Annotated in this window: 47 protein-coding genes (1 of these 47 only partly in view); 28 read left to right on the forward strand and 19 right to left on the reverse strand. The window is 62.6% G+C overall.

Going from position 1 to position 57,671, the window contains the following annotated elements; genetic code table 11:
* Positions 1–46 precede the first annotated feature (46 nt).
* Positions 47–1,207, reverse strand: a complete 1,161-nt coding sequence (locus G0P99_RS19075) for an acyl-CoA dehydrogenase family protein (RefSeq protein ID WP_164132070.1) — start codon at positions 1,205–1,207, stop codon at positions 47–49.
* Positions 1,208–1,287: 80 nt separating this feature from the next.
* Between G0P99_RS19075 and G0P99_RS19080 the strand changes: the two genes are divergently transcribed.
* Positions 1,288–2,256, forward strand: a complete 969-nt coding sequence (locus G0P99_RS19080) for a GlxA family transcriptional regulator (RefSeq protein ID WP_164132071.1) — start codon at positions 1,288–1,290, stop codon at positions 2,254–2,256.
* Here G0P99_RS19080 and G0P99_RS19085 read toward each other — a convergent pair.
* Both G0P99_RS19085 and G0P99_RS19090 read right to left on the reverse strand, forming a co-directional pair.
* Positions 2,229–3,293 (reverse strand): helix-turn-helix domain-containing protein, encoded by a 1,065-nt coding sequence (locus G0P99_RS19085; protein ID WP_164132072.1) that lies wholly within the window; start codon positions 3,291–3,293, stop codon positions 2,229–2,231. The two genes, G0P99_RS19080 and G0P99_RS19085, sit on opposite strands and share 28 nt — an antisense overlap.
* A 42-nt stretch (positions 3,294–3,335) precedes the next feature.
* A complete protein-coding gene (locus G0P99_RS19090) occupies positions 3,336–4,289 on the reverse strand; it encodes an aminotransferase class IV (RefSeq protein ID WP_164132073.1) in 954 nt (317 codons plus the stop codon).
* A 152-nt stretch (positions 4,290–4,441) separates the two neighbouring features.
* Here G0P99_RS19090 and G0P99_RS19095 point away from each other — a divergent pair, with 152 nt between their 5' ends.
* From G0P99_RS19095 to G0P99_RS19155, 13 genes are all read left to right on the forward strand, one after another.
* Complete coding sequence (locus G0P99_RS19095; RefSeq protein WP_164132074.1) at positions 4,442–5,557, forward strand: MHYT domain-containing protein; 1,116 nt, start codon at positions 4,442–4,444, stop codon at positions 5,555–5,557.
* 144 nt (positions 5,558–5,701) lie between these two features.
* Positions 5,702–6,556: a xanthine dehydrogenase family protein subunit M gene (locus G0P99_RS19100; protein WP_164132075.1), complete on the forward strand. Its 855-nt coding sequence runs from the start codon at positions 5,702–5,704 to the stop codon at positions 6,554–6,556.
* An 11-nt stretch (positions 6,557–6,567) separates the two neighbouring features.
* Positions 6,568–7,062 (forward strand): (2Fe-2S)-binding protein, encoded by a 495-nt coding sequence (locus tag G0P99_RS19105; RefSeq protein ID WP_164132076.1) that lies wholly within the window; start codon positions 6,568–6,570, stop codon positions 7,060–7,062.
* Positions 7,059–9,476 (forward strand): aerobic carbon-monoxide dehydrogenase large subunit, encoded by a 2,418-nt coding sequence (locus G0P99_RS19110; RefSeq protein ID WP_164132077.1) that lies wholly within the window; start codon positions 7,059–7,061, stop codon positions 9,474–9,476. Before G0P99_RS19105 ends, G0P99_RS19110 begins: the two co-directional genes overlap by 4 nt.
* A 54-nt stretch (positions 9,477–9,530) precedes the next feature.
* Positions 9,531–10,406 carry a MoxR family ATPase gene (locus G0P99_RS19115; protein ID WP_164132078.1) on the forward strand — a complete coding sequence of 292 codons (876 nt, stop codon included), beginning with the start codon at positions 9,531–9,533 and terminating at the stop codon, positions 10,404–10,406.
* On the forward strand, positions 10,403–11,587 hold the full coding sequence (locus G0P99_RS19120; protein ID WP_164132079.1) for a VWA domain-containing protein: 1,185 nt from the start codon (positions 10,403–10,405) through the stop codon (positions 11,585–11,587). The genes G0P99_RS19115 and G0P99_RS19120 overlap by 4 nt, the downstream gene beginning before the upstream one ends.
* Positions 11,584–12,378 carry an XdhC family protein gene (locus tag G0P99_RS19125; protein WP_164132080.1) on the forward strand — a complete coding sequence of 265 codons (795 nt, stop codon included), beginning with the start codon at positions 11,584–11,586 and terminating at the stop codon, positions 12,376–12,378. Before G0P99_RS19120 ends, G0P99_RS19125 begins: the two co-directional genes overlap by 4 nt.
* A 110-nt stretch (positions 12,379–12,488) precedes the next feature.
* A complete protein-coding gene (locus tag G0P99_RS19130; RefSeq protein ID WP_164132081.1) occupies positions 12,489–12,938 on the forward strand; it encodes a CoxG family protein in 450 nt (149 codons plus the stop codon).
* Between the two features lie 77 nt (positions 12,939–13,015).
* On the forward strand, positions 13,016–14,389 hold the full coding sequence (locus G0P99_RS19135) for an aspartate aminotransferase family protein (protein WP_164132082.1): 1,374 nt from the start codon (positions 13,016–13,018) through the stop codon (positions 14,387–14,389).
* 11 nt (positions 14,390–14,400) lie between these two features.
* Positions 14,401–15,789, forward strand: a complete 1,389-nt coding sequence (locus G0P99_RS19140; protein ID WP_164132083.1) for a glutamine synthetase family protein — start codon at positions 14,401–14,403, stop codon at positions 15,787–15,789.
* Positions 15,790–15,965: 176 nt separating this feature from the next.
* Positions 15,966–16,865, forward strand: a complete 900-nt coding sequence (locus G0P99_RS19145) for a cyanophycinase (RefSeq protein WP_164132084.1) — start codon at positions 15,966–15,968, stop codon at positions 16,863–16,865.
* Positions 16,866–16,876: 11 nt separating this feature from the next.
* Positions 16,877–19,678, forward strand: coding sequence for a cyanophycin synthetase (gene cphA, locus G0P99_RS19150; RefSeq protein WP_164132085.1), 2,802 nt, complete (start codon positions 16,877–16,879; stop codon positions 19,676–19,678).
* Positions 19,679–19,692: 14 nt separating this feature from the next.
* Positions 19,693–21,432, forward strand: a complete 1,740-nt coding sequence (locus G0P99_RS19155) for a Mur ligase family protein (RefSeq protein WP_164132086.1) — start codon at positions 19,693–19,695, stop codon at positions 21,430–21,432.
* A gap of 16 nt (positions 21,433–21,448) precedes the next feature.
* On the opposite strand, the gene G0P99_RS19160 is transcribed toward G0P99_RS19155, so the two are convergent.
* The 5 genes from G0P99_RS19160 to G0P99_RS19180 all read right to left on the reverse strand — a co-directional run bounded on the left by G0P99_RS19160 (position 21,449) and on the right by G0P99_RS19180 (position 28,104).
* Positions 21,449–22,759: a sigma-54 dependent transcriptional regulator gene (locus G0P99_RS19160; RefSeq protein WP_164132087.1), complete on the reverse strand. Its 1,311-nt coding sequence runs from the start codon at positions 22,757–22,759 to the stop codon at positions 21,449–21,451.
* Positions 22,756–24,522, reverse strand: a complete 1,767-nt coding sequence (locus G0P99_RS19165; RefSeq protein ID WP_164132088.1) for an ATP-binding protein — start codon at positions 24,520–24,522, stop codon at positions 22,756–22,758. The genes G0P99_RS19160 and G0P99_RS19165 overlap by 4 nt, the downstream gene beginning before the upstream one ends.
* Before the next feature lie 111 nt (positions 24,523–24,633).
* Positions 24,634–24,996, reverse strand: a complete 363-nt coding sequence (locus G0P99_RS19170) for a DUF1850 domain-containing protein (RefSeq protein ID WP_164132089.1) — start codon at positions 24,994–24,996, stop codon at positions 24,634–24,636.
* Positions 24,993–27,086 carry a TRAP transporter permease gene (locus G0P99_RS19175; RefSeq protein WP_239059876.1) on the reverse strand — a complete coding sequence of 698 codons (2,094 nt, stop codon included), beginning with the start codon at positions 27,084–27,086 and terminating at the stop codon, positions 24,993–24,995. The genes G0P99_RS19170 and G0P99_RS19175 overlap by 4 nt, the downstream gene beginning before the upstream one ends.
* A 67-nt stretch (positions 27,087–27,153) precedes the next feature.
* A complete protein-coding gene (locus G0P99_RS19180; protein WP_164132090.1) occupies positions 27,154–28,104 on the reverse strand; it encodes a TAXI family TRAP transporter solute-binding subunit in 951 nt (316 codons plus the stop codon).
* A 614-nt stretch (positions 28,105–28,718) separates the two neighbouring features.
* On the opposite strand from G0P99_RS19180, the gene G0P99_RS19185 reads away from it, so the two are divergent.
* Positions 28,719–29,558 (forward strand): tyrosine-type recombinase/integrase, encoded by an 840-nt coding sequence (locus G0P99_RS19185; RefSeq protein ID WP_370462848.1) that lies wholly within the window; start codon positions 28,719–28,721, stop codon positions 29,556–29,558.
* Positions 29,559–29,591: 33 nt separating this feature from the next.
* Here the strand turns inward: G0P99_RS19185 and G0P99_RS19190 are convergent, their stop codons facing one another.
* Together G0P99_RS19190 and G0P99_RS19195 are read right to left on the reverse strand one after the other, a co-directional pair.
* Positions 29,592–30,689, reverse strand: coding sequence for a ParB N-terminal domain-containing protein (locus G0P99_RS19190; RefSeq protein ID WP_164132092.1), 1,098 nt, complete (start codon positions 30,687–30,689; stop codon positions 29,592–29,594).
* Positions 30,686–31,993, reverse strand: coding sequence for an AAA family ATPase (locus G0P99_RS19195; RefSeq protein ID WP_164132093.1), 1,308 nt, complete (start codon positions 31,991–31,993; stop codon positions 30,686–30,688). Before G0P99_RS19195 ends, G0P99_RS19190 begins: the two co-directional genes overlap by 4 nt.
* 474 nt (positions 31,994–32,467) lie before the next feature.
* Between G0P99_RS19195 and G0P99_RS19200 the strand changes: the two genes are divergently transcribed.
* Positions 32,468–33,160, forward strand: a complete 693-nt coding sequence (locus G0P99_RS19200; protein WP_370462849.1) for a DnaA N-terminal domain-containing protein — start codon at positions 32,468–32,470, stop codon at positions 33,158–33,160.
* 6 nt (positions 33,161–33,166) lie between these two features.
* Here the strand turns inward: G0P99_RS19200 and G0P99_RS19205 are convergent, their stop codons facing one another.
* Positions 33,167–35,464: a Tex family protein gene (locus tag G0P99_RS19205; protein WP_164132094.1), complete on the reverse strand. Its 2,298-nt coding sequence runs from the start codon at positions 35,462–35,464 to the stop codon at positions 33,167–33,169.
* Positions 35,465–35,683: 219 nt separating this feature from the next.
* Entirely contained in the window at positions 35,684–36,217 is a 534-nt protein-coding gene (locus tag G0P99_RS19210) for a hypothetical protein (RefSeq protein WP_203583171.1), read from the reverse strand.
* 349 nt (positions 36,218–36,566) lie between these two features.
* On the opposite strand from G0P99_RS19210, the gene G0P99_RS19215 reads away from it, so the two are divergent.
* A complete protein-coding gene (locus G0P99_RS19215) occupies positions 36,567–38,780 on the forward strand; it encodes an NADP-dependent isocitrate dehydrogenase (RefSeq protein WP_164132095.1) in 2,214 nt (737 codons plus the stop codon).
* Between the two features lie 156 nt (positions 38,781–38,936).
* Here the strand turns inward: G0P99_RS19215 and G0P99_RS19220 are convergent, their stop codons facing one another.
* The gene (locus tag G0P99_RS19220; protein ID WP_164132096.1) at positions 38,937–40,433 is read right to left on the reverse strand and encodes an amidase family protein; all 1,497 of its coding nucleotides are present in this window, start codon (positions 40,431–40,433) and stop codon (positions 38,937–38,939) included.
* Positions 40,434–40,619: 186 nt separating this feature from the next.
* Positions 40,620–41,078 (reverse strand): Lrp/AsnC family transcriptional regulator, encoded by a 459-nt coding sequence (locus G0P99_RS19225; protein ID WP_164132097.1) that lies wholly within the window; start codon positions 41,076–41,078, stop codon positions 40,620–40,622.
* 117 nt (positions 41,079–41,195) lie between these two features.
* On the opposite strand from G0P99_RS19225, the gene G0P99_RS19230 reads away from it, so the two are divergent.
* The 3 genes from G0P99_RS19230 to G0P99_RS19240 all read left to right on the forward strand — a co-directional run bounded on the left by G0P99_RS19230 (position 41,196) and on the right by G0P99_RS19240 (position 45,482).
* Positions 41,196–42,398 (forward strand): methionine gamma-lyase, encoded by a 1,203-nt coding sequence (locus tag G0P99_RS19230; protein WP_164132098.1) that lies wholly within the window; start codon positions 41,196–41,198, stop codon positions 42,396–42,398.
* Positions 42,399–42,563: 165 nt separating this feature from the next.
* Positions 42,564–44,954, forward strand: a complete 2,391-nt coding sequence (locus tag G0P99_RS19235) for a 1-deoxy-D-xylulose-5-phosphate synthase N-terminal domain-containing protein (protein ID WP_164132099.1) — start codon at positions 42,564–42,566, stop codon at positions 44,952–44,954.
* Between the two features lie 150 nt (positions 44,955–45,104).
* Positions 45,105–45,482, forward strand: a complete 378-nt coding sequence (locus G0P99_RS19240; RefSeq protein ID WP_164132100.1) for a 5-carboxymethyl-2-hydroxymuconate Delta-isomerase — start codon at positions 45,105–45,107, stop codon at positions 45,480–45,482.
* Here G0P99_RS19240 and G0P99_RS19245 read toward each other — a convergent pair.
* Positions 45,473–45,934 (reverse strand): VOC family protein, encoded by a 462-nt coding sequence (locus tag G0P99_RS19245; protein WP_164132101.1) that lies wholly within the window; start codon positions 45,932–45,934, stop codon positions 45,473–45,475. The genes G0P99_RS19240 and G0P99_RS19245 overlap by 10 nt on opposite strands.
* 124 nt (positions 45,935–46,058) lie before the next feature.
* Here G0P99_RS19245 and G0P99_RS19250 point away from each other — a divergent pair, with 124 nt between their 5' ends.
* Complete coding sequence (locus tag G0P99_RS19250) at positions 46,059–47,171, forward strand: class I SAM-dependent RNA methyltransferase (RefSeq protein ID WP_164132102.1); 1,113 nt, start codon at positions 46,059–46,061, stop codon at positions 47,169–47,171.
* Between the two features lie 3 nt (positions 47,172–47,174).
* On the opposite strand, the gene hemA is transcribed toward G0P99_RS19250, so the two are convergent.
* Complete coding sequence (gene hemA / locus G0P99_RS19255; RefSeq protein WP_164132103.1) at positions 47,175–48,398, reverse strand: 5-aminolevulinate synthase; 1,224 nt, start codon at positions 48,396–48,398, stop codon at positions 47,175–47,177.
* A 161-nt stretch (positions 48,399–48,559) separates the two neighbouring features.
* Here hemA and G0P99_RS19260 point away from each other — a divergent pair, with 161 nt between their 5' ends.
* Entirely contained in the window at positions 48,560–49,285 is a 726-nt protein-coding gene (locus tag G0P99_RS19260) for a Crp/Fnr family transcriptional regulator (RefSeq protein ID WP_203583172.1), read from the forward strand.
* Positions 49,282–49,842 carry a DUF4202 domain-containing protein gene (locus tag G0P99_RS19265; protein ID WP_164132104.1) on the forward strand — a complete coding sequence of 187 codons (561 nt, stop codon included), beginning with the start codon at positions 49,282–49,284 and terminating at the stop codon, positions 49,840–49,842. The genes G0P99_RS19260 and G0P99_RS19265 overlap by 4 nt, the downstream gene beginning before the upstream one ends.
* Here the strand turns inward: G0P99_RS19265 and G0P99_RS19270 are convergent, their stop codons facing one another.
* Positions 49,843–51,324: a caspase family protein gene (locus tag G0P99_RS19270; protein WP_164132105.1), complete on the reverse strand. Its 1,482-nt coding sequence runs from the start codon at positions 51,322–51,324 to the stop codon at positions 49,843–49,845.
* 213 nt (positions 51,325–51,537) lie between these two features.
* Here G0P99_RS19270 and G0P99_RS19275 point away from each other — a divergent pair, with 213 nt between their 5' ends.
* Positions 51,538–52,140, forward strand: a complete 603-nt coding sequence (locus G0P99_RS19275) for a hypothetical protein (RefSeq protein ID WP_164132106.1) — start codon at positions 51,538–51,540, stop codon at positions 52,138–52,140.
* Here G0P99_RS19275 and G0P99_RS19280 read toward each other — a convergent pair.
* Complete coding sequence (locus G0P99_RS19280; protein ID WP_239059878.1) at positions 52,126–53,199, reverse strand: IclR family transcriptional regulator; 1,074 nt, start codon at positions 53,197–53,199, stop codon at positions 52,126–52,128. The genes G0P99_RS19275 and G0P99_RS19280 overlap by 15 nt on opposite strands.
* Here G0P99_RS19280 and bhcA point away from each other — a divergent pair.
* Genes bhcA through bhcD form a run of 4 tightly spaced genes read left to right on the forward strand, consistent with a single transcriptional unit; the run spans position 53,174 to position 57,543 of the window.
* Positions 53,174–54,364, forward strand: coding sequence for an L-aspartate--glyoxylate aminotransferase BhcA (bhcA, locus tag G0P99_RS19285; protein WP_164132107.1), 1,191 nt, complete (start codon positions 53,174–53,176; stop codon positions 54,362–54,364). The genes G0P99_RS19280 and bhcA overlap by 26 nt on opposite strands.
* An 11-nt stretch (positions 54,365–54,375) precedes the next feature.
* Complete coding sequence (gene bhcB, locus G0P99_RS19290) at positions 54,376–55,350, forward strand: beta-hydroxyaspartate dehydratase BhcB (RefSeq protein WP_164132108.1); 975 nt, start codon at positions 54,376–54,378, stop codon at positions 55,348–55,350.
* A 13-nt stretch (positions 55,351–55,363) separates the two neighbouring features.
* Positions 55,364–56,527 (forward strand): 3-hydroxy-D-aspartate aldolase BhcC, encoded by a 1,164-nt coding sequence (gene bhcC, locus G0P99_RS19295; protein WP_164132109.1) that lies wholly within the window; start codon positions 55,364–55,366, stop codon positions 56,525–56,527.
* Positions 56,528–56,568: 41 nt separating this feature from the next.
* On the forward strand, positions 56,569–57,543 hold the full coding sequence (gene bhcD / locus G0P99_RS19300; RefSeq protein WP_164132110.1) for an iminosuccinate reductase BhcD: 975 nt from the start codon (positions 56,569–56,571) through the stop codon (positions 57,541–57,543).
* On the opposite strand, the gene G0P99_RS19305 is transcribed toward bhcD, so the two are convergent.
* Positions 57,538–57,671 carry the end of a DMT family transporter gene (locus tag G0P99_RS19305; protein WP_164132268.1) on the reverse strand. It continues 778 nt past the right edge of the window, so 134 of the gene's 912 nt are visible here — the last part of the coding sequence; its start codon lies beyond the right edge, outside the window — the gene reads right to left on this strand; the stop codon is at positions 57,538–57,540. The two genes, bhcD and G0P99_RS19305, sit on opposite strands and share 6 nt — an antisense overlap.

Here is a 57,671-nt window from a genome sequence, read left to right on the forward strand (position 1 = left end):
AGTCCCCTGCCCTTTCACTTTACTGAAAATACTCCCGCCGGAGGCATCACGCCCCCAACGGGCGCAGCAGGTCACGGCTGATGATATGGCGCTGAATCTCGCTGGTCCCGTCCCAGATCCGTTCGACCCGCGCATCGCGCCAGAACCGTTCGATCGGGAAATCGTCCATCAGGCCCATACCGCCGAAGATCTGCAATGTCGTATCGGTGACCCGCGCCAGCATTTCGCTGGCATAGACCTTGGCGCTGGCGATCTCGCGGTTGGCTGGCAGTCCCTGGTCCAACCGCCAGGCACCGGCAAGGGTCAGCCAGTCGGCGGCGTCGATCTCGGTGATCATGTCGGCAATCTGGAAACCCACGCCCTGGAACTTGCCGATCTCCTGTCCAAACTGCTTGCGCTCGGCGGCGTAGTTCAGGGCATAGTCAAAACAGCGACGTGCGCGACCGACGCAGAAGGCCGCAACCGTCAGCCGCGTGGCATAGAGCCATTCGTTCATCACGGCGAATCCGCCATCCACCTCGCCCAGCACCTGTGCGTCCGACAGGCGGCAGTCGTCAAAGCTGAGAATGCAGTTCTTGTAGCCCTTGTGGCTGACCGAGTTGTAGCCGTTCCGCACGGTGAAGCCCGGCGTGCCGCGGTCGACCAAAAAGGCGGTGATCCGCTTCTTTGGTCCTTTCGGAGTCTCATCCACACCAGTGGCGACAAAGACGATAAAGAAATCCGCGTGTTCGGCGCCCGAGATGAAATGTTTGGTGCCATTGACCACCCAGTCGCCGCCCTTGCGCACCGCTTGGCATTTCATGCCGCGCACATCCGATCCCGCGTCGGGCTCGGTCATCGCAAGCGCATCCATCCGCTCGCCGCGCACGGCGGGCAACAAATAGCGTTCGCGCTGCTCGGCATTGCAGGCCATCAGGATGTTCTGTGGCCTGCCAAAGAAATGCGTGAGCGCCATGGAGCCGCGCCCCAGCTCGCGCTCGACCAAAGTGAAATCCAGGTGGCTGAGACCCGCGCCGCCGACCTCTTCGGGGAAGTTGCAGGCATAAAAGCCCAGGTCGATGACCTTGCGCTTGATCTCTTCGCCAAGTTCATGGGGTACTTGGCCGGTGCGCTCTACTTCAGCCTCGTGGGGATAGATCTCGTTCTCCACAAAACTGCGGACAGTGGAGACGATCATCTCCTGTTCTTCGGTCAGGCCAAAATGCATGGCGCACGCTCCCTCATGCGAATTCCGTTACAGGAAATCCGGGCTTGCGGGGTCATGTCGTGCTGATTTAGACACCAATCATGCAAAGTTCACCCAAAATTCACGCGCAGACCGAAACCATCGACTTTCTTTTGTTCGACGCGTTTTCCAACCATTGCCTGGCCAACACGGTCGAGCCGCTGAGGGCGGCAAACACTTTGTCTCGCCGCCCGCTTTATGCCTGGCGCTTTCTGACACTCGACGGCGCGCCGGTGCACAGTTCGTCCGGCATGCAGGTTTCGCCGCACGAACGGCTGGACCAGGGGCGTGGGTCCATGTTGGTCGTCATGCCGTCTTATGGCTTTCGCGGGCATGAAGGCTGGCGCACCGTGCGTGCCCTGACGTCTGCCGCGAAACGCTATTCGGTTCTGGCGGGGCTGGACACCGGCAGCTGGCTGCTGGCGCGCGCCGGTCTTCTGGACGGGCACCGCGCCACGATCCATTGGGAAGAGCTTTCGAGTTTTGCGGAAACCTTTCCGCAGGTTCAGACGCTGCGCGAGCGGTTTGTCATCGACGGGCCCCGGATCACCTGCTCGGGCGCGATGGCGGCCTTTGACCTTGTGATGCATCTGATCGGACAGGATCATGGGCAGTTGCTGGCACTGGAGGTTGCCCAACTCTTCATGACCCGGGATTCGGCCCGGTCACATGGCGCGCCAGCGGGGATCGGCCGCCGGTCGGTGAACAAGGCGGTGATGGCCATGCAGGACAACCTGGAACGGCCCTTGTCCATCGCCCAGATCGCGCGCCAGGTCGGTTGCACCCAAAAGACACTCGAAGCGCGGATGATGGCCGAGCTCAAGGCCACGCCACAAACCGTCTACCGCAGGCTGCGACTGAATCTTGCGCGCAAGCTGGTCACCGAAACGGATCAGCCGGTGTCCGAAATCGCCGGGCGCTGCGGTTATGAAAACGCCAGCGCCATGACACGGGCTTTTCGTGCAGAGTTCGGTCACCCCCCGCGCGTGTTGCGGAACGGGGATCAGATCGCCGCTGTCCAGACCCGGTAACGCCCCTGCCCGGTCATCTCCCGGATCAGACCCCGGCGGGTGAACAGATCAAGATTGCGTTGCACGGCGGCGCGCGACGCGCCCGACTTCGCTTCGGCCAAAGGCGCGGTTACCATGGGCCAGGCCGCCATGACCGACACAAGGGCTGGAGGTGTCCGCCCACTCAGGTCAGCCGTCGCGGTTTCCGCCCGGGTGCGCCAGGCCGCGATCCGCTCCAGATGCAATAGCGCTGCAACAACCGCCTGTGTGGAGCCGCGCAGCCAGGCGCCCAGTTTCTGGTCCGGGTCGCCAATGCCGCGCAAGGCGCCGGGCCCGGACAGCGCCACTGGCAGGAACGGGGCCGCTCCGCGCCCCATGCTGGCCCCGTGGCGCGCAGCCAGAACCACCGCCTCGACCGCGGTCGACCGGCCTTGGCCAAGCGCCATCCAGCTGTGGAACATCATCGCGGCCCGCGTTGCCGGGTGCAGGGTCACCGCGCCGTCCATCACTTCGGCAAGATCGGCGATGGCGTCCGGGATCGCATCCCCGTCAGCACCACCCCGGCCCAAAAAATCGGACAGACCGCCCAGCCAGCCGCCCGCATCGGGCGCTGGCCCGCCACTCAACCTGCGCACCGCCCATCCGGCGCGGGCCAATGCCTGGGTGTCGTCAGAAGTTGCGCTCAGACGCAACCCGGTCCAGAGCGCGAGGCGCTCGGCGCTGATCCGGTCGCCCGCCCACCAGCCGAGATCGGCGACCTCAAGCAAGGCCAGCCTGTGGGCCCATTCCGCAGGACCGGCGCGCAAACGTTCCTCCAGCGCGCCAAAGTGGTACGCGAGATCCGCCATTTCACCGGAATACCCGGCCTGTGCCGACCGCCAATCAACCGGATCGAACAAGGGCCGTGCTGCCGCCCGCGGGGTCGGAAACAGTGGATCCAGCGCGTCGTCATCGTCGGGACCGGGCAAAAACCACAGATCCGATTCCGCGACCGGATCGCTGTCATACGGCCCTTCGGGGTCGATGTCGGGCAAAGACGTGCCGGAATGCGGTTTCATCGGGCCATCATAACGCGGCGCGCCGGAACCGGATACCGTTTGTCACCCACGCCGGGCTTGTTGTTCGGCCCGGTTCTGCGCCACCAGCTCCTTGTAAAGCGTGCGGATGCGCATCATCACCGGCCCGGCCTTGCCAGTGCCGATGGGCTTGCCATCAATCGAGGCGACCGGAGTCTGGGCGCCGAAAGTGCCAGTCAGAAACGCTTCGTCGGCGCCATAGGCCTCGTAGAGGGAGAAGTTCTTCTCCAACACCGGGATGCCGTTGTCGCGGCAGAGGTCGATCACCTTTTGCCGGGTCACCCCATTCATGCAGTAATCCCCGGTCGAGGTCCAAACCTCGCCCCGCCGCACAATGAAGAAGTTGCAGGCATTGGTCGTGTTCACGAACCCGTGCGGATCCAGCATCAGCGCCTCATCCGCACCGGCCTGCTCAGCCTGCAAGCAGGCGATCACGCAGTTCAGCTTGGAATGGCTGTTGAACTTGGGGTCCTGGCTGTGCGGCAAGCCACGCACCTGCGGCACCGAGGCAAGCCGGATACCGCGCCGCTGCACATCCTCGGACGGGCGCGAATGCTCGACGATCGCAACAATCGTCGGTCCCCATTTCGACAGACCGGGATGCTGGAACGGTTTGGCCTTGCGTCCGCGCGTGATCATCAGGCGGCAATGGGCGTCGCTGGTCATGCCATTGGCCGCCGCCGTCCGGTCAAGAATTCCGCGGATTTCCTCGGGCGTCTTGCCGATATCCAGCGACACCGCCTTGCACGAGTTGAACAGCCTGTCCATGTGTTCGTCGAAAAAGGCCCATTCCCCATCATAGAGCCGCATGCCCTCCCACATGCCGTCGCCCAGCATGAAACCGCTGTCATAGACTGAAACCTTGGCTTCGTCCTTGTGGACCAGTTCGCCGTCAACATAGATCAGGATATCGCGGTTGCGGGCGTCTTCCTCGGCGTCATGGGTTGTCTTGCCGGGGGCTTGGGCATCGGTGGTCATCTGTCATCCTGCTGGCTGGTCGCGGCAGAGCTTAGGATCAGGCCCGCCGATCCGCAATGGCATGAAGTGGCACTCGCCGAATTTGCAGTTCGCGCTTTCGCCGCTACAAATTAGGATGACGTCAAAACAAAACCCAAAGCGCAACCGCGGACATGCAGATACTCGACTACACGCATAACTTCTGGCTGGTGGCCGCATCGCTGTGCGTGGCGATGATCGCGGGTTTCACCGGGCTGTCGCTGACTCAGGGGCTGTCCAAGCGCAGCGTCAATCAGCGCAAGCTTGCGATTTCAATGGCTGCGATCGCGTTGGGTGGAGGCATCTGGTCGATGCATTTCGTGGCCATGCTGGGCCTGCAACTGCCGATACAGTTCTACTTTGACGCGACCGTCACGCTGATTTCGGCGCTGGTGGCCATTTTGGTGGTGGGTATTGCGCTGCTGCTCTTGCATTTCCGCCCGCGCACCCCCGCCGTTTTGGCGGGCGCCGGCATCATCGTGGGTCTCGGCATCATTGCGATGCATTATATCGGCATGGCCGGGTTGCAGCTGTGCAGACCCTTGTATTCGCCCGGAGGCATCACGCTGGCCGTGATCGGGTCTTGCGTGCTCAACATGGCGGCGTTCTGGATCGCTTACGGTCAGCGCAGTCACCGCAACATCCTGCTGGGCACCGTATGTTTCGGCAGCGCCGTTTTCATTGTTCATTTCGTGGCGATCTGGGGCACGTCGTTTGTCGCCATCGGCGCCGAAGGCGACGTCGGCCCGATGATCGGCAAAGAGGTCCTTGCCATCGGTGTGGTCCTCTCCAGCTTTGTGCTCTGCGCGGCATTCCTGTTGACGGGCATTTCCTTTGTGACACCTGCGCAACCCAAGCCCGAGACGGAAGCCCCCGTTCCACAAGAGTTGCCCGTAAAGAAGCCAGTCGAACCCAAGTTCGCCCGCCAGATCCCCTATGAACAGGATGGTCGCACGCATTTCTTCGATGCAAATTCCGTCGCCGCCATTCGGGCCGAGGGGCATTACACCCATATCTACGCACAAGGGCGCAGATACTTCTGTGTCTGGTCCATCACCGAGGCCGAACGCCGGCTTGATCCCGCGACCTTTACCAAGACCCACCGCAGCTACCTGGTCAATCCCGCATTTGTCGAAAGCTTCGAGCGGCTAAAGGATAACGGCATCTGTCATATGAACTTGCCCGGCCTGCCGCGCGTGCCGGTCAGCCGGGCGCGGCTGAAGGCGGTGCGCGAGGTTCTTGGCGTCTGACCGCGTGCGGCACGCATTTCGTGTGCGGTCTTTCGCATTTCGTGCACAAAGCCTCTGTTTTCGGGTGAATCCTGTCGCCGACTTGGGCGGCCCATAGCAGCCTTCCCCTGCCAGAACTCGGCCTTGCAGGGGAGGACAAGCAAGATGATACCGGCGGCGTTCGACTATTACCGGCCAAAGGACATGGGCGATGTTGTCGCCCTGCTACAGGAACACGGCGACGATGCGCGCGTCATGGCGGGTGGGCACAGCCTAATCCCGATGATGAAACTGCGCATGGCCGAAATCGCGCATTTGATCGACTTGCAGGATGTCGCAGGCCTTGGCGGGATCTCTGTCGAAAGTGGACAGATCACGCTGGGCGCCATGGTCACCCAGCACGAGATCATTGACAGTGATGCACTCCGCGCGGCAGCCCCGATCCTGCACGAAGCGGCCTTGCAGATCGCCGATCCCCAGGTGCGCTACATGGGAACGGTTGGCGGCAATGTCGCCAACGGCGATCCGGGCAACGACATGCCGGGTTTGATGCAATGCCTGGATGCCACATTCACTCTGGTCGGACCGGACGGCAAGCGCGAGGTTGCGGCGCGAGGTTTCTATCACGCCGCCTATATGACCGACCGGGATGACAGCGAGGTCTTGACCTCAGTCAGCTTTGCCGCGCCCAAGGGCGGTTATGCCTACGAGAAGCAGAAGCGCAAGATCGGCGACTATGCCACTGCGGCAGCCGCCGTGCAGATCGAGAAAAGCGGCGGTGTCTGCGCAAGCGCATCCATCGCGATGACCAACCTCAGCGATACGCCGATCTGGTCCGAAACCGCCGGTGCCGCACTGGTCGGCACAAAAGTGGATGACGCGGCAATCGCCGCCGCCATCGCCGCAATGCAGGCGGACATCGAGCCGGTCGAGGACAATCGCGGCCCCGCCGCCTTTAAACGCCATGCCGCCGCAACCGTGCTGACCCGCGCCATCCGTCGCGCGTGGGATCGCGCGTAAGGAGGAACCAGATGCCCAAAAAGATGCATATCGAACTGACCGTGAACGGCCAGTCCCATGAATTCCTCGCCGAACCGCGCGAATTGCTGATCCATACGCTGCGCGAAAGGCTGAACCTGACCGGCCCGCATATCGGCTGCGAAACTTCGCATTGCGGCGCCTGCACCGTGATCGTGAACGGCAAGTCGGTGAAATCCTGCACAATGTTCGTGGCCCAGGCCAACGGTGCAGACCTGACCACGATCGAGGGGCTTGGCACCCCGGACGTACCACATGTGCTGCAAACCGCGTTCCGCGAGCATCACGGGTTGCAATGCGGTTTCTGCACGCCGGGCATGATCACCCGCGCCAGCAAGCTGCTGGAGGAAAACCCGAACCCGACCGAGGAAGAGATCCGTTTCGGCATGGCCGGTAATCTCTGCCGCTGCACCGGGTACCAGAACATCGTGAAATCCATCCTTGCCGCTGCAAGCGAGCTGAACGCCGCGAAGGAGGCCGCAGAATGAACGACATGACCCCCGAGAGAGAAGAGCGCGTTGCCGGCCTCAAGGGCCTGGGCTGTTCGCGCAAGCGGGTCGAGGATGCCCGGTTCACCCAGGGCAAGGGCAACTATGTCGACGACCTGAAGATGCCCGGAATGCTGCACGGCGATTTCGTCCGTTCGCCCTATGCCCATGCCCGCGTCAAATCCATCAACACCGAGGCCGCAATGGCGCTGGATGGTGTCGTGGCGGTGCTGACGGCTGCCGATCTGGCGCCGTTGGGCCTGCACTGGATGCCGACACTGGCCGGTGACAAGCAGATGGTTCTGGCCGACGGCAAAGTGTTGTTCCAGGGGCAAGAGGTTGCCTATGTCATCGCGCGCGACCGGTACATCGCCGCCGATGCGGTCGAGCTGGTCGAGGTCGAGTACGAGGAGCTGCCCGTCCTGACCGACCCGTTCGAAGCGCTGAAATCCGATGTCGTGTTGCGCGAGGATCTCGACCCGGCCGCGCCCGGCGCCCACGGCCCGCGCAAGCATCCCAACCATATCTTCACCTGGGAGGCTGGTGATCGCGAGGCGACGGAACAGGTACTGGCCGAGGCCGACGTGGTGGCCGAAGAGATGGTCTATTACCACCGCACCCATCCCTGCCCGCTGGAAACCTGCGGCTGCGTCGCCTCGATGGACAAGGTCAACGGCAAGCTGACGCTGTGGGGCACCTTCCAGGCGCCGCATGCGATCCGTACTGTTGTGTCGCTGATCTCGGGCATCGAGGAGCACAACATCCGCGTGATCTCACCCGATATCGGTGGCGGCTTTGGTAACAAGGTCGGCGCCTATGCCGGTTACGTCTGTTCCGTCGTCGCCTCGATCGTCACCGGCCAGCCGGTGAAATGGGTCGAGGACCGAATGGAAAACCTGATGACCACCGCTTTTGCCCGTGACTACTGGATGAAAGGCAAGATCGCCGCCACCAAGGAGGGCAAGATCACCGGCCTGTGGTGCCACACGACCGCGGACCATGGCGGGTTCGACGCATGCGCCGACCCGACCAAGTTCCCGGCCGGGTTCATGAACATCTGCACCGGCTCCTATGACATCCCAACCGCCTATCTGGCCGTGGACGGTGTCTATACCAACAAGGCACCCGGCGGCGTCGCTTATCGCTGCTCGTTCCGGGTGACCGAGGCCGCCTATTTCATCGAGCGGATGATCGAGGTGCTGGCGATAGAGCTGAACATGGATGCCGCCGAGCTGCGCCGCATCAACTTCATCCGCAAGGACCAATTCCCCTACCAGTCCGCGCTGGGGTGGGAATACGACTCGGGCGATTATCACACCGCCTGGGACAAGGCGCTGAACGCCGTGGGCTACGACGATCTGCGCAAGGAACAGGCCGAGCGGATCGAGGCGTTCAAGCGCGGCGAGACCCGCAAGCTCTTGGGCATCGGCCTGACCCATTTCACCGAGATCGTCGGCGCAGGCCCGGTCAAGAATTGCGATATCCTGGGCTTGGGTATGTTCGACAGTTGCGAGATTCGCATTCATCCCACCGGCAGCGCCATCGCTCGGCTGGGCACGATCAGCCAGGGCCAGGGTCATGCGACCACCTTTGCCCAGATCCTCGCCAGCGAGATCGGCATCCCGGCGGATTCGATCACGGTCGAGGAAGGCGACACCGACACTGCGCCCTATGGTCTGGGCACCTATGGCAGCCGCTCGACCCCGGTTGCCGGTGCTGCAACCGCCATGGCTGGCCGCAAGATCCGCGCCAAGGCGCAGATGATCGCTGCCTACCTGCTGGAGGTGCATGACGACGACGTCGAGTTCGATGTCGACCGTTTCGTGATCAAGGGCGCGCCCGAGCGGTTCAAGACGATGAAGGAGATCGCCTTTGCCGCGTATAACCAGGCGATCCCGGGAATCGAACCCGGCCTAGAGGCGGTCAGCTATTACGACCCGCCCAACATGACCTATCCGTTCGGGGCCTATATCTGCGTCATGGAGATCGACGTGGATACCGGCGAGCATCAGATCCGCCAGTTCTATGCGCTGGACGATTGCGGCACCCGGATCAACCCGATGATCATCGAGGGCCAGGTCCACGGCGGCCTGACCGAAGCACTGGCCATCGCGATGGGTCAGGAGATCGCCTATGACGAAATGGGCAACTGCAAGACCGGAACGCTGATGGACTTCTTTCTGCCGACCGCGTGGGAAACGCCGCATTACACTACCGACCACACGGTCACGCCCAGCCCGCATCATCCGATCGGCGCCAAGGGCGTGGGCGAAAGCCCGAACGTCGGTGGTGTCCCGGCGTTTTCGAACGCGGTGCATGATGCGTTCCGGGCCTTTGGCCTGCGGCAGAGCCACATGCCGCACGATCACTGGAGGATCTGGAAGATCGCCGACGACCTCGGCCTGCACGGCTGAACGCAGACCAGGGTGGGCCGCACGGCCCACCCGTTTCCCAACGCGAGATCGCACATGAGCTGGACCGATCTGCAATCCGATATGGCAAAACAGGGCTACGTCGCCTCGGACGAGCTGTCCATGGCCGTGTACCTGGCGCTGATGCTGGGGCGACCTTTGCTGCTCGAAGGGGCGGCGGGTGTCGGTAAGACCGAGATCGCCCGCGTGCTGGCCGCGGTGCGCCAGACCCAGCTGATCCGTCTGCAATGTTACGAGGGGCTAGATGCCTCGCAGGCGATCTATGAATGGAACTATCAGCGACAGTTGCTGACCATCCGCGCTGCGGCAGAGGACGGCCAAACCGGGCGCGCGGTCGAAGACAGGCTTTTCTCAGATGAGTTTCTGCTGGAACGGCCGCTGTTGAAAGCGATCCGCCAACCGGAACCGCCCGTGCTATTGATCGACGAGATCGACCGGGCCGACGAGGAATTCGAGGCCTTTCTGCTTGAGATTTTGGCCGACTATCAGATTACCATCCCCGAGATGGGTACGATCAAGGCCATCACGCGCCCGATGGTGATCCTGACCGCAAATGGAACGCGCGACTTGTCTGATGCGCTGCGGCGGCGCTGTCTTTACGCCCATGTCGCCTATCCGGACCGGGCGACCGAACTTGCCATCCTGCAAGCGCGTCAACCGGGGATCGAGACGGTATTGGCCGAACAGATCGTGGGCTTCGTGCAGTCCTTGCGCAAGGAAGAGCTGGAAAAGACCCCCGGTATTGCCGAAATGCTCGATTTCGCCGCCGCCCTTATGGGGCTCGGTCTGTCCGACTTGACCCGCGACCCCGTTGCACTTCAGGCAGCTCTGGCGACCCTGCTCAAAACCGAAACTGACCGCGCCAATATCACGACAGAGGTTGCCCAGCGGCTGGCAGGCCGCGCCGCATGAGCCGGGTCACCCGTTTCGCTGCAAGAGACCCCGGCCCGGCGGCGCGGCTTTCGGGGTTCATGGCGCATCTGCGAGCAAACGGCCTGCGGCTGGGGGTGATGGAAACCGAGCTTGCATTGCGTGCACTGACCCATGTGCAGGCCGCCGACCCCAACCAGACCCGGCTTGCGCTGCGCGCCGTCTGCACCGGCAGCGCCGAAGAGAGCGAGCTGTTCGACGATCTGTTCGACAGCTACTGGCTGAACGGCGGGCGGGTGGTGCAAAAGGTGATGCCGAGCCCCCAAAAGCAAGGTCAGGAGAGTGTCCATTCTTCTCGCACCGCCAATGGCGACACCCGCGCCTCTGGCGCAGGTAAGGCCACCGCGCCCGAAACGGGCAAGGACGAGGCCGAGACCGGCGGTACTGGTAAGCTGATCGCCAGCCTGACCAACACCCTGATGAAACGCGATCTGCGCGACCTGGTACAGCCCGAGGAGATTGCCCAAGCGGAAATAATCGCGCGGCGCTTGGGCGTTGCCTTGCGCGACCGCCTGTCGCGCCGCCGCCGCGTCGCCCAAAAAGGCGACCGCATCCATTTCCGCCGTCTCATGCGGCAATCGCTGACTACCGGCGGAGAGCCGCTGCGCCTGCCTCGAAAAAACCGCCCTGACCGGCCGTTGAAGATCGTTGCGTTGTGCGATGTCTCGGGGTCGATGACCCTTTATGCGCAAGTCTTCCTTGCCTTCCTTGCCGGTCTCATGCGCAGCGACGGCACGGCGGATGCTTACCTGTTTCACACCAGGCTGATTCGGATCACCGAGGCCCTGCGCGACAAGGACACGTTGCGCGCCCTTGGCCGGTTGTCGCTGATGGCCGACGGGTTTGGCGGCGGTTCACGCATTGGGGCCTCGCTGGATCGGTTCGCCCATACCTATGCCCGGCGTTTCGTAAACCGTCGCACGGTCGTTCTGATCCTGTCCGATGGTTACGACACCGATGCGCCGGAACGGATCGGGGCGGCGCTGTCCACGCTCCGCAAAAGGGGGTGCCGGATCATCTGGCTCAACCCGCTCAAGGGCTGGACCAGATACGCCCCAATCGCGGCCGGGATGCAGGCCGCCCTGCCCCATCTTGACCTTTTTCACCCTGCCAACCGGCTTGCCGATCTCGCCGCCCTGGAACCGGAGTTTGCGCGCCTATGATCCCCGCGGAAATCCTTGATCATGAACTGGCCAATGTCACAGAAAGCCTCCGGGCATCCGGTGCGCCGTTTGCGATTGCGACGGTGATCCGTACCTTGGGGCAAACAGCCGCAAAACCGGGAGCCAAGGCGGTGCTGTCGGCCGAAGGTGACATCCTGCATGGCTGGGTGGGCGGTGGCTGTGTGAGGGGTGCACTGGCGCGGGCGGCACGCCAGGCCCTGGCCGATGGCACACCCCAGCTGGTCTCTCTCATGCCCGAGGACCTGCTGACCGAGAAGGGCCTTGTCGCAGGTGACCAGGCCGATGGAACCAAGATTGCCCGCAATGGCTGCCCTTCGCGTGGCTCGATGGATATCTTTGTCGAACCCATCCTGCCGCTACCCGAACTGGTGATCTATGGCGCCTCGCCAGTGGCGCAGGCGCTGGCCCGGCTGGCGCCGCAATTCGACTGGACCGTGACGCGGGCCGATCCGGCGGCGGCGTTGCCCGGCACCGTACCCGGCGCGCGGCGGATGATCGTGGTGGCGACCCAGGGTCAAGGAGATGCCCCTGCGCTCAAGGCCGCATTGGCGGCCAGCGCGGAACATTGGTCGTTTGTTGGCAGTCGCCGCAAGTTTGCTGCCCTGCGCGCCCGATTCGAAACCGAGGGCATGGACCCTGAAACACTCGACCGAGTGAACGCGCCAGCCGGGTTGGCCATCGACGCCGTCACGCCTGACGAAATTGCACTCTCGATCCTCGCCCGACTGATCCAGCAACGCCGCCACAAGGCGCGCGAGGTGAAGTCATGAGGCGCATACTCGCGCTCTATCGTCGGGTTGTCCGCCATACCGCGGCAACACCCGATCAGGCACAAACCCTCGCCCGCATCACGTTTTCCTGCTGCTGAAAAGGACCCCACATGGAACTGAACGACCAGGTCACAATCAACGCGCCCAAGGCTGTTGTCTACGCGGCCCTCAACGACCCCGAGATCCTGCGTCAATGCATTCCGGGATGTGAAGAATTGATCAAAAACTCGGAAACGGAGTTGGAAGCCAAGGTCGTGCTCAAAGTCGGACCAGTCAAGGCGCGGTTCAGCGGGACCGTGGAGCTGGACACTTCCGGCGCTCCGGACGCGTTTTCGCTGACCGGGCAAGGGAACGGCGGCCCTGCTGGTCATGCCAAGGGCGGCGCAGATGTTACCCTCGTCGAAACAGATGGAAAAACCGTCCTGACCTATCAGGCCAAGGCCGAGATCACCGGAAAGTTGGCGCAACTGGGCAGCCGGTTGATCCAGGGCACGGCAAAGAAACTGGCCGCCAGCTTCTTTCAGAAATTTGCCGAGGTTGTCGATAACGTCGACGCCTGACACCCGGGCCAAAACAAGCCAGTTGCCAATTTGATCAAAAAGCGGCATCTACCATGGGAATCCATTCGGAGCCTCCCATGGTAGAGTCCCAAGGCACCATCGCCGGTATCCGCCGCGACCGTATCGACACCCTAGCCCGCCACGAGGCGGAACGCTTTGTATCCACCCGGCCCAGGACGCGCGCCGCATTGGACTCTGGCGCAGACCAATTTCTAGACGGTGTTCCGATGCACTGGATGCGTGACTGGCCGATGCCCTTTCCCATGCTGGTGGCCGAGGCGCGCGGCGCCCGGCTGACCGATATCGACGGGCATGTGATCGACGATTTCTGTCTGGGCGATACCGGGTCGATGTTCGGCCATTCACCTGAGCCGGTGGCGCGGGCGATCCGGACCCAGGCCGATATCGGCCTGACCTACATGCTGCCGACCGAGGCCGCGCTGGAATCGGCGGCACTTTTGACCGAGAAATTCGGCGATTTCCACTGGCAGATCGCCACCACCGCCTCGGACGCCAACCGGTTCGCCTTGCGCGTCGCCCGCGCTGTCACGGGCAAAGCCAAGGTGATCGTGTTCCACGGTTGCTATCACGGCGCGGTAGACGACTCGATGGTGGAACTGCATCAGGGCCAGACCCGGACCCGTCCCGGCCTTGCCGGGCAGGTGACCGACCTTGCCACGCTGGCAGTCGCCTGCGAGTTCAACGACCTGAACTCGGTCGAATCGGCGCTCCGTGCCGGGGATGTGGCCGCCATCCTGACTGAACCGGTCATGACCAACAGCTGCATGGTGTTGCCCGATCCCGGGTTTCTGGACGGCCTGCGCGCACTGGCCACGCAGTATGGCGCGCTCTTGATGATCGACGAGACGCATACGCTGTCCTCCGGCCTGGGCGGATACACCGGCGTATACGGGCTCGACCCCGATGTTTTTGTCGTCGGCAAATGCGTTGCAGGCGGCATGCCCACCGCGGTCTGGGGTCTGCGTCCCGCCGTGGCCGAGGCCTGGCGCATATATGACGATGCCCGTCCGGGCGGGCATTCCGGGATGGGCACCACCCTGTCCGCCAACCCGATGCAATTTGCCTGTCTGGCCGCCAATCTGTCGCAGGTCATGACCGCCGGCAACTATGCCCATATGGAGGCCGGGGCCGAGCGACTGGCCACCGGGCTGTCCGAGAGTATCGCCCGCCATGGCGTACCATGGCACGTGGTGCGTGTCGGAGCGCGGGTGGAGTTTATCTGCGCCCCGGGCCCGCTGAAGAACGGAACCGAGGCTGCAACCGCCCATAAGCCGGAGCTAGAGGCCGCCATCCATACCGCTCTTTTGAACCGGGGCTGTCTGATCGCGCCCTTCCACAACATGATGCTGGTCAGCCCGGTCACCTCGAACGAACAGATCGACCGGCTGATTGCAACCTTCGACGATATCCTGACCGAACTTCTGACCTGAGGACAAAGACCATGACCACCCCCTGCCCCTCGGGCGCAACCCTGGCCGAGGCCGAAGCCTTTCTCGAAGCCAACCCGGATATCGAGGCGGTCGATATCCTGCTGCACGATTCCAACGGCATCGGGCGCGGCAAGATCATCCGCCGGCACGAGTTGTCCTCGCTCTACAAATCCGGTCGCCACATGCCGATCTCGATCCTTGGCCTCGACATCTGCGGCGAGGATGTGCACGAAACCGGTCTGATCTGGGATCAGGGCGACGGCGACCTTCGCGCCTGGCCCATTCCCGGGACGCTCAAGCGGCTGCACAACACAACGCCGCCCCGGGCCGAGGTGTTCATGTCGCTCTACGAACTGGACGGCACACCGATGACCAGCGATCCGCGCCATGCCTTGGCGCGCCAAGTCGAATTGCTGGCCGCCGAAGGGTTGAAGCCCGCAGGCGCGTTCGAGCTGGAGTTCTTTCTGCTCGCCAACGAACTGGATGCCGACGACAAGGCGCAGCCCGCGCGCGACGTGCTGGATGGCCGCCGCTCGCACAAGACCGAAGTCTATTCGGTCGATCATTTGCATGGCATGCTGCCGCTGTTCTCGGACGTTTACCAAGCCGCCGAGCTGGCCGGGATCAAGGCCGAGACCCTGATTTCAGAATACGCGCCGGGCCAGTACGAGTTGACCCTGCACTATCGCGAGGACGTGTTGCAGGCCGCCGATGACCTGATCCGGCTCAAGCGGATCGTGCGCGCCCAGGCCCGCGCCCATGGGGTGACCGCCTGTTTCATGGCCAAACCGGTCGAGGAATATGCCGGGTCCGGCATGCATTTCCACGTCTCACTCCAGGATCGGGACGGCCGCAACGTGTTTGCTGAACAGGAAGAAGGCGAATGGACCGAAACCGTCCTGCACGCCATCGGCGGGATGCGGGACACGATGGCGGAATCGATGCTGGTCTTTGCTCCGCATGCCAATTCCTGGCGGCGCTTTGCCAACCAGAGCTATGCGCCGATCTCGACCAACTGGGGTGTCAACAACCGCTCGGTGGCACTGCGTATTCCAGCGGGTGACATTCGCGCGCGCCGGATCGAACACCGCCCCTCGGGCGTGGATGCCAATCCCTATCTGGTCGCAACAACCGTGCTTGCCGCCATCCGGCACGGATTGAAGAACCGGATTGATCCCGGCCCCGAGACCATCGGCAACGGCTATGACGAAGGTCAGGACGATCACATGCCGCGCGACTGGCGCACCGCGATTGATGCTGCGCGCGACTCGGCCTTTCTCAAGGACGCGCTTGGCGAGGACATGCACCGGACCTTTGTGGCCGTCAAAGCCGCCGAATACGCTCGGGTCTGTCGCACGGTGTCAAAGCTCGACTTCGATCTCTATCTGCACACGGTCTGAACCCGCCGCGTCAGCCATAACTTGACCTTCGCCCGGACCTGCGTCATGTCAGAACGTCGGGGGGAATGGCATGTCACAGGCGGCCGGAGTGTCCGGAACCGGCATGCGGTTCCGGGACAAGATCGGCGGCGCACCCTGGCACAAACACCTGCGCCCGCAACGGAAAGTAGGATCAGATGTGCCCCGCACCTGTTGACGAAAGCACCCCGCGCGGGTTCATCATCCCGATCGGCGGCGGCGAAGACCGCGTCAAGGAAATGCAGATTCACCGCCGGTTTGTCGAACTGTCGGGCGGCGCGGATGCCGATATCGTGGTGATCCCGACCGCCTCGATGCTGGAAGAGACCGGACCGGATTACAATCGCATCTTCTCGGAACTCGGTGCGGGCCGGGTCGAGTTTCTGCCGATCTCGCGCCGGGCTGATTGCGACAACCCTGATTTCGCAGGAATGCTGGACCGGGCCACCGGCATATTCATGACCGGCGGCAACCAGCTGCGCCTGTCGGCGATTCTGGGCGGCACGCTGGTCGCGCAGAAGATTCGCCGCCGCAACGCCGCCGGTGTGCCCGTTGCCGGAACGTCCGCCGGAGCCTCGATCATGTCCGAGCACATGGTAGCGGGAGGCAGTTCCAACGCTGGCCCTGCCGAGGGAAACATTACCCTGGCACCCGGAATGGGTCTGACAAACGCGGTGATCATCGACCAACATTTCACCCAGCGCAATCGCCTGGGCCGGTTGCTAACCGCCTCATCTTTCAACCCGTTTCTGATCGGGCTGGGGATTGACGAGGATACCGCCGCCTTCATCGGGCCCGACAACGTGTTCGAGGTGGTGGGCAGCGGAACGGTCACCGTCGTAGACGCCAGCCACCTGACCCATTCCTCGATGTGGGAGGCGCGGCGGGGCCAGGCGCTCAGCTTGCTCGGTCTGCGGCTTGACGTTCTGGGTGAAGGGTGCCGTTATGATCTGACTGCGCGGCAGGCGTTTCCACCTGACGAGCATCTGGCGTTCTGCACCCTGCCCGACCGATCCGGCAACAGCGGCGCCACGGGGGGGAAGACTCAACTACAATAACGGGGAGCCATATGAAAGTAGTCTCGACCAATGTCTTTGTCGGCCCGAACGTCTGGGCCAGTTTTCCGGTCATCCGACATGTCATCGACTTGGGACTGCTCGAAGAATGGCCCTCGGCCCGGATCGGGCCCGAGTTTATCGACGGGTTGATCGCGGCACTGCCGGGACTGGCCGAACACGGCTGCTCATACCGCGAACCCGGCGGCTTCATCCGCCGCCTGCGCGAGGACGAAGGCACCTGGCTGGGACACGTTCTGGAACATTGCGCCATCGAGGTGCAGAACGTCGCCGGTTCTGACGTGACTTTTGGACGGACCCGGGGCACCGGAGAGCCCGGCCAGTACAACATGGTCTACGAATACCGTCAGCGCGATGTCGGGTTAGAGGCCGGCAAGCTGGCGATCCGCCTGCTGATGCATCTGCTGCCGCAGGCGCTCAAGGACCAGATCGACTATGAGTTCGACCCCGAGTTCGACTGGAATGACGAATTGCGCAGCTTTGTCCTGCGGGCGCAGCGCAAGGAATTCGGCCCATCGACCGGTTCGCTGGTCAAGGCCGCGCAAGCGCGCGACATCCCCTGGATCCGTCTGAACGAAGGCTCTCTGGTGCAATTCGGACATGGCAAGTTCCAAAAACGCATCCAGGCCACCATCACCTCGGAAACCAAACATATCGCGGTCGAGATCTCCTGCGACAAGGAAGACACCCACAACCTGCTGAACGACCTCGGCCTGCCGGTGCCGCAACAGCGCATGGTCTATTCCGAACGCGAGGCGGTGCGTGCGGCCGAGCGCATCGGCTATCCGGTGGTGATCAAGCCGCTGAACGCCAATCACGGGCGCGGCGTGTCGATCAACCTCAATACACCCGCAGAAGTCGAAGCAGGCTTTGCCGAGGCAAAGGAACATTCCAAGAGTCGTGCCATCCTGGTCGAAAGCTTTATCACCGGGTTCGATCACCGCATGCTGGTGGTCAACAACAAGCTGGTCGCGGTGGCCAAACGTGTGCCGGGCCATGTGGTCGGCGACGGGACCCATACCATCGCCGAATTGGTCGATATCGTGAACCAGGATCCGCGCCGGGGCATTGGGCACGAAAAGGTTCTGACCAAGCTGGAACTCGATACCCAGGCCAATCGCCTGATGGCCGCCGCCGGTGTGGCCGAAGAGACCGTATTGCCCGCAGGCGAGATATTCTATCTGCGCTCGACCGCGAACCTGTCCACCGGTGGCACCGCCATCGACCTGACCGACGTGGTGCATCCCGACAACCGCGACATGGCCGAACGCGCCATCATGGCGGTCGGCCTCGATGTCGGCGGGGTCGATTTCCTGATCGACGACATCACCAAATCCTACAAGGATATCGGCGGCGCCATTGTCGAGGTCAACGCAGCCCCCGGTTTCCGCATGCATGTCGCCCCGTCCGAAGGTCAACCCCGCGATGTGGCGGGCCGGGTGATCGACATGCTGTTCCCGGCCGGGGAACAGACCCGCATCCCGATCGCCGCAATCACCGGCACCAACGGCAAGACAACGACATCGCGCATGCTGGCACATATCATGAAGACCAGCGGCAAGATCGTCGGCATGACCTCGACCGACGGCGTCTATGTCGATGGCAAGCTCAGCGTCAAGGGCGACATGACCGGGCCGAAATCAGCGCAGATCGTGCTGCGTGACCCGGCGGTGGATTTCGCCGTGATGGAGACCGCACGCGGTGGGCTGGTGCGCTCGGGGCTGGGATATCAGCGCTCGAATGTTGCCGCCTGTCTCAACGTGTCGGCCGATCACCTTGGCCTTGGTGGCATCGACACGGTCGAGGAGCTGGCGGTCGTCAAACGGGTGGTGGTCGAAAGCGCAACCGACACAGCCGTGCTGAATGCCGACGACATCAATTGCCTGAAAATGGCCGATTACGCCGATGCGGACACGATCTTTTACGTCACCACCAGCCCCAACCACAGCTTGGTGAAGGAACATATCAAGGCGGGCGGCAAGGCGATCGTGCTGGAAAAGGGCATGAACGGCGACATGCTGACGATCTATGACAACGGGCTGCATATCCCCGTTCTGTGGTCACACCTGATCCCGGCCACGCTGGAGGGCAAGGCGCTGTTCAACGTGCAGAACGCCATGTTCGCGACCGCCATGGCCTATAGCTTCGGGGTCGATCTGGACAATATCCGTCATGGGTTGCGTACCTTTGACACCAGCTATTTCCAGGCGCCGGGTCGGATGAACGTCTATGACGAGCATCCGTTCAAAGTGATTCTCGATTATGGTCACAACCCCGCCGCCCTTGGTGCCATGGCCGAGCTTGCGGACCGGATGGAGATCAAGGGTCGCAGGCTATGCGTGGTCTCGATGCCCGGAGACCGCCGCGATCAGGATGTCGTCGATGCCGCGGCCGCGCTGGCCGGTCATTTCGACCAGTTCATCTGCAAGGCAGATGATCGGCGCCGTGGGCGTGGTCATGACGAGATCCCCCAGATGCTGCGCCAGGCGCTGATGCAGAACGGAGTGGATGATGCGGCGATCACCGTCATCCCCGACGAGGTCGAGGCCGTCAATGCCGGTCTTGGCATGGCCGCGCCCGGTGATCTGCTGGTCATATTTGGCGACGACACCACCCGCTGCTGGAAACAGATCATCTATTTCAACGCGCCGGGCGATCAGCCAAAACCGAAGGGGGCCTCTGCCACCCGACAGCCTGTGGCCACATTCGAGGACATGTTCGACACTGACCAGACCCTGATCCGGGACGAACGCGGCGTGCGCCTCGCCCGCGACATCAGCGAAAACGCCGACTGATCGGAGGGGCCGGCATGGACCGGATCGAACAGCTTGAAACGGCACTGACGATTGTCAGCGCGACCTCGGATCTCATCCGGGTCGAGGATGCCCGCCGCCTGACCGGCCCGGGATTGTTGTGGAACCGGCCCGGCGCGGTGATGGATGTGTTCTTTGACAGGCTGGAGCCCGAACGGGTGACCAGCCTATGGATGCATCACGCGCGCCGGGTGCTCGACGCCCTCGGCTGGCGGGAAGAGGCGGCAGTAACGCGGATCTTTACCGGTGGCGCCAACCTCGCCCTTTCGGCTCCGATGGACCAGCTCTATTCGGCGATCTTCGCCGCCCAAACCGCCTGGCATTTCTGCGCCGCCGAGCTGCTGGGCGAGCAACCGGACGATTTCGACCGGATGATTTTCGACTTGCGCGGAGTCATGGAGACCGAGGCGAACCCGGCTCTGATCGCGCTGATCCGTGCGGCCGAAGAACATGGGATCGATATCCTGTGCGACGACGATGCCGTTTCCATCGGTCACGGCACCGGCAGCCGGACCTGGCCCGTCGACGCCCTGCCCGCCCCCGATCAGGTCGATTGGGCGGCGCTGCATGACATCCCCATGGCCTTTATCACCGGCACCAATGGCAAGACGACCACGACTCGCCTGCTCGAGGCGATTGCCCGCGCCTCGGGCAAGACAGCCGGTCTCACCTCGACCGAGTTTGTCCGGGTGGGCGACGAGATCCTCGACCGAGGCGACTACTCGGGCCCGGGTGGCGCCCGCATGCTGCTGCGCGATCCAAGGCTGGAGATTGCCTGCCTCGAAGTGGCGCGCGGCGGTATCCTGCGGCGCGGCCTGCCGACCCGTGCCGCCCGCGCCGCCGTGGTCACCAATGTCGCCAACGACCATCTGGGGCAATATGGCGTGAACACGGTGCCGGAACTGGCACAGGCGAAATTCGCCGTGCACCGGGCTCTGGCCCCCGGCGGGGTTCTGGCCCTGAACGCCGACGATGCCTTTGTACGGGCAGAGGCCGCCCGGACCGAGGCGAACATCTGGTGGTTCTCGCTCGACCCCGAGCGCGCCGAGATCCGCGCCGCAAGAACGGCCGGACAACCTTGTACCTATTTGCGCGGAGAGACACTGGCGTTCTTCGACGGCACCGCAGAACAGGACATTCTGGCGGTGGCTGACGTCCCAATCACCATGAACGGGGCGGCCCGGTACAATGTGCTGAACGCGCTGGCGGCGCTTTGTCTTGCGCTGGCCATGGACATTCCCGTTGCCGCCATTCGGCAGGGTCTGCGCAACTTCCGCCCCGATCCCATCGACAACCCCGGCCGCTGTAACGAGTTCGCTCATAACGGCGCCCGGGTGTTTGTGGATTTCGCCCATAATCCGCATTCCATCGCCGCCGTTTGCGAGGCCTTGGCCAACCTGCCCGCCAAACGCCGCTTCATCATGCTGAGCCACGCAGGCGACCGGTCGGATCAGGATATCCGCGATGTGACCACCACCGCGCTTGGTTTCCAGCCCGACGTCGTTGTCGCCGCTGAGCTGCCGGACTATCTGCGCGGTCGTCAACTGGGAGAGATACCGGCGCTGATCGAACAGGCCGCCACCGGTGCGGGCTTGGCAAAGACCCAAATCCAACGCGCGGATTCGCCGACCGACGCCGCCCGGATGATCCTGGATCAAGTCAATCCCGGCGACCTGGCTTTATTGCTGGTCCTGTCGGAACGCGACCGGGTGTTTGCCCTACTCGAGGACCGTTAGGACCAGTCCCTAGAGGTCACAGCTTGATCCCAAGCCGCTTGATCTTGTCGTTCAGCGTCCGCCGCGGCAGCCCCAACAGATCCGCCGCGCGGTCCGTGTGGCCGCGGCATTGTGCCAATGCCGCATGAATCTCGCGCGCCTCAAAGGCGGCGACACGTTCGGGCAAGGTTTCGGCAACCTTTGCCTCGACGCCGGTTTCTGCGGCTTCTCCGATCCCCAGGCCCAGAACAAAACGTTCGGCCACCGCCCGCAACTCGCGGGCGTTGCCGGGCCAAGAGCGCCGCATGAGACGCGCCCGCAAACCGATGGTAATCTCCGGCAACGCCCGGCCATGGCGGCGCGCCGCCTCGGATGCGAAAGCGGCAAACAACAACGGAATGTCTCCGGGAACATCCCGCAGCGGCAGCGTCTCGATCTCGGCACCGGCAAGTCGATAATAAAGGTCGGCCCGGAACCCGCCTGCAAAAGTCATCGACTTGAGGTTCACCTTGGAGGTCGCGATCACCCGCAGATCCAGCGGGCGCAGCCGGTTCTCACCCAGACGTTCGACTGCATTCTCTTCGAGAACCCGAAGCATCTTGGCCTGAACCGCTGGCGGCATCATGTCGACCTCATCCAGCAGCAGCGTACCGCCGCTGGCCAGTTCCAGCTTGCCGGGCTTGTCCACCGTCGCGCCGGGAAAGGCCCCGCCCACGCAACCGAACATCTCGATCTCAAACAGGCTTTCCGGCAGGGCGGCACAATTCAGCGCCACGAACCCATGTTTGCCGCGCGGCCCGCCTGCATGCAGGCTGCGGGCCACCAATTCCTTGCCGGTGCCGGTTTCTCCGGTGACCACAACGTTGACGTCCAACGGGCCAAGCCCCGATACCTTGGCGCGAAGGTCGGCGATGGCGGGGCTATCCCCCACGATCTCCTCGCCCGCGAGGCGCGACTTTACACGGCGCAGTTCGGCCCGCGTCGCCCGCGCGGCAACCACACGCCCGATAACCAGCAGCAGATGATCGGCATTATAGGGCTTTTCAAGGAAATCCTCGGCCCCAATGCGGATCGCGCGCACCGCCTGCGGCACGTCGCCATGACCGGTGATAACAATCACAGGATGGTCACCACCATGGTCTTTGAGCGCTGAAACCAGGCCCAGCCCATCCATGCCAGGCATCCTGAGGTCGGTTATGACAACAGCCGGATCAGCCTCGGCAAGCGCCGCCAGTGCCGCAGCCGCACCGGCAAAGGCCATCACCCTGTATCCTGCCGCCTCGATCAGATCGGCGGCAGCAAGACGATGATCCTCGTCATCGTCCACCACAAATACCAGATCGGTCATTCGGCCGCCTCCCCCAAGGCGGCTGCCGCCGGCAACCGGACCGTGACTCTTGTGCCCTCGCCGGGGCGCGACGCGATTTCAAGCCGCCCGCCGAATTCGGTCACGATGGCCTGACTGATCGACAGCCCCAAACCCAGGCCCTCGCCTCCGATCTTGGTCGAGTAGAACGGTTCGGTGATACGGACGACATCATCGGGCGCGATCCCTGGCCCATTGTCCGCCACCGCCAACCAGACCAAAGCACCATCGTTTCCGGTTTCGACACTGACACGCGCGTCTTCGCGGCCTTCGACCGCATCAAGCGCATTGAGCAAAAGGTTCAGGCAAACCTGCTCCAACCGCACCGGACCAGCCATGGCCAGAACCGCGTCCGCCGAAGGCGCAAACACCGGATCTACCGCCGTTGATTTCGATCGCGGCTCGACCAGATCCAAGGCGTTTTCGGCAACCTTGTTCAGGTCGGTCAAGGAGCGCAGGTTCTGCTCCTTCCTGCTGAAACTCTTGAGATGTTTGGTGGTACGCTGCATCCGCAGGATCAAGTTCCGCGCCCTTCCTATACGGGTCTTTGTCTTTTCCGCGTCGCCGGACATTTCCGCAGCCGCAAGCGTCGCCTCCAGCGCCGCGAGGGGCTGGCTCATCTCATGCACGATTGCCGCCGACATCCGGCCCAAGGCTGCCATCTTCTCGGTATGGACAAGGGATTCCTGTGCTGCGCGCAGATCGGCCTCGGTCTTGCGCCGGGCTTCGACCTCCTGTGCCAGTTCCCGTGTGCGCTCGGCCACCCGCGCCTCCAGCAGCACCCCCTGGCGCAGGCGCAACTGGATCAACTGTCGCCGCTGGTTGACGATCATGACAAGCCCTGTCGCCGCAGTCGCAACCAGCGCCGCGCCAAACGCCCACATCAGCGCTGAGACAATGACCGGCACCAAGGGTTTTGCCGAGATCAACTGCCAGCCGTCCGCCTCGATTGTGGTCGACTTGCCACGCAGGGCCGCGTCCCCTGCCCCCGGCAACAACAGGGTTCCCGCATCTCGCGGATCGATCAACAGATGGTCGGCGCCGGCAATATCGACGCCGTCGTAGGTGCGCAGCCTTTTCAACCGGTTCAAGGCGTCATCGGAGAGCGCCGAAAGCGGTCGGTACAACCAGTCCGGCACCCCGGACAGGAACACGATCCCGTCACGGTCCGCGATGGCGGTTGCAACGCCCGCGCTTTTCCAGGTCGCCTCCATCGGTTTCAGGTCGATCTTGACCACCATCACGCCCTGGGTCTCTCCGAATCCTATTCGGGTCGCCAGAAAGTACCCCGGCTTTCCGGTGGTCACGCCGATTGCATAAAAGCGGCCCCGGCCGGTGGTCATCGCGTTCGAAAAATACGGCCGAAAGGCGTAGTTGTTGCCAACAAAACTCTTGTCGGTCGCCCAGTTCGAGGCCGCGATCGCGTTACCCGCAGCATCCAACAGATACAGATCAGTGGCGCCCGCGCGCCGGTTGATCGTTTCAAGATACCGGTTCGCCGCCTCAATCGTTGTCTCGGAACCCGGCATCCGCAGGGCACGGCCTATCCGCACATCCTCGCCCGCGACATCCGGCAGTGCCCGGAACCGCTCGATCTCGGTCTCGATGGCGCGTCGCGTCAGGATGAGAGATTGCTCAAGCTCGGCATCCATCGCGGCGAGCCCGGCCCGGTAGGCGACCGCAAATGCACTGGCAGCCGCCATAATTGCGATGGCTCCGATCAGGGCGAAGACGCGACGTGTCATCCTTCGCCTATCCCCTGCCGCCAATTGCATGCCCGACCCTTTCGCCCGCAAGGCCACTTTGCCTTGCAGCGTAGCGGATTGCGCGGACAAGGTCACGGCCCGGCACCACGGTCAACCGCAGGAAGAGATGTCGATGGCGGCGCCCGACAACTGGCCGATCTCGTGACAGTCGGATCCGTCACAGATCGTCCAACCGCCGCCAGTCGCCCCGGATGCCGCCAGGCTCAGCCGAGGGACCGGCGGCAGCACCGGAGCCCAGATCCACCAGCCGTTTTTCAGCACGGCACCCAGGCCGGGATCCATACCGGCCCCCGACCCTTTGACCGCGGCCTCAGTCAATCTGAGCCTGCCTCCCTCGATGATCCAATGCTCGCGCCACACGGTCTTTTCAACCGAATGGTTCCAGCTCAGGTCAAAGCCTTGCGATGCAAGAGCCAGCACTGTCGTACCGACCAGGAGGCAGGCGGTGCTCATGCTGTTCTTGCGACGCGGGCGCGCCACACCAGGCCGGCAAAGAGTGCCGCCATGGCGAAACCCGCTTCGTCCGTGAGTGGTAGCGCAGCTATGAGCGTAACGGCGGCGGCGGCGGCCAGCAGCCGCAGCAACCAGGACAGCGGACGGCCCAGCCAGCCGATGACGGCCGCACCCCAAAGCCCGATGGCAAGAGTGGTCTTGGCGACGATATAGGCCACGGCAGGCCAGAACCCCAACGCCTCGGCCAGCGGGCCGCCGTCCTGCAACATCAAGGTCGGGGTATAGACGGCCATGAAGGGGATGACAAAACCGGCAGCAGCCACCTTGATCGCCTCCAGTGCGATCTTCAGGCCGTTTTCCTTGGCAATCGGTGCCGCTGCAAAACAGGCCAAGGCCACGGGCGGCGTCAGATCGGCAAGGATGCCGAAATAGAACACGAACATGTGGCTGACGATCAGCGGAACCCCAAGGGCCAGCAGCGCTGGTCCCGCAATCGACGAGGTGATGATATAGTTGGGGATCGTCGGAATGCCCATGCCCAGCACGATGCAGGTAATCATAGTGAGGATCAGCGACAGAATCAGGCTTTTGTCGCCCACATGCACGATGAACTGGCCAAAGGTATTCGCCGCCCCGGTCAGGGTCATCGTACCGATAATGATACCCACCAGGGCACAGGCGATACCCACCGGCAGCGCTGTCTTGGCTCCCTCGGCCAGGCTGTCACGGCACAGCGCCAGCGTCTCGCGGCCGCCCTTTGACACCGCGTTCCATCCGATCAGCGCGGCGATGGCGACGGCCACCGGCAGAATACCGAACTCAAAGAACGCGGCGGCAATGGCGCCCAGGCCGATCCAGAACAGGATGCGGATCACACCTCCCGGCAGACCCAGCGCAATCGACCCGCCAAGGATCAGCATCACCGTCATGGCAAGGCCAATGGTCCCCGCAAAGAGCGGCGTGAACCCCGAGAACAACAGGTAGACCAACACACCCAACGGCAGGATCAGGTACCAGTTCTCTTTCAGTGCCTTGATCGGCGAGGGCAATTCGGCCTTGGCTATGCCTTTCAGCCCGTGCCGCCCGGCCTCCAGATGCACCATCCAGAAGGCCGAGGCGAAATAAAGGATCGCCGGGATCAGCGCCGCCTTGACCACCTCGACATATTCAACGCCCAATGTCTCGGCCATGATAAAGGCAACCGCGCCCATCACTGGCGGCATCAACTGGCCGCCCATCGACGCGGTGGATTCGACACCACCCGCAAAGGCCGAGCGATAGCCAAAGCTTTTCATCAACGGAATGGTGAACTGGCCGGTGGTGACCACATTGGCCACCCCCGAGCCCGAGATCGTGCCCATAAGTCCCGAAGAGACCACCGCCACCTTGGCCGCCCCGCCCTGTTTGTGCCCCACCAGACCCAGCGAGACATCGGTAAACAGCTTGATCATACCCGCGCGTTCCAGGAAGGATCCGAACAGGATGAACAGAAAGATATAGGAAGAGGACACATAGGTCGGGATGCCATAGATCCCTTCGGTGCCATAAGCCATGTGGTCGATCACCTGGGCAAAATCATAACCCCGGTGATTAAGCGGCGACGGCAGGTATTCGCCCCAGAAACAATAGGCCAGGAAACCGCCCGCAATGATCGGCAGCGCCGGTCCCATCAGCAGCCAGGCCGCAGCGAACACCGTAATCAGCGCCGCGACACCCAATACGATATCACGCGGCAGCGGATCGCCCGCCCGCAGGATCAATGGCGTATACTCCCACCATTGATACAGCGCCACCACGACACCGGTCAGCGCCAATGCCCAGGCTACGGTCCGGAACGTGAGTGTCTTTTTCTTCAATGCTGCCAATAACGGGAACCCCAGAAGCGTCAGGAACCCGACGTGGAACGCCCGAACGATCTGGCTTGAGAAATCCAACAGGTGCGCTGCGGTTGCGATCTGAAAGACCGAAAAGACGACCGCGATCCAGAACAGTGCCCGGCCCTCGGCCGTCGCTGGAAAGCTTTCGGCCAGCGGATCGTGCAGCCCCAAGTCGGGTGCATCCTTGGGCATGTCGTGATGTGGCTGTGTCATTGTGGTTTTCCCCTCCCCGGAAAGCCAAAAAGACCCGGGCGGCGCAAGGCCACCCGGGACAGAGGTCTTACATCAAGCCCGCTTCCTTGTAGAAACGTTCGGCCCCGGGATGCAGCGGGATCGGCATACCGCTCAGCGCGTTTTCCAGCTTGATCTGCGCCGCGGCCTTGTGCGCGGCTTCCAACTCGCCCAGGTTCTCGAACAGAAGCTTGGTCATCTGATAGGCGGTCTCCTCGGACACGTCCTCGTGCGTGACCAGGAAGTTCACCACCGCCACGGTTGGAACATCGGCCTCTTGACCCTGATAGGTGCCCGCCGGAATGGTCGCGGCGATATAGGGCGCACCAAGCGTACTGATCACAGCCTCCGGCACCGAAACCAGCTGAATGTCGATCGAGGTCGACAGATCCTTGATCGAGGCAACACCCAGACCTGCGGATTGCAGCGTCGCGTCCAGCTGCCGGTTCTTGATCAGCTCAACCGATTCCGCGAACGGCAGATATTCGGTCTTGCCCAGATCGTCATAGGTCATGCCCGCCGCCTCAAAGATCTTGCGCGCGTTCAACTCGGTTCCCGACTTGGCGGCGCCAACCGACAGGCTCTTGCCCTTCAACCCGTCCAGCGACGAGATACCGCTTTCCTTTGAGGCCACGATCTGGATGTAGTTCGGATAGACCGCCGCGATCCCGCGCAGCTTCGACAAAGGCTGTTTGAACCCGGCGTCGGCATCACCTTCCCAGGCGAGCTTGACCGAGTCGCCAAGCGCCAGCGCCAGCTCGCCCTTGCCCTGTTGCAGCAGGTTCAGGTTCTCGACCGAAGCCTTGGTCGACTGGACCTGTGTCCGGGCCCCAGGGATGTTGTCGGCATAGATCTTGGACAAGCCAACGCCCAGCGGATAGTAAACGCCGGAGGTTCCACCCGTAAGAATGTTGATGAACTCTTCGGCTCGGGTCGCTGCCGGTGTCATCAGCGTCGCTGCCGTGACTAGTGCGGCCAGTTTCACACCAAGTGTCTTCATTTGTTCCTCCCAAAAGATAACTGCGCGTCATGGCTGATATCGCAGCGCCATCTCTTAGTGTTTCGACTGCCGAACCGTCAGCGATTTCATCCTTTGGCCTGAATCTCCCGGGCAAGGATCTGCCCGGGCCGTGGCAGATTTCTGCCTCACCCTCAGCAAGCCAACCTGGTCTGTTCGACATTCTGGTCCCGGATCGTGTGGGTGCGTAACCGACCTTCGGGACACCCTCCACCTAGGAGAACCGTTACCAACGTAACTTCGTGATTGTATTTACTTAACTTCTTGGTGAGCGTTTTTTGTCCATTTTGCTTATTACTTCCGGTGATCACAAAGAATGCAATTATATCTGATAACTTTCACTTATCATTTGTCTTTAAAGCTCTCTAGGAATATGCCACTCTGCCCCCATGAAACCCGTGCGATCCCACCCATTCAGCCCCCCTGCTCTCGCCAAGACTGACCTCGAAGCACTTAACGATCTCTATGCAAGGGGTACTCCGGAAAACACTCTGCGCGCATACGAGCGCGATCTCGTTTATCTGACCGCGTGGAAGCGACTCCGCTTCAGCGAGCCTCTGGTCTGGCCCGAGCGCCACGAATGCGCACTTCGTTTCGTGCTCGACCATTCCCGCGACCTGTCCGACGCAAACGACGATGCCCGCGCCGTCGCCGAGGCAATGATCATCCAGGGTTTGCGTCGTTCGCTTTGTTGCCCCGCCCCATCCACGCTGAACCGGCGCGTCGCATCCTGGCAGGCGTTTCACCGGATGAAGAACCTCGACAGCCCGTTTGACGCCCCCTTGCTGAAGCAGGCCCGCGCCAAGGCACGCCGGGCGGCGGCACGACCATCCAAACCGAAATCGCGCAACCCGATCACCCGTCCGATCCTCGAACAACTGCTCGACACCTGCCACGGCTCGATGCGCGATTGCCGGGACCGGGCCATCCTGATGCTGGGTTGGGCCAGCGGAGGCCGACGAAGATCCGAGATTGCAATGCTGATGGCTGAGGATATCTCGCTCAAGGATTTCACCAAGGACGGCATCGTTTGGGTTTCGCTGATTCAAACAAAGACAACCGCCCGCGGCGCCACGCCCCGGCTTGTGCTCAAGGGTCGCGCGGCGCAGGCGATTGTCCATTGGATCGAGGTTTCACGAATTGAGGACGGGCCGCTCTTTCGCCCCGTATCGAAATCAGACCGCCTGCTGAAACGCCGCCTGACCCCGGATGCAATCTATCAGATCGTCAAGCACCGCTTGCGCCTTGCCGGACTGCCTCAGGATTTTGCCAGCCCACATGGTCTGCGCTCGGGCTTTCTGACCCAGGCGGCGCTGGACGGCGCGCCAATCCAGGCGGCGATGCGGCTTAGCCTGCATCGCTCGGTGGCACAGGCGCAGCGCTACTACGACGATGTGGAGATTGTGGAAAACCCCGCAACCGATCTGCTGGGGTAAGGCGGTCTTACCCGTGGGTAAGACCGCATATCGTCAGTCCTCTTGCAGACTGTCGATCAGTTTCGCCACCGCCTGTTCCAGCTTTTGCCGGTCGATGCGGGTGAAATCCAGATTGTACCGCAGGTCGATCCGCCCGTTCGAGGCCGAGCATTTCGCGATCCCGCTCGGGCGGCTGATCTGAAAGGTGGTCTTGGCCCGGCGGGTCTTGTCGCCACTGGGCGCGGGCGTACGTGCCTGCGGTTCTGGCGCCCCTGCCCCGTCGGCAAAGCCGCGCAGGATCGCGACCTCGTCCACAGCGCTCCGCCCCGGCTGTGACAGCAAGGCCGCGCTGACCGCCCGGACCAACCCCGGATCGCCATCCAGCTTGCGTTTGAGATCGACACCCACATTGCGCGGAATCTCGTTGGGGTGTTCCAGCGACTTGCCCAGCATCATCAGCAGGCTGGCAAAGGCCCGGATATAGCTGCGCTTGGTATAGCTGGCGGATTTGAACAGAACCGACACCGCCTTGTCCACATCGCCACAGTCATTGGCCGGGTCTTCGGCATAGGCCCGCGCCAGCGCGCCCATCTCGGCGAATGAGATATCCTTGCGGATCAGGTTCTCGTCCACCATGCGCCGGTACTGATCATCCGTCGGCGCATTGGCCAGAATGCCCGCCGGGATGCGCGCGAACCGTTCATCCCCGGTTTCCTCGTAGAGCACGCGATAGGCCGACAGGCGCCGCATGCCCTGAACCAGCTCGTATCCGCCATCGGCACGCTTCTCGACCCGGATCGGGTTCGACAGCCCGATTTCGCGGATCGAGGTTTTCAGCTCGTCCAGCTCCGGGTCCGGCCCGGCGGCGCGGTCGCGGGTCAGCCGCTCGGCATGGACCGCGTCAAGCGGCACAAGGTCGGTGATCAGCCCCTCTTTCTTCAGCCGCACCAGTTCGTGCGCCAACTGGTCGTTTTCAGCGCGGATGCGGTCCTCGGTCTCTTGCCGGTCGCGCAGCGCATCGGCATTTTCCGAAATTGCCGTCGCCATCGGGCCGCGCCGGTGTTTGTCCAGCACCTTGTCGGGCACCTTGCCGACCGGGATGTCCTCCATCGCCGGCATGTCGATATCGAAGATTCTGCGCTTGCGGGTCATGCGTCATCCTCCAGTTTGGACCAGGCCGACAACATCACCTCGCGGAACTCGCGATAGGCATTGTCGAACGTGCCGCGCGCGCGGCGCCAGGTTTCCCGCGTCATCTCGCGGTAATCCATTTCGTAGACCGAATTGAGGAAGCGGCCGGATTGTTCCACCGCGCGCGTCATCTCAACCGGGTGTTCCGTGACATGATGGCCAAACACCTTGCGGAACGCTTCGTACATGGCCTGGTGCAGGGCATTGCCCGGTTCATAGCGGGTGAGGATAAAGCGGATTTCGGCAAAGGTCTTGGGCAGGCCGATCTTACCCGTGGGTAAGACGCCGTCGAACCCGTGCGACAGATCCTCCAGCGCCTCGGCCAACTGCCCGATGAACGAGGTTGTCGAGTCATACTCCCAATAGCCCGGGCCAGAGGGGATATAGAGCATATCGGCGGCAAACACCGCGTTCATCGACTGGTATCCGATGGCGGGCGGGCAATCGAACAGGATCAGGTCATAGGCGTCATCGGGGATCTGATCGAGATAGCGCGACACCGCGGCGAAGAAGGACCATTCCGGGTTCAGGTGCCGGTACTGCGCGCTGGCGAATTCGACAAAGGCCGCGTTGGCGCAGGAGGGGATCGCGTCGATCGTCGACCAGGAACTGGGCTTGATGAAATCGCCGACGCGCAGATCGCCCAGACCCATGCCGGTAATCGAGGCGGGCAGTTGGCGGCGGGGCAGGGCGGTGCCGCTTTCGGCGGCGGCGGCGCGGTTGTTCATCCGCTCGGTCTCGCGGATCAGGTCGCGCGCCATGATGCCCCAGACGGTGTAATCCTCGGCCACGTCGGTCAGGCCCATGGAATGGCTCAGCGTCGCCTGCGGGTCGAAATCGACCACCAGAACCCGGTAGCCGTCAAGCGCTGCGGCATGGGCCAGATGCAGGGCAACGGTCGACTTGCCCGCGCCGCCCTTGAAATTGGCCACCGCCGCGCGGATCGCGCGCTTGCCCGCCGGGCGCGGCGGCATCAGCGACTTGCGGTTGATCTTGAGCCGGCGGCGCAGCTCGTTCACCTCTTCCAGGCTGAACCAGCGCTGGCGGCCATCAGGCTCAACCTCGCCGCCGGGCAGGGTGGGGTCGGCGACCAGCTTGCCGCGAAAGGTCGACTGGTTGACGTTGAAGATCAGCTCGCTCACCTCCCAGCTGGAAAAGCGGCGCAGCGTCTTTTCCATCTCGGGGCTGAAGGTCTGCTGCCGGATCCAGCCTTGCAGCTTCAGTGACTGGTTGCGCAGGTGACTCAGGTCTTCGTGTGTATACATGCCTCGGGCTTCCTTTTCTCAGGACGCTAATTATCTGTGGTTACCCATTTACGCTGTATTTGCATTTATGGCAAAAGGAAATATCATGAGGATGCGACCTTACCCGCGGGTAAGAAAGCCCTTGAAAACAGGGGGCTTCCGATTCGGGGCCAGGGCCGACAGAGCGCCGCGATTCGACCGAGGCGCTCTGGTATCGCTCCGCAAGATATGGGGTCACATAGGCGCCGGAATACCCGTGATAGGGGGACAAAAGAGGCCAATACGGGGACAGACAGGATGTCCCCCCTCACCAGTACTTCACCTTTTTTCTTTCTTTGAAAAGGGGAAGGGGAGGGGGGCTCTCGCCAAGCTGCTTGACAGAATCGAAGCTTTGGACGCAAATTGTCACAAGATCGGGAAAAGCGTTGAGAATACGCCGGACCGACGGCAAGGGACAACAGATCCCATCGTCGAGGCAGACGGGCAGAGAGTTGGATGATGCAGATCGCAAAACCGGTCGGACGCAATGCGTCGGCCCTGAAATACGATATCCTGTCGGCGCTGGCGGTGCATGCCCTGGCCGGCGACAAGCATCGCCAGCGGCTGATCCTGCGGCTTTCGGCGCTGATCACCACCCGGTACAACTGGCAACGCAACGAGCTGTCCATGGGCCGGGACGAGATCGCGCGGCTGTGGTCGGTGGACGAACGCACGGTGAAACGCGAGATGGCGCGGCTGCGCACGCTGGGTTGGGTCACGGTGAAACGTCCCGGGGTGCGGGGCCGGGTCAGTGTCTATGAACTCGATCTGAAACAGATGCTGCTGGACACGCGCAACAGCTGGGCGGTGATCGGCCCGGATTTCGAGGCACGATTGGATGAGACCCCGCAAACCGAAACCGCGGGCAATGTGGTGCCACTGCATGTACCGCCCCCACGCGCCGAGGCCAGCGACGATCCGGTCTGGGCGCAGGTGCAGGTGGCGCTCTACGGGCGCGACCCGGAACTGTGGTCAAGCTGGTTCCAACATCTGAGCGAGGTGGAACGCGGCAACGGGCGTGCGGTGCTGATGGCGCCCAGCCGGTTCATGGCCGATTACATCGCCGCAAAATGGAGCGGGCGATTGCTGGCTGTCTATTCCCGCCTCGACCCCTCGATCCGGTCAATCCGGATCGAGGCGGCGGGGTAGGGGGCCTTAGCGTTTGCGCAGCGCGTCCTGAAGCGCGGCACCCAACGCGCCGGTATTGCCACCGCCCTTGGGCCCTGATTGCATCGGCCCGCGTGGGCTGCGTTCCTTGGGGCTGCCCGAGCGCGCCGGCTTCTCCTGCCGGGCCGAGGCGCCGCCATCCTTGCGCATCGTCAGGCCGATCCGCTTGCGGGGTACATCAATCTCGGTGACCGTGACCTTGACCACCTGGCCGGTCTTGACCACCTCATGCGGGTCCTTGACGAACCGGTCGGCCAGCTGGCTGACATGCACCAGCCCGTCCTGATGCACCCCGATATCGACAAAGGCGCCAAAGGCCGCGACGTTTGTCACGGTGCCTTCCAGCACCATGCCGGGGCGCAGGTCGGTGATGTCCTCGACCCCATCGGCAAAGGAGGCGGTCACGAAACTGGGGCGCGGGTCGCGGCCGGGCTTTTCCAGTTCGGCCAGGATATCGCGCACGGTGGGCAGGCCGAATGTATCGGTCACGAACTGTTCGGCGCGCAGGCCTTTCAAAGCGCCCTCATGCCCCATGATCTGACGGATATCACGACCGCAGGCGCTGACAATGCGGCGGGCGACCTCATAGGCCTCAGGGTGCACGGCGCTGGCGTCGAGCGGCTCCTTGCCGTCGCGGATGCGCAGGAAGCCCGCGCATTGTTCAAACGCGCGGGGGCCAAGGCGGGCCACCTTGAGCAGGTCGCGCCGCGCGGCAAAGGCGCCGTTCACGTCGCGATGGGCGACGATGGCCTCGGCCAGACCCGGCCCCAGCCCCGACACATGCGCCAGCAGCGGCGCCGAGGCGGTGTTGAGGTCGACGCCGACCGCGTTCACCACATCCTCGATCACCGCCTCCAGCATCTGGCCCAGCCGGTGCTGGTCGACATCGTGCTGATACTGGCCGACACCGATGCTTTTGGGTTCGATCTTGACCAGTTCAGCCAGCGGATCCTGCAGCCGCCGGGCGATGGAAACCGCCCCGCGCAAGGAAACGTCAAGACCGGGGAATTCACGCGCCGCCAGTTCCGAGGCGGAATAGACCGAGGCGCCAGCCTCGCTCACCACCACCTTGGTGGGCGCCTTCACCGATTTGGGCAGCAGCTTCAGCGTTTCAGCCACCATCCGTTCAGTCTCGCGGCTGGCGGTGCCGTTGCCGATGGCGATCAGTTCGATGCCGTGCTGGGCGATCATCCGCGCGATGCTGGCCTGCGCCCCGCGCAGGTCGTTCTTGGGCTGAAAAGGATAGAGCGTATCGGTTGCCACCAGCTTGCCCGTGGCATCGACCACCGCCGCTTTGACCCCGGTGCGGATGCCGGGATCAAGCCCCAGCGTCGGACGTGCCCCGGCCGGGGCGGCAAAGAGCAAGTCCTTGAGATTACGGGCAAAGACCTGGATCGCCTCTTCCTGCGCGCGCGCCCGCAGATCGCCCATCAGGTCGACCATCATCGACAGCGACAGTTTCACCCGCCAGGTCCAGCCCGCCACTTTGCGCAACCATTCGTCGCCAGGGCCCGAGCCTCGGGTTTCCAGCCGGGCGGCCACCATTGTTTCGGCGCGCGCCGCGCCGTCCGCGTCGGGGGCGATATCCAGCGTCACGACGCCCTCTTTCTGGGCGCGTAGCATGGCCAGCGCCCGGTGCGACGGCGTGGTGGCCCATTTCTCGGAATGGGCAAAATAGTCGGAGAACTTGGCGCCCGCCTGTTCCTGCCCCTCGATCACCTTGGCGCTCAGCATCGCCTCGCGGTGCAGAAAGGCGCGCAACTCGCCCAGCAGGGTTGCATCCTCGGTCAGGCGCTCGGCGAGGATGTCGCGGGCGCCGGACAGCGCGTCCTTGGTCGTGGGCACCGTCTCGGAGAGATAGCCCTCGGCCAGCGCCTCGGGTTCGGCGCGGCGGTCGGCCAGAATGGCCTCGGCCAGCGGTTCCAGCCCGTTTTCGCGGGCGATCATCGCCTTGGTACGGCGTTTGGGCTTGTAGGGCAAATAGATGTCTTCAAGCTGCGCCTTGGTCTCGGCCCGCGCGATGGAGAGCGACAACTCGTCGGTCAGCTTGCCCTGATCGCGGATCGAGCCCAGGATCGTCTCGCGCCGCGCCTCCAATTCGCGCAGATAGGTCAGCCGGTCGGCCAGCGTGCGCAGTTGGGTATCGTCCAGCCCGCCTGTCGCCTCTTTGCGGTAGCGGGCGACAAAGGGCACGGTGGCGCCTTCGTCCAGCAACTTGACCGCGGCATCCACCTGTTCGGGGCGGGCATTGATTTCGGCGGCGATGATGCGGGCGATACGGTCCAAGAAAGCTTCTCCCAGATAGGTTGGAGATCCTATCTAGCCAGCGGGGCAGGGGAGGGGAAGGGGGAAGGGTGGGGCGCTGCCCTATGTGCCGGTTGGGGTATTTGCCGATCGGGCCGCGCAGATGCCGAGAATGTCGGGGTTGAGCCCATAATGCAAAATGCTGCGTTTCACCCCAATGATATCAACGCAGGGAGCGGACACTGTCGCTGGCAGACCCTTCTATACCCACTGATTATCATAGATGGTTCGGCGAAGTGTGCGTTGCGCCAGCTTGGCCCATTTTTCTAGTTGCTCTTCATGTGTCTCTGGGTTCTGTAGAATATCTTCATCATCTTCCGGCGTAGCCACATGAACCCATGTGTTGCGATACTTTCGAAGCTTATGAATGTCTTCTCGAAGTTCCTGTTGAATAGGCGCGCTATCAATCAAATCAGCAAGGCGGGTACGCTTTCCGCCTGCATACTCAGCGCGAAGATACGTTTCGATTGCGGCGGTAGCGGAAATTATGGTTGCCAAGTTCGCGCCATTGACGAACGCATAGTCGCAATCTCGAACAATGAAGGCGCACCATTCCGACATTGTAGCGCCGCCCTGCAGTAACTCGTCGTCAAGCGCGTTGATAAATGCCCATCTGTCGTTTTCATTCAAATTCGCACCCTCAAAAAAGTCACATATTACCCGAATAATGCAATGGTCGTGTTTGTTATAAGTAGTCAATACTTCGATCAAATTGAACGGCAGAATTGTCCGCAAAGCCATCCTCCGGTTCGATGTGCAGGACGTCTAGGTCAAACATGCCTGTCGAGACCCGATGCGCGACGGAGAAGTTGATGCATCACAAATGCGCAAAATGCGCTGATTTTGTGCATATGATTCCGGACAGTTTCCGCGCCCCGCTCCCCCACGCACGCGGATTTGCGCAGACTGGGGCAAAATGCGCAGTCTCCCTCGATTGAAACGCGGCGCGCGCCCATGTATGGGATGCCTGTCAAATCAGAGTAACCGGTGTCGGACCCATGGCCCGATTCCCCCGCGCCGCAATGGATGTGGCAACACACTCTCGGATCGCACGCCCCAGGAAAGGCTAAAAAGGTAAGAGAATATGGCTGATAAAATGAACTCCGACATATTGTATACCATTGTAGACGAAGCGCCGGAGCTGGCCAGCGCCTCGTTCCTGCCGATCATCCGCAAGTTCGTTTCGGCGGCGGATATCACCGTTGGAACCCCCGATATCTCGCTGGCGGGTCGCATCATCGCGACCTTCCCGGAGAACCTGACCGCCGATCAGCGCCAGTCCGACGATCTGGCCGCCCTGGGCGAGCTGGTGAAGACGCCCACCGCCAATGTGATCAAGCTGCCCAACATCTCGGCCTCGGTGCCGCAGCTGGTGGCCGCGATCGAGGAATTGCAGAACCAGGGCTATGACATCCCGTCCTATCCCGAGGCGCCCGCCACGGATGCGGAAAAGGAGATCCGCGCGCGCTATGACGCCATCAAGGGCTCGGCGGTGAACCCGGTCCTGCGCGAGGGCAACTCGGACCGGCGCGCAGCCAAGGCGGTCAAGAGCTATGCGCAGAAGAACCCGCATTCGATGGGTGAATGGGTGTCGACCTCGAAAACCAAGGTCAGCTCGATGCCGGGTAACGATTTCTATGCCAACGAGAAATCGGCCACCATCACTGCCGCGCAGGCTGGCAAGGCGCGGATCGAGTTCGTCGGTACAGATGGCAGCGTGAGCGTTTTCAAGGACGGCTGGCAACTGGACGAGGGCACCGTTGCCGATGCGACCTTCATGTCGGTCAAGGCGCTTGGCGCCTTCCTGGCCGATGCCATTGAGGACACCAAGGCCGACGGCACCATGTTCTCGCTGCATATGAAGGCCACGATGATGAAGGTCAGCGACCCGATCATCTTTGGCCATGCGGTCAAGGCCTGGCTGGCGCCGGTGTTCGAGAAGTATGGCGAGCGCATGGCGAAGCTGGGGGTGAACCCGAATTCCGGCCTGGGCGACCTGCTGGAGCGGGTCAAGGGCGACGCCGAGATCCTGGCCGCCATCGAGGCGGTCAAGGCGGAGCGTCCGGCCATGTACATGGTCGACAGCGACAAGGGCATTACCAACCTGCACGTGCCCTCGGACGTGATCATCGACGCGTCGATGCCCGCCGTGATCCGCGCGGGTGGCAAGGGCTGGGACCAGACCGGCGCCAAGGGCGACACCAACTGCGTGATCCCCGACCGCTGCTATGCGACCGTCTATGACGAGACCATCAACTTCTTCAAGGCCAACGGCGCGCTGGACGTGACCACCGCCGGTTCGGTGGCCAACGTCGGCCTGATGGCCCAGAAGGCCGAAGAATACGGATCGCACCCGACCACGTTCGAGGCGCAGGCAGATGGTACCATCCGTATCGTACTGGCCAATGGCGAAGTGCTGCATTCGCATTCGGTCGAGGCGGGGGATATCTGGCGTGCCTGCACCGTCAAGAAAGCGCCCATCGAGAACTGGATCCAGTTGGCGATGGACCGTCAGCGCCTGACCGGGTCCGAGGCGATCTTCTGGCTGGACGCAAACCGTGCCCATGACGCGCAGCTGATCGCCTATGTCAAACCGGTGCTCGAAGCGGCGGGCGTGGCCGACAAGTTCCAAATCCTGGCCCCGCGTGAAGCAACCCGGCAGAGCCTTGAGACCATCACCGCAGGCAAGGACTCGATCGCCATCACCGGCAACGTGCTGCGTGACTATCTGACCGACCTGTTCCCGATCCTGGAGCTGGGCACCTCGGCCAAGATGCTGTCCATCGTCAAGCTGATGCAGGGCGGCGGGTTGTTCGAGACCGGCGCCGGGGGTTCGGCCCCGAAGCACGTGCAGCAACTGGTCGAGGAAAACCACCTGCGCTGGGATTCGATGGGTGAATTCTGTGCGCTGGGGGAAAGCCTGAACTTCCTCGCCGACAGCCGGGGCAATGCCAAGGCCGGTGTGCTGGGCCGGGCCGCCGAGGCGGCGACCCAGGGCATTCTGGATTTCAACCGCAGCCCCAGCCGCAAGGTGGGACAGCCCGACAATCGCGACAGCCACTACTGGTTCGCCCGCTATTGGGCCGAGGCGCTGGCAGCGCAATCCGACGATGCCGATCTGGCCGCCGAATTCGCCCCGCTGGCCAAGGCGCTGGCCGATGGCGAACAGGCGATCCTGACCGAGCTGGCCGCAGCCCAGGGTAAATCCGCCGATATCGGCGGCTATTACAAGCCCTCGGCCGAGAAGAAGGCTGCGATCATGCGGCCCTCGGCTACGCTGAACGCGATCATCGGCTGAGTCTGACGCGATAATAGATGAAGGGCGCGGGGGAACCCCTCGCGCCCTTTTTCACGTCTCATGTAAAGGGTACGCACAGGCGTATGTCGATCCCCCGGTCGTCTTGCATGCTTTTGCTCGGAAGCACGTTCATCGCGGCCCGTCCGGCTCAGACCGTTACAGACGGGCCAGCGACATTGGCGCCCAGCTGTCCCACCACGGTTTGGCCTGTTCGAGCTCGTAGGCCAGCGCGAACAGGATATCCTCGTGTCCGGCAGGCGCCACGAAATGGCTGCCGATTGGCAGACCATCGCTGCCCAACCCGGCGGGTACGGACATTCCCGGCAATCCGATGGCGTTCTGGACTGCCGTGAACGAGGCATAGTTGGTTATGCGGCCGAACATCTCTTCGAACGATTTACCGGGATCATAGAGTGTTCCCAGCCGTGGCGCTGTTCCCATCAGGACCGGCGACAAAAAGACATCCATGCCAGACAGCCAGGCCTGATAGTCGGAGCCGAGTTTCTGCATATAGGCGTTTGCCGCCGCCACGTCTTCGGGTGTGAACTGTCGCGCGGCCTCGGCCCATTGCATCACGAATGTATCGAGGAGGCCTGTTTCCGAGGGCGGGCGCCCGGCCTTTGCAGTGGCGGCATCGGCAAGCCCCACCATGCGGAACCCGAAGATCTGGTTGAACCGCAGTTCGAACTCGTCATCGACGGGATTGGTGGTTTCGATCACCGTATGGCCCAGATCGGCGCATAGCTGTGCCATCTGTTCGATTGCGCGTTGCACGTCCGGGTCCGGCAGGTTGCCGTAATAGTTCCTCAGATCGAAACCGATGGTCAGCCGGTTGCTCGATGGGCCGGACACAAAGGGAAGCGGTGCAAAGGGTGCCGTCGGCGAGCGGTCCTGTCCCAGTGCGAACAGCATGGCACTGTCGCGCACCGAACGGCTGATGCAGTTGTCGACGGCATAGGTGGTCTGATCGCTCGACCCCCAGACCATCCTGCGGCGGCTGGGCTTCAGGCCGAAGACGCCGCAGCTGGCGGCAGGAATACGGATCGACCCGCCGCCATCGCTGGCATGCGCGACTGGTACAATGCCCGCGGCCACCACGGCGGCCGACCCGCCGCTTGACCCTCCGGTGGAATGATCAGGGTTCCAGGGGTTGCGGCAGGGTCCCAATAATTGCCCCTCGGTCGTTGGAATGGCGCCGACTTCGGGCATGTTGGTCTTGCCGATCAGGTTGAACCCGGCCGCCTCCAGGGCCAAGGCCAGCGGGGCGGAATAGTGCTGGTAGTTGTCCTGATAGACGCGTGAGCCATGGGTGGTGTACTGGCCCGCGACGTCCAAATTGTCCTTTACCGCAAAGGGCACGCCGGCGAATGGGCCCTGCGGGCGCATCACTGCGGCCCTGGCCAGAGCTTGCTCGTACATGGGTGTGGTGAGCGCGTTCAAATTGCCGTCGAGCGCGAGCGCTGCGTCGATGGCGGTTTCGGCAAGTTCGAGGGGCGACACCTCTCCGGCCTTGACCATCTGGGCAAGGCCCAACCCGTCAGTCCGCATCATCAGGTTTCGGAGGTCGCCCTGTGCTTCAGCAACACGCGCGCCTGACAGGGGCACCGCCAGCGCCGCCGCGGTTGAACCGAGGAAATGTCGTCGCGAAATCATGGTTGCCTCCTGAAAACAAAACCCGGTGCGGCAGAGCAGCGCCGGATGAAAGGGTCCTCGGACCCAACAGTAAAACTGCCAGTGACGCTATGAGACACGACGTCTCCCGTACTGGTCACACGGTGATGGCTGCGGTCGCGATGATCGTTCATCGCGTTTCGCGACCTCAAGTCCCCCGGGGGCACCCTATCCCAAACGCGGGAACACGGCGGTTTTCTTTACCGTGCTGTAGACGAAACTGGTGTCGATCGAGGCGATGCCGCCGATGGGGTGGATGCGGGTGCGGATGAACTGCTCGTAAGCATCCAGTCCCGAGACCACCACCCGCAGCTGGTAATCCATCGCGCCAGTCATGATATGGCATTCCAGCACTTCGTCGATCTGGCGCACGCGGGTTTCGAAACGGTGCACGTCCTCCTGATTGTGGCGTTCCAGCCGGATGCGGACAAAGACGGTGATCGGCAGCCCGTAAGCAGCCGGATCCACATCGACCGAGAAGCCCCGAATGGCGCCGCTCTTTTCAAGATTGCGCAGGCGGCGCAGGCAGGGCGAAGGCGAAAGACTCACCTTTTCGGCCAGGTCCTGGTTGGTCATGCGCCCGTCCTGTTGCAGGGCGCGGATGATCTGGCGATCTTTGCTATCCATTTTTTGGCTTTCTTGGCAGAAACTGCCAATACTGAACAGTAAGTTGGCAGAAATAGCAATCTCATCGCTGTTTGGCTTGGCTATCCTGACTGCAACACCAGATCAGGAGATCCCGCCATGACACATGCCAAGGGCTTTGCCAGCCGCGCCATCCACCACGCCTATGATCCGCTCGATCACGAGGGCGCGCTGACGCCGCCACTCCATCTGACCTCGACCTTTGCGTTCGAGACAGCCGAGGCCGGTGGCGAGATGTTCGCGGGCGAGCGTCGGGGGCATATCTATTCGCGCATCTCGAACCCGACGCTCGACCTGCTGGAGCAGCGTATCGCCACGCTCGAAGGGGCCGAGGCGGGGTTGGCGCTGTCCTCGGGGATGGGGGCGATCACTGCCGTTCTGTGGACGCTTTTGTCGCCCGGTGACGAGGTGATCGTGGACAAGACGCTGTATGGCTGCACCTTTTCCTATATGCGGCACGGGCTGGCGAAATGGGGGGTGACCATCACCCATGTGGACCTGACCGACCCCGAGAACCTGAAAACCGCGATCAGCGACAAGACGCGCGTGGTCTATTTCGAGACGCCCGCCAACCCGAACATGCGGCTTGTCGATATCGCGGCGGTAAGCGAGATTGCACACGCTGCCGGTGCCTCGGTCGTGGTCGACAATACCTATGCCACGCCTTACCTGACCCGGCCCATCGAGATGGGCGCCGATATCGTGCTGCATTCGGCCACCAAGTATCTGGGCGGCCATGGCGACGTGGTGGCGGGCCTTGTGGTGGGCGGTGCAGAGCAGATCAGCGAGATCCGCCTCTATGGCATGAAGGACATGACTGGGGCCGTCATGGCGCCGTTCAACGCGATGCTGATCCTGCGCGGGCTGAAAACGCTGGCGCTGCGGATGGACCGGCATTGCGCCTCAGCGCAGGTGGTGGCCGAGTGGCTGGCCGCGCATCCGGCGGTGGGCGAGGTGTATTTCCCCGGTCTGGCGTCTTTCTCGCAGCACGAGTTGGCGAACCGGCAGATGGCCCAGCCCGGCGCGATGATCGCGTTTGAACTCAAGGGCGGGATGGATGCGGGTCGTGCAATGATGAACCGGCTCAACATGATCGCGCGGGCGGTGTCACTGGGCGATGCCGAGACGCTGATCCAGCACCCGGCCTCGATGACCCATTCCACCTATACGCCCGAGGAGCGTGCCGAACATGGCATCAGCGACGGGTTGGTCCGCCTGTCGGTGGGTCTGGAAGAGGTCGAGGATATCCTGGCCGATCTGGCGCAGTCGCTGGGCGCACCCCAGGTTCAGGCCGCCGCCTGAGGGCGGTGGCAGCCGCGCGCTTCTGGGGAGTGGCGCGCGGCCCACAATTTCTCTGTCCGGAGCCAGGGCGCGGGGCAATCCCGCCCTTGAATCCCTGCGCGACCGGGGCAGGTACATGTTAGACTTCGCCGGACGGGTTTGATCCCGCAAAGAAGGAGAGCGCAGATGAGCACGCCGCAGGACCTTTGCCACCTCAAGACCATCGAACAGCGCATCCTGTGGCTGTCGCATTGGATGATCCATCACGCCAATCACATCCGCCCCAAGGTGGACGGGATCAAGATCGGCGGGCATCAGGCCAGCTCGGCCTCGATGGTTTCGATTATGACCGCGCTCTATTTCAGCACGCTGCGCCCCGAGGACCGGGTGGCCGTGAAACCCCATGCGAGCCCGGTGTTCCATGCCATTCAGTATCTGATGGGCAATCTGGATCGCGCGCGGATGGAGAATTTCCGGGGCTATGGCGGGGTGCAATCCTATCCCAGCCGGACCAAGGATGTAGATGACGTCGATTTCTCCACCGGCTCGGTGGGTTTGGGCGTGGCCGTTACCGCCTTTGCCGCGCTGGTACAGGACTATATCGCCGCCAAGGACTGGGGGCAGGGTGCACCCATGGGCCGGATGGTGGCGCTGGTGGGCGATGCCGAGCTGGACGAGGGAAATGTTTACGAAACCCTGCAAGAGGGGTGGAAAAACGACCTGCGCAATTGCTGGTGGATCATCGACTATAACCGCCAATCGCTGGACGGGATCGTACGCGAGGGGCTGTTCGAGCGGGTCGAGAAAATTTTCGACGCCTTTGGCTGGGACGTTGTTCGGATCAAATACGGCGCCCTGCAACGGGCCGCGTTTCAGGAGCCGGGCGGAGATGCCCTGCGAGCCTGGATCGACGCCTGCCCGAACCAGCAATATTCGGCGCTGACCTTCATGGGCGGCGCGGTCTGGCGCAAGCGGCTGATGGAGGATCTGGGCGATCAGGGCGACGTCTCTGCCTTGCTCGACCGGCGCAGCGATGACGAACTGGCCGAGTTGATGGAAAATCTCGGCGGCAATTGCGTGGTCACCATGGCCGAGACATTCGCCGGCATCGACCATGACCGCCCCACCTGTTTCCTGGCCTATACGGTCAAGGGCTGGGGCACGCCGATCGCGGGCCACAAGGACAATCATGGCGGGCTGATGAACAAGACCCAGTTCGCCGCGTGGCAGGCCCATATGGGCGTGCCTGAGGGGCAGGAATGGGAGCCGCTGGCCACCGTTGCCGACCCGGCTGCGCTGCGCGCCTTTCTGGACGGGGTGCCGTTTTTCGCCAAGGGGCGGCGGCGGTTCTCCGATGCCCGTCTTGCGGTGCCGGGGGTCGAGATTTCGAGCGACCGCGAGATCTCGACCCAGGCGGCCTTTGGCAAGGTGCTGGATGACCTGTCCAAGGGCGACAGCGAACTGGCGGCGCGCATCGTCACCACCTCGCCCGATGTGACCGGCACCACCAACCTTGGTCCCTGGGTGAACCGGCGCAAGCTGTTTGCGCGCAAGGATCAGGCCGATGCCTTTATCGAGCACAAGATCCCCTCAACCGCGAAATGGGAATTCACACCCAAGGGCCAGCATATCGAGCTGGGCATCGCCGAGATGAACCTGATGCTGCTGTTGGGCGCGGCGGGGCTGAGCCATTCGCTGTTCGGCAAGCGGCTGATCCCGGTGGGCACGGTCTATGACCCCTTTGTGGCGCGCGGCCTCGATGCGCTGAACTATGCCTGCTATCAGGACGCACGGTTCCTGCTGGTGGGCACGCCCTCGGGCGTGACGCTGGCCCCAGAAGGTGGGGCGCATCAATCCATCGGCTCACCGCTCATTGGGATGAGCCAGGACGGGCTGGCGGCGTTCGAACCCGCCTTTGCCGACGAGCTGGCGGTGATCATGGAATGGGCCTTCGACTATCTGCAACGCGATGGTGAGAGGGATCCGGACGAGCGCACCTGGCTGCGCGACGAGACCGGGGGCAGCGTCTATCTCAGGCTCTCGACCAATCCGATCGAACAGCCGGGAAAGCGGGTGGATGATGCGTTCCGCCAGGGCGCCATCGATGGCGCTTACTGGCTGCGCAAGCCGGGACCCAATGCCGAGGTGGTGATCGCCTATCAGGGCGCGGTGGCGCCCGAGGCGATCCGCGCCGCCGGCCTGCTGGGCGAGGCACGGCGCGATGTCGGCGTGCTGGCGGTGACCTCGGCCGACCGGCTGAACGCGGGCTGGACCGCGGCTCAGCGCGCGCGGGCGCGCGGCAATCCTGCGGCGCTGTCGCATATCGAGCGGTTGATGGGTGAGTTGCCACCGCATTGCCACTTGGTGACGGTGATCGACGGGCATCCGGCTACGCTGGGCTGGCTGGGATCGGTGGCCGGGCACCGGACCATCCCGCTGGGAGTGGAGCATTTCGGCCAGACTGGCACCATCGGGGATCTCTATCGTCATTTCGGCATCGACGCCGGCGCAATTGTCGAGCGGGTCGAGGGGCTGACCGCCGGTCGCCCGGGGCAACCGGCGCGGCTGGTCGGATAGGGCTTGCATCCGACTGCGGGAGAGTGGTTAACCTGTTATGTGTTCCGGCGCGGGTCAAGGGGGCAGGGATTTAAAGAAATCCCTGCTCACAGGATTTCACTTGAAATCCTGTGTCACCGCCCCGCCCATGGTCTGCGTCAGGAGGAGGCTATGCCGCATTTTATCGTCGAGTATTCCGGCAACCTTGAGGATGCGCTGGACATCGGCGCGCTCTGCGAGCTGATCCGCGCCACGGCGACGGGGATCGACACCTTTCCCATGCCGGGTATCCGGGTGCGGGCCTTTCGCGCCGATCACTGGGCGATTGCCGATGGCGACCCCAAACACGGGTTCATCGACATTTCGATCCGCCTGCGCGCGGGCCGCGCGCCCGAGGTGAAACAGGCCGCCGCCGCCGAAGTTTTCGAGGCGGTCCGCGTCTTTCTCTCCCCGGTTATGGCACAGCGCTCGTTGGCCCTGTCGCTGGAAATGCGCGATATCGACCCGGATCTGTCGCCCAAGACCGGCTCGATCCGCGATCACCTTTGAAGCCAGCGTGACCAGGTGCCGATGCCAAAGTCAGGGTCAGGCGCATCGGGCAGGGGGCAGAGAAACTCGATGGAATGCCCGTCGGGATCCTTGCAATAGACGGTGAGCGCGGGCATCCAGCCGATAACCACCGGTTCGCGGACAGGCTCCCCCTCAAAGCCCAGCGGCTCTGCGCCTTTGGCCTTCAGTGCGGCGGGGACGGCGAGAACAGCCTCTTGCCCCAGCCGGAACGCCATATGCAACACCATGCGCATCGGAGCGCTGCCCGCTTGCCACAGGCCCAGCATCCCGGTCTGCTGGCCACCAATCCAGAAGAATGCCATGCCGCGCGCCTCTTGCCGATAGGCAAGCTCCAACCCCAATGTATCGCGGTAAAACTCGACTGCGCGATCAAGGTCGCGCACCGGCAGGTGGGTTTCGTACACAGCGTCGATCTGGGGAAAACTGGTCATGTCTCTTTCTCGATTTGGGGTCATCGTCACCAGCCTGCGGGCTCAACCCCGTTTGAGGTCAAGCACTTATTCGATTGCAGAGATTGTCCTAGCCCCGCTGCCCGATCCGCTGTAATTGCCGGGGATGGACAAGACGCAAAACTATGACATTTTCCTGATCGCACCGCCGGGCTTGGAGCAGCCGTTGGCCGAAGAGGCAGCCGCCTGCGGCTTTGCGGAACCGCGCGTCGTACCGGGCGGGGTCGAGACGCGCGGTCCCTGGTCCGAGGTCATGCGCGCCAATCTGGTATTGCGTGGCGCGGGCAGGGTTCTGGTGCGGATCGGCGGCTTTCCGGCAGTGCATCTGGCACAACTCGACAAGCGGGCACGCAAGTTCGCCTGGGGTGATTTCCTGCGCCCAGATGTGCCCATTCGGGTCGAGGCGGTCAGCCGCAAGTCCAAGATCTATCACGCGGGTGCCGCCAAACAGCGGATCGAACGCGCCATCACAGAAGAGCTGGGAGCCCCAATCGCGGATGAGGCCGATATTCGCCTGATGCTGCGGATCGAGCGCGATTTCTGCACATTCTCGATCGACACTTCGGGCGAGGCGCTGCACAAGCGCGGTCACAAGGAAGCAGTGGGCAAGGCGCCCATGCGCGAGACCATGGCGTCGCTGTTTCTGCGCCAATGCGGGTTCGACGGGATCGAACCGGTGCTCGACCCGATGTGCGGGTCCGGCTCCTTTGTGATCGAGGCGGCGGAATGGGCGGCGGGGCTGTCGCCGGGCCGGTCACGCAGCTTTGCCTTTGAACAACTGGCGGGGTTCGATGCCGCCCAATGGCAGGCGATGCGCGTAGGCGAGAGCGGCAAGCCCGAAAGCCGCTATTGCGGCTCGGACCGCAACGCGGGGGCAATCGAGGCAAGCGGCGCCAATGCGGCCCGCGCAGGCGTGGCGGAATTCTGTGATTTTCACCAGCGCCCGGTCAGCGATATCCGCCCGCCCGAGGGGCGGCCGGGTCTGGTCATCGTCAACCCACCCTATGGTGCGCGGATCGGCGATCAGGCGCGGCTGCGATCGCTTTACGGCAGTTTGGGCAAGGTTCTGATGGAACGCTTTTCGGGCTGGCGCGTGGGATTGATCACGTCAGAGATGAGCCTTGCCCGTTCCACCCGGCTGCCGTTCAAAGCACCCGGTCCCGTGGTAGATCACGGCGGTATCAAGGTCCGGCTGTACCAGACCCCCGCTCTGCGCTGATCTCTATTGCGCTGCCATCGGTACCCGCGCCATCTGGCACCGCTGCCACAGCGTGGACAGCGCCTGAACCAGGTGCGCGACGTCGGCGTCGCTGTGGACCGGTGACGGGGTGATACGCAGCCGCTCGGTTCCTTTGGGCACTGTGGGGTAGTTGATAGGCTGGATATAGATACCGAACTCTTCCAGCAGCATATCCGAGATGAACTTGCATTTGATCGGATCGCCCACCATCACCGGGATGATATGGCTGGGATTCGGCAGATGCGGAATGCCCGCCGCGTCCAGCCGCGCCCGCACTTCGGCCACCCGCGCCTGCTGCGTCGCACGTTCGACCTGCGACGCTTTCAGATGCCGGATCGAGGCAGCAGCCCCCGCCGCCACCGCCGGAGGCAGCGCGGTGGTAAAGATGAAGCCGCTGGCAAAGCTGCGCACAAAATCGCAGAGCGCCGCCGAGGCGGCGATATAGCCTCCGACCACGCCAAACGCCTTACCCAGCGTGCCTTCGATCACCGTCAGCCGGTCCATCAACCCTTCGCGTTCGGCAATGCCGCCGCCGCGCGGACCATAGAGACCAACCGCATGAACCTCATCCAGATAGGTCATCGCATCGTATTTGTCCGCCAGATCGCAGATCGCGCGGATCGGCGCGATATCGCCATCCATCGAGTAGACCGACTCAAAGGCGATCATCTTCGGGGCCATCGGATCGGCCGCCGCCAGTTTCGCCTCTAGATCGGCCAGATCGTTATGCTTCCAGATCACCCGCTCGGCGCGCGAATGGCGGATACCTTCGATCATCGAGGCATGGTTGAGTGCATCGGAAAACACGATCATGCCTGGGATTTTCGAAGCGAGGGTACCGAGGGCCGCCCAGTTCGACACATATCCGGATGTGAACACCAGCGCTGCTTCCTTGCCATGCAAATCGGCAAGTTCCTCTTCAAGCAGCACATGGTCGTGAGTGGTGCCGGATATGTTCCGAGTGCCCCCGGCCCCCGCTCCGCAGCGGTCCAGCGCGTCATGCATCGCGCCCAGAACCGCAGGGTGTTGGCCCATTCCCAAGTAATCGTTAGAGCACCAGATGCGCACTTCCCGCCGGGTCTCTCCATCGGTCTGCTGCGCGGCTGGAAAATTGCCCTTCCGCCGCTCGAGATCAATGAAAACACGGTAATTGCCCTCGTCTTTCAGCTTCGCAAGGCTGTCGCGAAAGAATTGCTCGTACTCCATGGTGTGCGCTCCCGGTGTCTTGGCTTTGCTCTGACGTTAGGAAACTGCCGGGCCGGGCGACATGACTATGGTCAAGTGGACATCGGGATTGACGGGGGGGATCAGAAAAGGCAGATGCACCGGCGCGGCATTTGCCCTAGGCTGAGGCCTAAGAACAAGACATGGGGACAGGAGACGCCGGCGTGGCGCATGAACGGCAAAAATCAATCGCCAGAAATTCGCTGTTGATCCGGTCCTTGCCCGATCATCATGTCGATATCCTGTTGGGCCAGGCGGTCTGGCGCAGCTATGAGCGTGGTGAGACCCTGTTCCTGCAAGAGGAAAAGGCCCAAGCGATCCATGTCGTGATCGATGGCTGGGTCAAGCTGTTCCGGATGACGCCCACCGGTGCCGAGGCGGTGGTGAGCGTGTTCACACGCGGCGAAAGTTTTGGCGAGGCCGTTGCGCTCAAGAACATGCCTTATCCGGTTTCGGCCGAGGCGGTCACCACATGCGAGGTGATGCATATCCCCAGTTCGGTGTTTTTGTCCCTGATGCGGCGTGATCCCGAAATCTGCATTTCAATTCTCGCCTCGACCTTTGGCCATCTGCATTCTCTGGTGGCGCAGCTCGAGCAACTCAAGGCGCAGACCGGCGCGCAGCGGGTGGCCGAGTTCCTGCTGAACCTGAGCGACTGTAGCGATGGCGCCTGCGAGGTGACGTTGCCTTATGACAAGATGCTGATCGCCGGTCGTTTGGGTATGAAGCCTGAAAGCCTCAGCCGCGCCTTTGCCCGGCTCAAGGATGCCGGGGTTACGGTGAAACGCAACCACGCCGAGATCTCGGACATCGCGCAATTGCGCGACTATGCCGAAAGCGATCCGGCAGAAAGCTGGAGCAAGGGATGACAGACCGACTGCAAACGGTTCTTGCGGCCATCGACGCCGCCAACAGCGCCGATCCGCGTATGGACGAGGGCCGTCCCGAGGCGCTTCTTTATGGCGAGCGGATGAGCGCGGAGCTGGACCGTCTTTTTCCCGACGCGTCCGAACCGCTGCGCATCGCCGCGCGCGGGCAGCATGTGGAACGCTGGAAGCTGGCCCGCTCGACATATCCCGAAGGCCGTGCAGGGTATCTGGCGTGGCGGCGGGCGCAGGCGGTGCATCATGCCGAGGTGGTCTCGTCCCTGATGCAGGACGCGGGATACGATCCCGATGAAATCGAGGTTGCGGGGCGAATGCTGCGCAAGGAGGGCATCAAGCGCGACCCGCAGGTTCAGGCGCTTGAGGATGTGATCTGTTTCGTCTTTCTCAAATGGTACTTCGGCCCCTTTGCCGCGAAACACAGCCCCGAGAAAGTGCTGGATATCGTGGTCAAGACCGCGCGCAAGATGTCCGCTGATGCGCGCGCACGGGTCTTGCAGGAATTCGATCTGCCCGCCGAACTGGCCGCCGCTTTCCAGTAATCACCCTTCAAGCCCATAGGCCCGGCGCAACCCACGTTTTGTGCCCGGCCCAAACTGGCCGTCGATTGTTCCCTGATAGAGATCGAAACGCCGCAGCTCTGCTTGCAGTTCGCGCCGGGTTTCGGGTTTCAATGAATCAGGATGTTCCGTCAGAACCTTGAGCACTTCGGCATTACCGACCCTGAGCGCCTGATACAGGTACTGCGCCGCTTCGCGGGGGCCTTTGCCCTCGATCAGACCATCGTCGATCAGGGCGGCGAAATTGTACATCGCCTGCGGGTGCCGCAGGTCTGCGGCGCGTTCAAAATGCTCAAGCGCACGTTTCGGGTCACGGGGCAGGCCCAGCATGCCGTGATAGTAGAAAAAGCCAAGATCATTGATGGCGTCCGGAAAGTCCTGACCCGCGGATTGCCTGTACAAATCCAGCGCGCGGGTTTGATCTTGGGGCACGCCACGTCCGGTCTCATACTGGATGGCCAGTTCGTATTGTGCCTCTGCCGATCCCGCGTCTGCGGCTTGCGCCAGCAGCCGGGCGGCCTCGACCGGGTCGAACCGGTCTGCGTTCGGATTTAGATGCATGAACGCCAGACCCAAGAGCGACCGGGTGTCCCCCTCGGCGGCGAGTTGCCGGAACTGAGCCTCGTCATCGGGTCGCAGCGCGGACCAGGCCAGTTGTTCCCGGTCTGTTGCACTGGTTTCCGGCGCACCGCCAGCGAGGAAAAATGGAATGCCCGACAGAGAGCCATAAGTGTGAGGCTCTTGCATGTTGTTGGTCAGGCGAAGCACCTCGTCCCGTACCTGCCGGAACATCAGTGAGATTTCGAGCCCCGGCTTGTCAATCTTGTCCATCAGGGCCAGCGCAAACGGGCTGTTCTCTCCGGCGCCGTCCAATGCCACCTTGCCATCCTTTGCGGCAAAGGCGACCAGGGTGCCGCGTTCGGGCGAAGGCTCGGCCAGGCCCTGGCCGATGCCACGGGCGACCGTATCGTTCTGGCCGCCTGTGGTCGTGCCCGCCGGTGCCAGACTGTCACCGAATGGATTGTCCCGGCAACTGTCCAGGATGACGATGCGCATCTTGCGCGCGCGGTCCACGGTGTTCAGGAAATCCTTGAGCGACACGGATTGGTTCTGGATGTCCTGATTGCTGGCGACCCGGGCGTCGGCGGCAATCAGAAAGTTCTCTCCCTGTACCTCGACACCGTGACCGGCGAAGTAGATCAGGGCGAGGTCGGCCGTCTCGGCCCGGAACGAGAAGCGATCCAGTTCTTTCTGGATCGTGGCCCTGTCGGGATCGGTCAATTGTGAAACCTCAAAGCCGATCCGCTCCAGAGTCCGGGCGATTGCACGCGCATCGTTGACAGTGTTCTTCAACGGAGGAATCGCCTCGTACGCGGATATGCCAATGACCAGCGCGACCCTCTCGGCGGACAGGGCCGGGCGGGCGAGAAGTAAAGCAAGAACAACAAAAAAGAGACGAAGCATGGCAATCCTGTCCGGGGCCCGACAGTTGGTACGATCAGAGTAAGCACTATGACCGGTAGCGGTCCAGATATTCCGGCGATCAATCCGGTTGTGATCCGTTTGCCCGGACACTGAACCGGGTGTATGGTCGCGGCATTGATATGACTTCTTTCGCTGAAACCCTTGGTTACCAAATATGGTAAGGAAACTGTGATGCGTATTCCGCGAACTAGCTTGGCTGTATTGATATTGGCGTCGGTGACACTGGGGGGTGTGCTCTCTGACAGGTCGGTCGCCCAGTCGAACGAAGGGGCATCGGCATACGGCGGCGGCGGTATCTCCAGAGACAGCACGCTGTCAAACATAGCCGCCTGGACCCCGATCAACGCAGCGACGACCGGGCGGATCGTTAAAGCCCTGAACTCGGCCGTAGATTTTTGCCGGTCGAAAGCCGATCGCGCATTTGTGCTGGATTGCATGAACTACGAATACTGGCAGATCGTGAACGCGCTGCCCAAGTCGGGAGAATATGCCGAAGTGCGCGCTGCGTTGGAGGGTGCGGCCAAGAGCATGTCCGGTCTGGTCAAACGCCATGGTGACCAGGCCGCTGCCAAGACACTGAGCCGCAGGGGCAGCCAGCCAAAGACCACCACGCGCAAGATCGCCCCGGTTCCTGCACCCGCCGTATCGGCAACAGCGCGTCAGGCAGCAAATGCGATTGCCGAAGCCCAGACCGTGTTGTTGCGATCGACCGGAAACTCGGATCTGCGGCGGGCCCAGTTCCAAAGGATCGCCCAGGCGATGGACAGCGGTGCGATCCTTCTACGGTCCTTGTAACGGGCTGCCCGGGACTGTCCCGCCCGTCAGGCGGGTAATCTGCGATCCTGCGTCAGCTACTGCCTGACCAAACCTTTCTATGCTGACGGATTTGAAGCGGCCGCTGGGTCCAGAGATCGAGATGCCGGCGCAGGGAAGGCCGTTTTCGTCGAAGATAGCGGCGCCGACACAGGACATGCCATCGTGCCTTTCGTCTGCCTCATAAGACCAGCCGCGTGCGCGCGTGCGCTCCAGATCAGCAAACAGGTCATTGGGGGTCGACAGGGTTTTGGGTGTGAACACCGGTAGTCCGGCCTTTTGCAACAGCGCGCGTGCCCTTTCGGGCGGCATCATCGCCAGAATAGCCTTGCCGGTTCCCGACGCATGCATGGGCGAGCGCGTTCCCGCGGGAAAGAAGGCCCGGATGGGATGGGTCGTCTCGACCTGGGCTATGGAAACAACTTCGGCGCCGTCCGGTACGGCCAGATTGGCCGTCTCGCCTGTTTGCTCCATCAGCGCGCGCAAAATCGGTTGCCCGATCTCGGTCAGGCCTGCCCGACGCAAATAGGCCGACCCGGTGCGATAGGCTTCGATCCCGACAAGCCACTCCTGGCTATGGCGGTCGAAATCGGCAAAACCGTGTTTTTGCAGGGTGGTCAGGATACGGTGCGCCGTCGCGGGGGGGAGACCCTGGGCCAGCGCCAGATCTGTCAGCGTGGCATGCCCGACCCGGGCAATTGCCGTCAGCAATCCCAAGGCGCGATCCAGCGACTGCAAGGTTGCGCTGCCCGATTCCGTGAACGGTGATCTCGGTCGGCCACGCGGTCGTTTGGTTGTGTTCATCGCGTGCCTCCGTGCGTCTTGCCCTGTTTCATGACGGTTTTGGAGCAAGAAAAGTTTTTCTGTTTTCCCATCTGATAAAGCAATGAAAAACGAAAAACCTATCAAAAACAATGCATAATATTTTTCACGGATATTACGGAAAAATTTTTCAGAAAAATTGCGTACTTGGCTGAATGCCCGCATTCTCTGTGCAACGAAGGAGGAGCCCGCCATGTCAGACCAGAACCCGGTTTTCATTCCAGGCCCGACAAACATTCCGGACAGGTTGCGCCGCGCCATGCAGGTGCAGACCCGTGACCACCGTGCGCCGGATTTTGTCGAAACGCTTGCGCCAGTGCTTGAGGGCGTCAAGAAAGTCCTGAACACGACCGACGGACGTGTTGTCACCTTTCCCTCCACCGGCACGGGCGGCTGGGAGGCCGCGGTCAGCAATACGCTCAGCCCCGGCGACAAGGTTCTGGTCGCCCGTTACGGCATGTTCTCGCACCGTTGGATCGACCTGTGCCAGCGGCATGGGCTGGATGTTCAAATCATCGAAACCGCCTGGGGTGCCGGCGCGCCCGCGGATCGGTTCGAAGAGGCGCTGCGCGCCGATACGGATTACCGGATCAAGGCGGTGCTGGTCACCCATAACGAGACCGCAACCGGTGTTCTCAGCAACATTGCCTCCGTGCGAGCTGCGATGCAGGCGGCGGGTCACCCGGCGCTGTTGTTTGTCGACGCGGTCAGTTCGCTGGCATCCGTCCCGTTCCACATGGATGAATGGGGCGTCGATATCGTGGTGTCAGGCTCGCAAAAGGGCTTCATGCTGACCACGGGGATGGCCATTCTGGGTGTCAGCCCCAAGGCGTTGGCGGCGATGCAGACCGCCCGCCTGCCGCGGACATTCTTTGATTTTCGCGACATGATGGGGGCGAATGCAAAGGGCGGGTTCCCGTACACGCCGCCGTTGCAACTGATCTATGGCCTGTCGGAAAGCCTGAACATGCTGTTCGAGGAGGGTCTGGACAATGTCTATGCCCGCCACTATCGCCTGGCGGAAGGGGTCAGGCGGGCGGTTGACGCGTGGGGCCTGAAACTCGTGGCGCAATCACCCGATCTCTACTCGGATACCGTCAGCGCGATTTACGTGCCCGATGGGTTCGACAGCAACAAGCTGACCGACCACGCGTTTCACGCCTATGGCGTCAGTTTCGGAATCGGGCTGGGAGAGATGAACGGGCGCGCCTTCCGGATCGGTCACCTCGGCAGCCTGACGGATGTCATGGTTCTGAGCGGGTTGGCCACGATCGAAATGGCGATGGCCGATCTGAACTATCCGATCCGATTGGGCAGTGGTGTCGCGGCGGCGCAGGAGTACTTCAGGCAACCTGCGCGCCCCGCGGCCAAATCCGCAGCATGAAGGAGAACGGAATGCTTGATGCCGCGACACTGGCCGCCGACCTGACGATTGCGGATGTGCGCGCCGCGCATGATCGTGTTCGGCCGCATATCCGGCGCACGCCGGTGCTGCACTCTGACTATCTGAACGAAATGACTGGTGCTCAGCTGTTCTTCAAATGTGAGAACCTGCAAGAGGCTGGCGCCTTCAAGGTGCGCGGGGCCTGCAACGCGGTGTTTGGTCTGAACGAAGACGCCGCTCGGCGCGGCGTTGCCACGCACAGTTCGGGCAACCATGCGCTGTCCCTGTCCTATGCGGCCGGGCGACGCGGCATTCCCTGCAACGTGGTCATGCCGCGCACCGCGCCGCAGGCCAAGAAGGACGCGGTGCGCCGATATGGCGGGATCGTCACCGAATGCGAGCCTTCGACCAGCAGCCGCGAGGCGGTTTTTGCCGAAGTCCAGAAGGCATCCGGTGGTGAGTTCGTGCATCCCTACAACGATCCGCGCGTCATCTGCGGACAGGGTACCTGTTCGCTGGAACTGATGGAGCAGACGGATGGCCTTGATGCCGTTGTCGCGCCCATCGGCGGTGGCGGGATGATCTCCGGTACCTGCCTGACGCTGTCGAACCTGGCACCCGAAGTCGCGATCTATGCCGCCGAGCCCGAACAGGCCGATGATGCCTATCGCAGCTTCAAGGCGGGCCATATCATCGCTGATGATGCGCCCGAAACCGTGGCAGACGGGCTCAAGGTGCCGCTGAAGGAAAACACCTGGCATTTCGTGTCCAGTTTCGTGACCGACATACAGACGGCCAGCGAAGAAGAGATCGTCGCCGCGATGAAGCTGACATGGAAATACCTGCGGGTGGTGATGGAACCGTCTTCGGCCGTTCCGCTGGCGACTATTCTAAAGAACCCCGATGTCTACCGTGGCAAGCGCGTCGGAGTCATCATCACCGGCGGCAACGTCGATCTGGACAGTCTGCCCTGGACCAAGGGCTGAGAAGGACAAGGATATGAAGGACATGACCAATCTCGCCGAACTCGAAGTCGGTTTCGATATCCCTGCCGCGATCGGCATGGACGAAAGCGAAATTCAGACGCCCTGCCTGATCCTCGATCTGGATGCGTTGGAGCGGAACATCGTCAAGATGGGCGACTATGCCCGTGCCCATGGCATGCGCCACCGGGTGCACGGAAAGATGCACAAGTCGGTGGACGTGGCCAAGTTGCAGGAACGTCTCGGCGGCGCGGTGGGCGTCTGCTGTCAGAAAGTGTCCGAGGCCGAGGTGTTTGCGCGCGGCGGGATCAAGGATGTGCTGGTCTCGAACCAGGTGCGCGACCCGCTCAAGATCGACCGTCTGGCGCGCATCCCGCTGACTGGCGCGCGCACCATCGTCTGTGTCGATGACATCGATAATGTGGCCGACCTTTCGGCCGCCGCGCAGAAGCACGGCACGCAACTGGAGTGTTTCGTGGAGATCGACTGTGGCGCGGGCCGTTGCGGCGTGACCACGACCGAGGAGGTGGTTCGTATCGCGCGGGCAATTGACGCCGCGCCAGGCCTGAAATTCACCGGCATACAGGCCTATCAGGGTGCGATGCAGCACATGGACAGCTACGCAGACCGCAAGGCCAAGCTGGATATCGCCATTGCCCAGGTTAGCGATGCCCTCGATGGATTGAAGGCGGCCGGGTTGGAGGCTGAACTTGTGTCCGGCGGTGGCACCGGAAGCTACTATTTCGAGAGCAACTCAGGCGTCTTCAACGAGCTTCAGTGCGGTTCATATGCCTTCATGGACGCCGATTACGGCCGTATTCTTGACGAGAGCGGCAAGCGCATCGACCGGGGTGAATGGGAAAACGCGCTGTTCATTCTGACCAGTGTGATGAGCCATGCCAAGGCCGACAAGGCGATTGTCGACGCGGGGTTGAAGGCGCAGTCGGTCGACAGCGGTCTGCCGGTCGTCTTTGGTCGTGACGATGTGGAATACATCAAGTGTTCAGACGAACATGGCGTGGTCAGCGACCCCAACGGCGTGCTCAAGGTAAACGAAAAGCTGCGACTGGTCCCCGGTCACTGTGATCCGACCTGCAATGTTCACGACTGGTATGTCGGCGTGCGCAACGGCAAGGTCGAGGCGCTCTGGCCCATTTCGGCGCGCGGCAAGGCTTATTGAGACGATCTTCGGTTGCCCAGACTTACTCGAAAGGACGAAGGATGAACGAGGTTCTGATCGTTGGCGAAGACATCTGTCAGCAGGTTGTCGGCCAGGCGGATGCCTTTGCCGCGGTCGAAGCGGTCTTTGCCGCCATGCACCGTGGCGAGGCGCGCAACTTCCCCGTGGTTCGCGAGGCATTGGGGCATGCTGAGGCTTTGTACGGGTTCAAGTCCGGTTTTGACCGGGCCGGGCATGTGCTGGGCGTCAAATCGGGCGGGTACTGGCCGGGCAACATCGAGCGCGGCCTGACCAACCACCAGTCGACCGTGTTCCTGTTTGACCCGGATACAGGGCAGTTGTCGGCGCTGGTGGGCGGCAACTATCTGACCGCCGTGCGGACTGCGGCCAGTTCGGCCGTCTCCATTGCCTATCTGGCGCGCAAGGATGCCAGGGTACTGGGCATGGTCGGCGCCGGGCATCAGTCCACTTTTCAATTGCGGGCGGCCGCCGTTCAGCGCGCGTTCGAAAAGGTCGTCGCCTGGAACCCGCATCCGGAAATGTTGCCGCGTCTTGCAGCCGTGGCTGAAGAACTCGGTCTGGAATTCGAAGCTGTAAGCCCGCAGGAGCTTGGCGCGCAGGCGGACGTGATCATCACGATCACATCCGCCTTTGAACCTCTGCTCCAGGCCGATTGGATCAGGCCGGGAACACATCTGGCCTGCATGGGAACCGATACAAAGGGAAAGATGGAAGTTGATCCGGCCCTGTTGGTCCGGGCAACGGTGTTCACCGACGAGGTCGCTCAGTCCGTTACAATCGGGGAAGCACAGCATGCAGTCGCGCAGGGCCTTATCCGCGCGGATGACGTCACACCGATCGGCGCGGTGATCAATGGCAACCATCCCGGTCGCGGCAAGGATGCGGATATCACCCTGTTCGATGGGACAGGGGTTGGTCTGCAAGACCTCGCGGTCGCGTCGGTCGCCGTAAAACTTGCCTCGCAGCGCGGTCTGGCCGGGCGCGCTGCCCTATAGGCTCTTCGGTGCGGGTGACGGGCCCGCGTCGGGGCGCAGGTTCGCGGTTTTCAGCACGGGCGACCGGGCGGACACATTGGCCCGGCTTTCACGCCAGACCACGAACATGCCGGATGCGATGATGATAC

This window comes from Ruegeria sp. PrR005, from assembly GCF_010500245.1.
Lineage (GTDB): Bacteria > Pseudomonadota > Alphaproteobacteria > Rhodobacterales > Rhodobacteraceae > Ruegeria_B > Ruegeria_B marisflavi.

Excerpts from the sequence above, each read along its gene's own strand:
- G0P99_RS19075 (WP_164132070.1), bottom strand. The coding sequence starts at position 1,207 with ATGCATTTTGGCCTGACCGAAGAACAGGAGATGATCGTCTCCACTGTC.
- G0P99_RS19080 (WP_164132071.1), top strand. The coding sequence starts at position 1,288 with ATGCAAAGTTCACCCAAAATTCACGCGCAGACCGAAACCATCGACTTT.
- G0P99_RS19085 (WP_164132072.1), bottom strand. The coding sequence starts at position 3,293 with ATGAAACCGCATTCCGGCACGTCTTTGCCCGACATCGACCCCGAAGGG.
- G0P99_RS19090 (WP_164132073.1), bottom strand. The coding sequence starts at position 4,289 with ATGACCACCGATGCCCAAGCCCCCGGCAAGACAACCCATGACGCCGAG.
- G0P99_RS19095 (WP_164132074.1), top strand. The coding sequence starts at position 4,442 with ATGCAGATACTCGACTACACGCATAACTTCTGGCTGGTGGCCGCATCG.
- G0P99_RS19100 (WP_164132075.1), top strand. The coding sequence starts at position 5,702 with ATGATACCGGCGGCGTTCGACTATTACCGGCCAAAGGACATGGGCGAT.
- G0P99_RS19105 (WP_164132076.1), top strand. The coding sequence starts at position 6,568 with ATGCCCAAAAAGATGCATATCGAACTGACCGTGAACGGCCAGTCCCAT.
- G0P99_RS19110 (WP_164132077.1), top strand. The coding sequence starts at position 7,059 with ATGAACGACATGACCCCCGAGAGAGAAGAGCGCGTTGCCGGCCTCAAG.
- G0P99_RS19115 (WP_164132078.1), top strand. The coding sequence starts at position 9,531 with ATGAGCTGGACCGATCTGCAATCCGATATGGCAAAACAGGGCTACGTC.
- G0P99_RS19120 (WP_164132079.1), top strand. The coding sequence starts at position 10,403 with ATGAGCCGGGTCACCCGTTTCGCTGCAAGAGACCCCGGCCCGGCGGCG.
- G0P99_RS19125 (WP_164132080.1), top strand. The coding sequence starts at position 11,584 with ATGATCCCCGCGGAAATCCTTGATCATGAACTGGCCAATGTCACAGAA.
- G0P99_RS19130 (WP_164132081.1), top strand. The coding sequence starts at position 12,489 with ATGGAACTGAACGACCAGGTCACAATCAACGCGCCCAAGGCTGTTGTC.
- G0P99_RS19135 (WP_164132082.1), top strand. The coding sequence starts at position 13,016 with ATGGTAGAGTCCCAAGGCACCATCGCCGGTATCCGCCGCGACCGTATC.
- G0P99_RS19140 (WP_164132083.1), top strand. The coding sequence starts at position 14,401 with ATGACCACCCCCTGCCCCTCGGGCGCAACCCTGGCCGAGGCCGAAGCC.
- G0P99_RS19145 (WP_164132084.1), top strand. The coding sequence starts at position 15,966 with ATGTGCCCCGCACCTGTTGACGAAAGCACCCCGCGCGGGTTCATCATC.
- cphA (WP_164132085.1), top strand. The coding sequence starts at position 16,877 with ATGAAAGTAGTCTCGACCAATGTCTTTGTCGGCCCGAACGTCTGGGCC.
- G0P99_RS19155 (WP_164132086.1), top strand. The coding sequence starts at position 19,693 with ATGGACCGGATCGAACAGCTTGAAACGGCACTGACGATTGTCAGCGCG.
- G0P99_RS19160 (WP_164132087.1), bottom strand. The coding sequence starts at position 22,759 with ATGACCGATCTGGTATTTGTGGTGGACGATGACGAGGATCATCGTCTT.
- G0P99_RS19165 (WP_164132088.1), bottom strand. The coding sequence starts at position 24,522 with ATGACACGTCGCGTCTTCGCCCTGATCGGAGCCATCGCAATTATGGCG.
- G0P99_RS19170 (WP_164132089.1), bottom strand. The coding sequence starts at position 24,996 with ATGAGCACCGCCTGCCTCCTGGTCGGTACGACAGTGCTGGCTCTTGCA.
- G0P99_RS19175 (WP_239059876.1), bottom strand. The coding sequence starts at position 27,086 with ATGACACAGCCACATCACGACATGCCCAAGGATGCACCCGACTTGGGG.
- G0P99_RS19180 (WP_164132090.1), bottom strand. The coding sequence starts at position 28,104 with ATGAAGACACTTGGTGTGAAACTGGCCGCACTAGTCACGGCAGCGACG.
- G0P99_RS19190 (WP_164132092.1), bottom strand. The coding sequence starts at position 30,689 with ATGACCCGCAAGCGCAGAATCTTCGATATCGACATGCCGGCGATGGAG.
- G0P99_RS19195 (WP_164132093.1), bottom strand. The coding sequence starts at position 31,993 with ATGTATACACACGAAGACCTGAGTCACCTGCGCAACCAGTCACTGAAG.
- G0P99_RS19200 (WP_370462849.1), top strand. The coding sequence starts at position 32,468 with ATGATGCAGATCGCAAAACCGGTCGGACGCAATGCGTCGGCCCTGAAA.
- G0P99_RS19215 (WP_164132095.1), top strand. The coding sequence starts at position 36,567 with ATGGCTGATAAAATGAACTCCGACATATTGTATACCATTGTAGACGAA.
- G0P99_RS19220 (WP_164132096.1), bottom strand. The coding sequence starts at position 40,433 with ATGATTTCGCGACGACATTTCCTCGGTTCAACCGCGGCGGCGCTGGCG.
- G0P99_RS19225 (WP_164132097.1), bottom strand. The coding sequence starts at position 41,078 with ATGGATAGCAAAGATCGCCAGATCATCCGCGCCCTGCAACAGGACGGG.
- G0P99_RS19230 (WP_164132098.1), top strand. The coding sequence starts at position 41,196 with ATGACACATGCCAAGGGCTTTGCCAGCCGCGCCATCCACCACGCCTAT.
- G0P99_RS19235 (WP_164132099.1), top strand. The coding sequence starts at position 42,564 with ATGAGCACGCCGCAGGACCTTTGCCACCTCAAGACCATCGAACAGCGC.
- G0P99_RS19240 (WP_164132100.1), top strand. The coding sequence starts at position 45,105 with ATGCCGCATTTTATCGTCGAGTATTCCGGCAACCTTGAGGATGCGCTG.
- G0P99_RS19245 (WP_164132101.1), bottom strand. The coding sequence starts at position 45,934 with ATGACCAGTTTTCCCCAGATCGACGCTGTGTACGAAACCCACCTGCCG.
- G0P99_RS19250 (WP_164132102.1), top strand. The coding sequence starts at position 46,059 with ATGGACAAGACGCAAAACTATGACATTTTCCTGATCGCACCGCCGGGC.
- hemA (WP_164132103.1), bottom strand. The coding sequence starts at position 48,398 with ATGGAGTACGAGCAATTCTTTCGCGACAGCCTTGCGAAGCTGAAAGAC.
- G0P99_RS19260 (WP_203583172.1), top strand. The coding sequence starts at position 48,560 with ATGGGGACAGGAGACGCCGGCGTGGCGCATGAACGGCAAAAATCAATC.
- G0P99_RS19265 (WP_164132104.1), top strand. The coding sequence starts at position 49,282 with ATGACAGACCGACTGCAAACGGTTCTTGCGGCCATCGACGCCGCCAAC.
- G0P99_RS19270 (WP_164132105.1), bottom strand. The coding sequence starts at position 51,324 with ATGCTTCGTCTCTTTTTTGTTGTTCTTGCTTTACTTCTCGCCCGCCCG.
- bhcA (WP_164132107.1), top strand. The coding sequence starts at position 53,174 with ATGTCAGACCAGAACCCGGTTTTCATTCCAGGCCCGACAAACATTCCG.
- G0P99_RS19280 (WP_239059878.1), bottom strand. The coding sequence starts at position 53,199 with ATGAAAACCGGGTTCTGGTCTGACATGGCGGGCTCCTCCTTCGTTGCA.
- bhcB (WP_164132108.1), top strand. The coding sequence starts at position 54,376 with ATGCTTGATGCCGCGACACTGGCCGCCGACCTGACGATTGCGGATGTG.
- bhcC (WP_164132109.1), top strand. The coding sequence starts at position 55,364 with ATGAAGGACATGACCAATCTCGCCGAACTCGAAGTCGGTTTCGATATC.
- bhcD (WP_164132110.1), top strand. The coding sequence starts at position 56,569 with ATGAACGAGGTTCTGATCGTTGGCGAAGACATCTGTCAGCAGGTTGTC.